This is a genomic window from Pseudomonas sp. Root562 (assembly GCF_001427125.1).
Lineage (GTDB): Bacteria > Pseudomonadota > Gammaproteobacteria > Pseudomonadales > Pseudomonadaceae > Aquipseudomonas.
The window spans coordinates 56,383-112,145 of sequence record NZ_LMGK01000020.1 but is presented as its reverse complement, the minus strand read 5'-3'; the positions used below and the strand labels follow the sequence as shown (position 1 = coordinate 112,145).

The window sequence follows — 55,763 nt, the reverse complement described above, 5'->3', positions numbered from 1 at the left end:
AGCTTCCGGTGCCCAGTCAAGGGCGCCCACTCGGAATAGGTAGACAAGACCTGCCAACAGAATTGCTATGAAAACGAGAGCTTCGACAAATCCGGTCCAGCCGCTTTCGCGGACGGACACAGACCATGCAAAGAGAAAGAGGGCTTCGATATCGAAGATCACGAATAGCATCGCGACCAGATAGAATTTGGCTGAGAGCCGCAAGCGGGCGCCACCTGTAGGTAGCATGCCGGACTCGAACGGTTCGTTTTTGCTGCGGCCCCAGGCTTTTGACCCAAGGAGGCTGGAGACGCCCAGCATGAAGGCACAGAGGCCGACGACGCCTAGAAGGAAAATGGCAAAGCCCCAGTTGTGGGCCATGAGTCCTGTCGCTTCGGGCATGCTGGTAATCCTTAACAGAGAGCAAAGGTCTCTGAGCTTGAAAAAGAACAAAGCAGTGACGATATGTCGCAGCAATCAATCCCGCTGATTTTATGGCTAAACACCCCGCAAGTAAAATTCCTATAGCGAAATTATTTATAGGAATAAGGACATAGCGTTCCCTCGAGGCCCTGTAACCCTTGGCCCGTGGGCATTAGCTGGCATTTTGTCAATTATGTTTTGTAGGGGGTGTAATGAACATGTTTTTGGCTAAATGATAATCAATATTATTTGTCGCTGAATTTAAACTGTTTATTCGCCAAGTGTGCAGAAAGTTGCCTTACATGCCCGTTATTTGTAGGAGCGAGGCTTGCCCGCGAATAAAGCATCGCGGTGTCTTGAATGTAGCGCGCCATCGTTCTTCGCGGGCAAGCATCGCTCCTGCAGGGCGTACGTCACCCTTCCTGCGGCAGCTGGTGAAGGCTGCGTCCGGATGCACGGCAGGCGTAAGTCATTGGCGGGGATTTTCAGGGAAGCGTTCGGGAAAATCGCAGACAAAAAAACGCCCCGAACCAGGCGGTCGGGGCGTCAGATGTGCAGCGCTGCGGTTAGCTTTCTATCCGGTCCGCAGCGGCTGATGTCTCAGGCGAAGCAGATCAGTGGAACTGTTCTTCTTCAGTCGAGCCGGTCAGTGCGGTTACCGAAGACGAGCCACCCTGGATCACGGTGGTCATGTCGTCGAAGTAGCCGGTGCCCACTTCCTGCTGGTGAGCCACGAAGGTGTAGCCCTTCGATGCGTCAGCGAATTCCTGCTCTTGCAGCTTCACGTAGGCAGTCATGTCGTTGCGGGCGTAGTCGTGCGCCAGGTTGAACATGCTGTGCCACATGTTGTGAATGCCGGCCAGGGTGATGAACTGGTGCTTGTAGCCCATGGCGGACAGTTCGCGCTGGAACTTGGCGATGGTCGCGTCGTCCAGGTTCTTCTTCCAGTTGAAGGAAGGCGAGCAGTTGTAGGACAGCAGTTGGTCCGGGTATTCCTTCTTGATCGCTTCAGCGAAGCGACGAGCCTCTTCCAGGTCTGGCTTGGCGGTTTCGCACCAGATCAGGTCGGCGTACGGAGCGTAAGCCAGGCCACGAGCGATCGCCTGGTCCAGGCCGGCGCGCACTTTGTAGAAACCTTCCTGGGTGCGTTCGCCCGTTACGAACGGCTGGTCGTACGGGTCGCAGTCGGAAGTCAGCAGGTCCGCAGCGTTCGCGTCGGTACGAGCCAGGATGATGGTCGGCGTACCGGCAACGTCAGCAGCCAGACGTGCAGCGGTCAGCTTCTGTACGGCTTCCTGGGTAGGAACCAGTACTTTGCCGCCCATGTGGCCGCATTTCTTCACGGAAGCCAATTGGTCTTCGAAGTGAACGCCGGCGGCGCCTGCTTCGATCATGCTCTTCATCAGCTCGTAAGCGTTCAGTACGCCGCCGAAACCGGCTTCAGCGTCAGCCACGATCGGTGCGAAGTAGTCGATGTAGCCGTCGTCGCCCGGGTTCTTGCCGGCTTTCCACTGGATCTGGTCGGCACGACGGAACGAGTTGTTGATGCGCTTGACCACGGTTGGAACCGAGTCCACCGGGTACAGCGACTGGTCCGGGTACATCGATTCGGCGGAGTTGTTGTCCGCAGCCACTTGCCAGCCCGACAGGTAGATTGCCTGGATGCCGGCTTTGACTTGTTGCACAGCCTGGCCGCCGGTCAGGGCGCCCATGCAGTTGACGAAATCTTTCTCAGGACGGAAGGCTGGCTTGGCACCCTGGGTAACCAGGTTCCACAGCTTCTCGGCGCCCATTTTTGCAAAGGTGTGCTCAGGTTGAACCGAGCCACGCAGGCGGACGACGTCAGCAGCGGAGTAAGTGCGTGTCACGCCTTTCCAGCGCGGGTTTTCAGCCCAGTCTTTTTCGAGGGCTGCAATTTGCTGTTCGCGTGTCAGTGCCATGGGAGATAAACCTCGTCGCGTCTTTATGAAAAGTTGTTCTGCGGTGGAAAATTCCTGCGCTCGCTGACCAGAAGCTTGGGCGGTCAAGTCGGATTCGGCGGGGGTGGCGACGGGATGAACGATGGGCTCGAGGGGAAGTGAGCAGGTAAGGGCGAACTGGTGGGCGCATTGGGGCGTCGTGGGCCTTGGTGCGAACTTCAGTGTGATGCCGGGTTTACCTAAATACGCTTCCGTCCCTCGGGACAACTTCGTTCCAGTCGGCAACCTCGTCAAACACACCTTGTGGGCGGTACAGACACGAAGCGGTTCGCGGGGTAGGTGCGAACGTCGCCTCGAAGGCCCTTGCCAGGGCCCCTGATTAGCGGGAGCGAGGCCATCATGCCTTTGCTTTTTTGGCTCGTCAAACGTTTTGTAGTGCTTTTTTTCAAGCACTACATCTTTGGTCTAATACGACTAATCAGTCAGTTTTCGATGACTTAGTCCAAAGTGTCGACTTTCACGCGCAGGGTCATGTCATTGCGGCTCTGTGTCGAGTAGCTGCGGGCTATGCCCTGTTTGTCGGCCTGGGTCTGGCCATTGACCCCGGCCAGCAGGATCCATTCACCAAGACGTCCGGTGACGGTTGTGTCGGTACTTTGTACGTTCACTACATCGGGACGTTCCTGGCTCAAGCGGTCACGGTTGGTACTGATCGACAGGTGGACGATTTCGCCGGTGACGTTGGCGGTGACGTAAAAACCCTGGGTGACGTTGCGGTATTCAGTCTGGCTGCGCAGGTCGCCGTAGGAGTCGCTCTGGGTGCTGGTCAGCGGTACGCTCTGGCCGACCTGGATCAGCGCCGGCATGCCATCGGTGGCCTGGACTTGTTGAATTCCGCCGTCACGACTGGCGGTGCTACGGCTGATGATGCGAGTTTGGCCGGGCTTGGCGCCGTTGACTGAATAACCCTGATCGCCCTGTACGTTGTTGTCGTTGGTGTCGACGGTGATCAGCAGGCGCTTGGGTGCGGTATCGAGTTGGCCGATCAGCGCTTTAAGTTCGTCGATCTTGCGTTGATCGGCATTGACTATTAACTGATTTCCGTAGGCGCTGACGTTGCCGTCCTTGCCGATGAAGTCTTGTGCCACGGGTAACATGTCGGCGCTGGTGTGGTAATTCAAAGGCACGATTTCGGTGGCTGCCATGACCGAAAAACTGCAGCTCACCAGCAGTGTGGTGAGCAGGGTGCGTAGGGACATATCCGTTATCTCCGCAATCAAAGGCTTGATATTGCCAGTTTGTCGGCCTGGGGTGGGGCAAGTTGAATCCTAGACAGCAAAACGCCCCGGCATCTCGCGATGTCGGGGCGTTTTGTGATGGGATCGAAGCTTTTGTGGCGAGGGAGCTTGCTCCCGCTGGGCTGCGCAGCGGCCCTAAAATTTTCAGGGCCGCTTCGCGTCCCAGCGGGAGCAAGCTCCCTCGCCACAGGGATCAAACTTTAAGCCTTAAACCTCAGGCAGAATGGCGAACCATGTCCACATGCGGGATTCCGGCTTCGAGGAACTCCTCACTGACCATGCTGAAACCCAGGCGTTCATAGAACGCCGTGGCTTGCACCTGGGCGCTGAGCATTTGCTGCTTGAGCCCGCGTTCTTCGGCTTCACCGATCACGGCCTGCATCAGCGCGTCGCCGACTTTCAAGCCGCGCCAGTCCTTGAGGACCGACACCCGGCCGATGTGACCGTCCGGCAGCAGGCGTGCGGTGCCAATGGGGAAGTCGCCTTCGAATGCAAGGAAATGCACGGCCGTTGCATCGTCGGCGTCCCATTCCAGTTCAGGCGGTACGCATTGCTCGGCGACGAACACCGTTTCACGAATGCGCCGGATCTCGGCGTTGTCCTTTTGCCAGTCTGCGACACGTACGTGAATCTTATTCATCGGCGAACCCTAGGCTTCCTTGCTTGACCAGCTCGCAGAGCAGGCCGCGACCGTCTTCGTCGCTGAGCCAATCGCCAAGGTTGTCGACGTGCAGGGCGTCGGCGGCGCAGATCATTTTCAGCAGTTCGCGCAGTTTGCCCGGCAGATAACGACTCTGGCCGCTGGCGAACATCAGCAAGTCGTCATCGACTTCCGACCAGGCCAGGCGCGCGCTCGGGTTGCGGATCAAGACGGCGCCTTGCTCCAGCGCACCCAGGACGTCGTCTTCTGCGAGGTCTTCAGGGCCGACCACCAGCTCTGGATAGCGCGGCTCGGTCATGAACTGGCCGAACCAGGTCAGCAGCAGGCGCTCGTCGCTCATGTGTTCGGCCAGCAGGCTTTTCAGGCGATCGAGGGCGTCGTGCTGGATCTGGTGCGGGTCGGCGGCCGGCAAGGCGTCGGCGTCGGTGTAGCGTTCTTCGTCCGGCAGGAACTGGCTGAGGAAGTCGGTGAAGTGAGTCAGCACTTCAGCGGCGCTCGGTGCGCGGAAGCCGACCGAGTAGGTCAGGCAGTCGTCGACGGCGACGCCGCAGTGGGCCAGGCGCGGCGGCAGGTACAGCATGTCGCCCGGTTCCAGGACCCATTCATCGGTCGCTTCGAAATCAGCGAGGATGCGCAAGTCGGCGTGTTGCAGCAGCGGGCTTTCGGAATCGCACATCTGGCCAATCTTCCAGTTGCGCTTGCCGTGGCCTTGCAGCAGGAAAACATCGTAGTTGTCGAAGTGCGGACCGACGCTGCCACCCGGTGCAGCAAAGCTGATCATCACATCGTCGATGCGCCAGCTTGGCAGGAAACGGAAGTTTTCCAGCAGTTCACTGACTTCCGGTACGAACTGGTCGACCGCTTGAACCAGCAGGGTCCAGTCGCGCTCCGGCAACTTGCTGAATTCGTCCTCGGCAAACGGGCCGCGACGCAATTCCCATGGACGCTCGCCGTTCTCGATGATCAGGCGCGATTCAACTTCTTCTTCCAGCGCCAGGCCGGCCAGTTCGTCGGCGTCGATCGGGCTTTCGAAATCAGGAATTGCCTGACGGATCAGCAGTGGTTTTTTCTGCCAGTAGTCGCGCAGGAATTCCCGTGCAGTGATGCCGCCCAGAAGTTGAAGAGGAGTGTCAGGATTCATGTGTAACCTATTGAAAAAAAGCACTTTTCATACGGGAATAAAAACGCCCGGCGCGGCCGGGCGTCTTAAAGGGGTCCAGCGGTCGATCAGATGCGTTTGGCTTGCTCTACAGCGTTACCGATGTAGTTGGCCGGGGTGAGCAATTTCAGCTCGGCCTTGGCTGCGGCTGGCATGTCCAGGCCGTCGATGAAAGTCTGCAGCGCTTGCGGGCTGATGCCCTTGCCGCGGGTCAATTCTTTCAGCTTTTCGTACGGGTTTTCGATGTTGTAGCGACGCATCACGGTCTGGATCGGCTCGGCCAATACTTCCCAGCACGCGTCCAGGTCAGCGGCAATCTTTTGCTCGTTGAGCTCCAGTTTGCTGATGCCCTTGAGGCTGGCTTCGTACGCGATCACGCTGTGGGCGAAGCCGACACCGAGGTTGCGCAGTACGGTGGAGTCGGTCAGGTCGCGCTGCCAGCGGGAGATCGGCAGTTTGCTCGCCAGGTGCTGGAACAGTGCGTTGGCGATGCCCAGGTTGCCTTCGGAGTTTTCGAAGTCGATCGGGTTGACCTTGTGCGGCATGGTCGACGAACCGATTTCGCCAGCGATGGTGCGCTGTTTGAAATAACCCAGGGAGATGTAGCCCCAGATATCACGGTCGAAGTCGATCAGAATGGTGTTGAAGCGGGCGATCGCGTCGAACAGTTCGGCAATGTAGTCATGCGGCTCGATCTGCGTGGTGTACGGGTTGAAGCCCAGGCCCAGCTCGTCTTCGATGAAGGCGCGGGCGTTGGCTTCCCAGTCGATCTCGGGGTAGGCCGACAGGTGAGCGTTGTAGTTGCCGACAGCGCCGTTGATCTTGCCCAGCAGTGGCACGGCAGCGACTTGAGCGATCTGGCGCTCCAGGCGGTAGACCACGTTGGCCAGTTCTTTGCCCAGGGTGGTCGGCGAGGCCGGTTGACCGTGGGTGCGCGACAGCATCGGCACGTCGGCGAAGCGGATGGCCAGCTCGCGGATGGCGTTGGCGGTCTGGCGCATCAGCGGCAGCATCACGTCATCACGGCCTTCGCGCAGCATCAGGGCGTGGGACAGGTTGTTGATGTCCTCGCTGGTGCAGGCAAAGTGGATGAATTCGCTGACCTTGGCCAATTCCGGCAGTTTGGCCGCTTGCTCTTTGAGCAGGTATTCGATGGCTTTGACGTCGTGGTTGGTGGTGCGCTCGATCTCTTTGACGCGCTCGGCGTGTTCCAGAGAGAAATTTTCCGCCAGGGCATTCAATACAGCGTTGGCTTCGGCGGAGAACGCCGGCACTTCGCTGATGGCAGGGTGAGCGGCCAGGCGCTGGAGCCAGCGCACTTCAACCAGAACGCGGGCACGGATCAGGCCGTACTCGCTGAAAATTGGGCGCAGGGCCTGGGTTTTGCCGGCGTAGCGGCCGTCAACAGGGGAAACCGCAGTGAGCGAAGAAAGCTGCATGGGGTGTTCTCGGACAGTCGGGCAACGAAATGGGGCGCGTATCATACATGAAAAAATCCGCCGGTCCGTCGCCAACTGACCGGCGTATTACGCGTATTGCTAGGTTCGGTTCCGTCGATGCGAGTTATTCGTTACGCATCAATGGGTAAAGTTCTTTGAGCAATTTGCGACGGCTGATCACCAGTTGCCAGCGATGCCCGCCCAATTGCCGCCACAGGCGTGCCGAACGAATGCCGGCCAACAACAAGGCGCGGATTTTCGAGGCATTGCTCGGTTGCTGCAGGTTGCGCATGTCGCCATGCACCTGGATGCGTTGGCGCAGGGTGCTCAAGGTGTCCTGATACAGCGCGCCGCAGGCGGCGATCACGTTTTCGTGGGCCGGGCCGAAGTGTTCGACCTGGGATTGAATTTGCGGCAGGCGCTTGCCGATCACATCCAGCATGTCGCTGCGCTTGGCCAGCTGCCGCTCAAGACCGAGCATGGCCAGCGCATAGCGCAACGGCTCGCGTTGCAGGGCGCTCGGGTCGCGTTCGAGGGCGCCGATCAGCGCGCGATAGCCTTCGCGCAGATTGAGGTCGTCGCCCCCGTAGACTTCCAGGGTGTCCTTGGGGTCGCGGATCAACAGGCTGCCGAGCATGCAGGTCAGGCCGGCTTCGCTGGTCTGTCCGGTCTTGGCGATCTTGTCTACCAGCACGGCGGCGAGAAATACGCCGCCCAGCGCCGTCAGTTGTTCCTGGGTGGGAGTCATTGCTGCTCGCCTTCAAGAGCGCCTTTGCTGGTCCATGGCTCTGCTACTTCGATGACACCGCCGCCGAGGCAGATTTCGCCGTCGTAGAACACCACCGATTGGCCTGGAGTGACCGCGCGCTGCGGGTCATCGAAGGTCGCGCGATAGCCGTCGGCAGTCTTTTCCAGGGTGCAAGGCTGGTCGCTCTGGCGATAGCGCACCTTGGCGGTCAGCTTGCGCGGCTGGCTCAGGTCGATCGGGTTGACCCAATAGATGTCCGAGGCGAGCAGGGCGCGGGAGAACAGCCACGGGTGATCGTTGCCCTGGCCGACGATCAGCTCGTTGTGCTCCAGGTCTTTGACCAGCACGTACCACGGCTCGTCACTGGCGTCTTTCAAGCCGCCAATGCCCAGGCCCTGGCGCTGGCCGATGGTGTGGTACATCAGGCCGTGGTGACGGCCGATGATTTCGCCTTCGGTGGTCTTGATCTCGCCTGGTTGAGCTGGCAGGTATTGCTTGAGGAAATCGCTGAACCGGCGCTCGCCGATGAAGCAGATCCCGGTGGAGTCTTTCTTCTTCGCGGTTGCCAGCTGGTATTTCTCGGCAATCGCCCGCACTTGTGGTTTTTCCAGTTCGCCGACCGGGAACAGGGTCTTGGCGATCTGTTCGCCACCGACGGCGTGCAGGAAATAGCTCTGGTCCTTGTTCGGGTCCAGGCCTTTGAGCAATTCGGTGCGGCCATCGATGTCGCGGCGACGCACGTAGTGACCGGTGGCGATCAGGTCGGCGCCCAGCATCATGGCGTAGTCGAGGAACGCCTTGAACTTGATTTCGCGGTTGCACAGGATGTCCGGATTCGGCGTGCGACCGGCCTTGTATTCGGCCAGGAAATGCTCGAACACGTTGTCCCAGTACTCGGCCGCGAAGTTGGCGGTGTGCAGCTTGATGCCGATCTTGTCGCACACGGCCTGGGCGTCCGCCAGGTCATCCATGGCGGTGCAGTATTCCGTTCCATCGTCTTCTTCCCAGTTCTTCATGAACAGGCCTTCCACCTCATAACCCTGCTCGATCAGCAGGAGGGCGGAAACGGAAGAGTCCACGCCGCCGGACATGCCGACAATGACGCGCTTCTTTTTTGTGTCAGAAGGGGCTGGATCACGCATAGGGATTCAATGAGTGTCTTGAAAAAGGACGCGATTCTAGCAGGCTCAGGCCCGCAAGGCTAAAGAGAAGGACGGATCAATTCGAGGCTGAAGTGTTGGCCGTCCAGATAGTCGTCGATGCAGCGGATGATCAGTTCGCTGCGCCAGTTATCGCGCTGCTCGATTAATTCGTCGCGGGTCAACCACTTGGCACCGACGATGCCGTCGTCCAGTTGATAATCCGGGTGGTGTTTCAGTGGTTTGGCGATGAAGCAGACCCGTTGGTAAGTCACGCCGTTACTCGGGGCGGTGTACAGATAAATGCCCAGCACGCCGGTCGGTTCGACGTCCCAGCCGGTTTCCTCGAGAGTTTCGCGCACGGCGGCTTCGGTCAGGGTTTCGTTCGGGTCGAGGTGGCCGGCCGGTTGATTGAGTACGACGCGTCCGTGCTTGAGTTCCTCGACCATCAGGAAGCGGCCGTTGTCTTCGACGATGGTGGCGACGGTGATGTGGGGTTGCCAGGTCATGAAGCTTCCTCGATGTTGAATGCTGGAGCACAGTCCCTGTGGGAGCTGGCTTGCCAGCGATAGCGGTGGGTCAGTCAATGTTGATGTCGAATGATAAATCGTCATCGCTGGCAAGCCAGCTCCCACAGGTTTTTGTGCCAATCATTAAGTACCGAAAACACAAACCCCGGCACAGGGCCGGGGTTTGTGGTACTTCCTTGCAGCCTTACACCAGCGCAGCAATCGCCGCGTTGAGTGTGGCGCTTGGACGCATGGCCTTGCTGATCAGCTCGGCGCTGGCGTGGTAGTAGCCGCCAATGTCCACTGGCTTGCCCTGAACGGCGTTGAGCTCGGCAACGATGGTTGCCTCGTTCTCGGTCAGGGTCTTGGCCAGCGTCGCGAACTGCGCTTGCAGTGCAGTGTCTTCGGTCTGGGCAGCCAGGGCTTGAGCCCAGTACAGCGCCAGGTAGAAGTGGCTGCCGCGGTTGTCGATGTTGCCGACTTTGCGCGATGGCGACTTGTTGTTGTCCAGGAACTGGCCTGTGGCCTGGTCCAGGGTCTTGGCCAGAACCAGCGCCTTTGGATTGTTGTAGGTCACGCCCAGGTGTTCCAGGGATGCGGCCAATGCCAGGAACTCACCCAGCGAATCCCAGCGCAGGAAGTTTTCTTCCAGCAGCTGCTGAACATGCTTCGGCGCCGAACCGCCGGCGCCGGTTTCGAACAGGCCACCGCCGTTCATCAGCGGCACGATCGACAGCATCTTGGCGCTGGTGCCCAGTTCCATGATCGGGAACAGGTCGGTCAGGTAGTCGCGCAGTACGTTGCCGGTCACCGAGATGGTGTCCTTGCCTGCGCGGGTGCGCTGCAGGGTGTACTTCATTGCGTCGACCGGCGCCATGATCTGGATGTCCAGGCCGGCAGTGTCGTGATCCTTCAGGTAAGCCTGAACTTTCTCGATCACCACGCCATCGTGGGCGCGCATCGGGTCCAGCCAGAAGATCGCTGGCGTGCTGCTTGCGCGAGCACGGTTGACGGCCAGCTTGACCCAGTCCTGGATCGGCGCGTCTTTGGTCTGACACATGCGGAAGATGTCGCCGGCTTCAACCGACTGTTCCAGCAGCAGGGTGCCATTGGTGTCGGTCACGCGGACAACGCCGTTGGTCTTGATCTGGAACGTCTTGTCGTGGGAACCGTACTCTTCGGCCTTTTTCGCCATCAGGCCAACGTTCGGCACGCTGCCCATGGTGGTTGGGTCGAAGGCGCCGTTGGCCTTGCAGTCTTCGATCACCGCCTGGTAGATGGTGGCGTAGCAGCGATCCGGGATCACAGCCTTGGTGTCGTGCAGCTGGCCGTCGGTGCCCCACATTTTGCCGGAGTCACGGATCATTGCTGGCATCGAGGCGTCGACAATGACGTCGCTCGGCACGTGCAGGTTGGTGATGCCTTTGTCGGAGTTGACCATCGCCAGGGCAGGGCGAACGGCGTAGACCGCTTGAATGTCAGCTTCGATCTGCGCTTGCTGCTCGGCCGGCAGGGCCTTGATGCGAGCGTACAGATCGCCGATGCCGTTGTTCAGGTTGAAGCCGATCTGTGCCAGCACGTCAGCGTGCTTGGCCAGTGCGTCTTTATAGAACTCGGCAACGATCTGGCCGAACATGATCGGGTCGGAAACCTTCATCATGGTCGCTTTCAGGTGAACCGACAGCAGCACGCCTTGTGCCTTGGCGCTTTCGATTTCAGCGGCAATGAATGCGCGCAGAGCGTTTTTGCTCATGACGGCGCAGTCGAGGATCTCGCCAGCCTGAACGGTGGTCTTTTCTTTCAGGACGGTGGTGGTGCCGTCTTGAGCGATCAGTTCGATCTTCACGGCGCCAGCGGCGTCGATCAGGGCAGCTTTTTCGCTGCCGTAGAAATCACCGGTGCTCATGTGCGCAACGTGGGACTTGGAGTCAGCAGCCCAGGCGCCCATTTTGTGCGGGTGTTTGCGCGCGTAGTTCTTGACCGACAGCGGGGCGCGACGGTCGGAGTTGCCTTCACGCAGAACCGGGTTCACGGCGCTGCCCTTGACCTTGTCGTAGCGCGACTTGACGTCTTTGTCGGCGTCGCTGGTCACGGTTTCCGGGTAGTCCGGCAGTGCGTAGCCCTGGGCTTGCAGTTCTTTGATCGCGGCTTGCAATTGCGGAACCGAGGCGCTGATGTTCGGCAGCTTGATGATGTTGGCTTCAGGCGTAACGGCCAGGTCGCCCAGTTCGGCGAGGTGGTCGGCTACGGCTTTGTCGCCCAATTGCTCGGGGAAGCTGGCCAGGATGCGCCCTGCAAGAGAGATATCGCGGGTTTCCACGGCGATATCAGCCGAGGCGGTGAACGCCTCTACGATAGGCAACAGTGAATAGGTGGCGAGGGCGGGAGCTTCGTCGGTGAAGGTATAGATGATCTTCGAGCGGGTGGGCATATTCGGATTAACTCTCTCTTCTTTGCTAAAGCGTGCGCAGAAACTCGAGGGGCGCCGGGTAAGCGCGTTCGTTCAAAGTCATCCATGAGCCGAATATCGAGGTTTCGTTGCTGTGATGTTGGGTGCATCAGTAGGGCGTCAAGTAGCCGGTCTGCGGTAACAGACCAGATTGTGCGGCGCAAAGGCTCGTCATAGAGCCGTTCAGCCATCGTGACCCTTTAGTCAGCGGGCGGCATTATACATAGGTTGCTGGCAATCTGCCGATGGTTCATATGCAACGATTGTCGTCCATTGGTCTAAAGGTCGCAGGGGCGAGCAAGGCGTATGGTCATTCGTCGTGCTTGAGTTTGGCGCTTTTCCCTTTGCTTTCAGGCTTGTAGCGCGCTGGTTGTATGGCTTTGCGGCAGATGAATGGAACATAGGGTTTGCGCGCCGATTCAACTGGGTTACGCTCGAACCAAGCCAGATGTTCAATCCAATCAATGGAGTTCAGCATGGGTTACAAGAAGATTCAGGTTCCAGCCGTCGGCGACAAAATCACCGTCAATGCAGACCATTCTCTCAATGTTCCTAATAACCCGATCATCCCCTTCATCGAAGGTGACGGCATTGGTGTCGACATCAGCCCGGTCATGATCAAGGTTGTCGATGCTGCTGTGAAAAAGGCTTACGGCGGCGAGCGCAAGATTTCCTGGATGGAAGTTTATGCCGGGGAGAAAGCGACCCAGGTTTACGATCAGGACACCTGGCTGCCTCAGGAAACCCTGGACGCGGTCAAGGATTACGTGGTTTCCATCAAAGGCCCGCTGACCACCCCGGTGGGTGGCGGCATCCGCTCGCTCAACGTGGCGTTGCGTCAGCAACTCGACCTTTACGTCTGCCTGCGCCCGGTGCGCTGGTTCGAAGGCGTGCCCAGCCCGGTCAAGAAGCCAGGCGACGTCGACATGACGATCTTCCGCGAGAACTCCGAAGACATCTACGCCGGCATCGAATGGAAAGCCGGCACGCCGGAAGCCACCAAGGTCATCAAGTTCCTGAAAGAAGAAATGGGCGTTACCAAGATCCGTTTCGACGAGAACTGCGGTATCGGCGTCAAGCCGGTGTCCCTGCAAGGCACCAAGCGTCTGGCGCGCAAGGCCCTGCAATATGTGGTCGACAACGATCGTGATTCGCTGACCATCGTGCACAAAGGCAACATCATGAAGTTCACCGAAGGTGCCTTCAAGGAATGGGCCTACGAAGTGGCGGCTGAAGAGTTCGGTGCGACTCTGCTCGACGGCGGCCCGTGGATGCAGTTCAAGAACCCGAAAACCGGCAAGAATGTCATCGTCAAGGATGCCATCGCCGATGCCATGCTCCAGCAGATCCTGCTGCGCCCGGCTGAGTACGATGTAATCGCCACCCTGAACCTGAATGGGGACTACCTGTCCGACGCCCTCGCGGCTGAAGTGGGAGGTATCGGTATTGCCCCAGGTGCCAACCTGTCCGACACGGTGGCCATGTTCGAAGCCACCCACGGCACAGCACCGAAGTACGCCGGCAAGGACCAGGTCAACCCGGGTTCGCTGATCCTGTCTGCGGAAATGATGCTGCGCCACATGGGCTGGACCGAAGCGGCAGACCTGATCATCAAGGGCACTAACGGCGCGATTTCCGCCAAGACCGTGACCTATGACTTCGAACGTCTGATGGAGGGCGCGAAACTGGTTTCCTCTTCCGGCTTTGGCGATGCGTTGATCTCGCACATGTAAGCGAACGAAAGGCATGCGAAAACCGCCCGGCTCAAGTGTTTGAGCCGGGCGGTTTTTTTTATGACTGGATGTTGTGCGGGCTCAGGCCGTTACAGCTGATGATGTGGTGGATGTCACCGGTTTCGATGCATCCACAGGATTCATGATGTTGACCGCATGCAGGCCCTTGGGTCCCTGGATGATCTCGAACACCACAGATTGCCCGGCTTTGAGGGTCTTGTAACCGTCCATCTGGATGGCCGAGTAATGGGCAAACAGATCTTCCGTCTTGCCATCCTCATTGATGAAGCCGTAACCCTTGGCGTTGTTGAACCATTTGACCTTGCCGCTGACCTTGACACCTGACATACCCAACTCCCTCTGCAACAGACTCCATCACTGGAGTATCATCCAGTTCATCCGCAGTCACTTCTTCGAAAAAAGTTGACTCCGCGGACCTTTTTTACCCACTGTGGGCTCTATTGTTTGTAACACCCTTTTGCCGATAGTCAAGCTGACCCGGCAGTCGGAGTTGAAAACGCTGATAGCCGCCCCCACCACTGTATTCGAACAACTGACGAACCTTTCTTTCCATGCATGCAATCAGCCAGATTCGACTAACATTCAATCAGGATCGCCCTGATTTACACGACGACGATTCCGCAGGCATTGCTGTTCAGGAGGCCAAGCCTGCTTTACAGGCGCCGCCGATGTACAAGGTGGTTTTGTTCAACGATGACTACACACCGATGGATTTCGTCGTCGAAGTGCTCGAGGTGTTTTTTAACCTGAATCGCGAGCTGGCGACCAAGGTCATGCTGGCCGTTCATACAGAAGGACGGGCAGTATGTGGAGTGTTTACCCGCGACATCGCCGAGACGAAGGCCATGCAGGTCAACCAGTACGCCAGGGAAAGCCAGCATCCGCTACTCTGTGAAATCGAGAAGGACGGTTAATCGCCGACCACTTGGGTATGAGGTGAAGCTATGTTAAACCGCGAGCTCGAAGTCACCCTCAATCTTGCCTTCAAGGAGGCTCGTTCGAAGCGTCATGAGTTCATGACCGTCGAACATCTTCTGCTGGCCCTATTGGACAATGAGGCTGCCGCCACCGTTTTGCGTGCGTGCGGCGCAAACCTCGACAAACTCAAGCATGACCTGCAGGAGTTCATCGACTCCACCACGCCATTGATCCCCGTGCATGACGAAGATCGTGAAACCCAGCCAACCCTGGGCTTCCAGCGTGTACTGCAACGTGCTGTGTTTCACGTACAGAGCTCGGGCAAGCGTGAAGTGACTGGCGCCAACGTGCTGGTCGCGATCTTCAGTGAGCAAGAAAGTCAGGCGGTGTTCCTGCTGAAACAGCAGAGCGTTGCCCGCATTGATGTCGTCAACTACATCGCCCACGGCATTTCCAAGGTGCCCGGGCACGGCGATCACTCTGAAGGTGAGCAAGATATGCAGGACGACGAGGGCGGTGAGTCTTCTTCTTCAGGCAATCCTCTGGATGCTTATGCCAGCAACCTCAATGAACTCGCGCGCCAGGGTCGAATCGATCCGTTGGTAGGCCGTGAGCTGGAAGTCGAACGCGTCGCGCAGATCCTGGCGCGTCGTCGCAAAAACAATCCGCTGCTGGTGGGCGAGGCTGGCGTGGGTAAAACCGCGATCGCCGAAGGCCTGGCCAAGCGTATTGTCGACAACCAGGTTCCGGACCTGCTGGCCAACAGCGTGGTTTACTCCCTTGATCTCGGCGCGCTGCTGGCCGGGACCAAATACCGTGGTGATTTCGAGAAGCGCTTCAAGGCGTTGCTCAATGAACTGAAAAAACGTCCGCAGGCGATCCTGTTCATCGACGAAATCCACACCATCATCGGTGCGGGTGCCGCGTCCGGTGGCGTGATGGATGCTTCGAACCTGCTCAAGCCGTTGCTGTCGTCCGGTGATATCCGGTGCATCGGTTCGACCACCTTCCAGGAATTCCGTGGGATTTTCGAGAAGGACCGAGCATTGGCACGGCGCTTCCAAAAGGTGGACGTGTCGGAGCCTTCGGTGGAAGACACCATTGGTATTCTGCGTGGCCTGAAAGGGCGTTTCGAGACTCATCACAATATCGAATACAGTGATGAAGCCTTGCGTGCCGCTGCCGAACTGGCTTCGCGTTATATCAATGACCGTCATATGCCGGACAAGGCGATCGACGTGATCGACGAGGCGGGAGCCTTCCAGCGCCTGCAACCGATCGAGAAGCGGGTGAAGCGCATCGAAGTGCCTCAGGTCGAGGACATCGTTGCGAAAATCGCGCGGATTCCGCCAAAGCACGTCACCAGTTCCGACAAGGAGCTGCTGCGTAACCTTGAGCGTGACCTGAAGCTGACGGTGTTTGGCCAGGATGCGGCGATCGACTCGCTGGCAACCGCGATCAAGCTCTCCCGTGCCGGCCTCAAGTCGCCTGACAAGCCTGTCGGTTCGTTCCTGTTCGCCGGGCCGACTGGTGTCGGTAAAACCGAAGCAGCGCGCCAACTGGCCAAGGCATTGGGTGTCGAGCTGATTCGTTTCGACATGTCCGAGTACATGGAGCGACACACCGTATCGCGTCTGATCGGTGCACCTCCTGGCTATGTCGGGTTTGATCAGGGCGGCCTGCTGACCGAAGCAATTACCAAGCAGCCACACTGCGTGCTGTTGCTTGATGAAATCGAAAAGGCGCATCCGGAAGTCTTCAACTTGCTGTTGCAGGTGATGGATCACGGTACGCTGACCGATAACAACGGGCGCAAAGCGGACTTCCGTAACGTGATCGTCATCATGACGACCAACGCCGGTGCCGAAACTGCCGCACGTGCTTCGATCGGTTTCACTCATCAGGACCACTCTTCCGATGCGATGGAAGTGATCAAGAAGAGCTTTACGCCAGAGTTCCGCAACCGTCTGGACACCATTATCCAGTTTGGTCGCCTCAGTCATGAGGTCATCAAGAGTGTGGTGGACAAGTTCCTTACCGAACTCCAGGCGCAGCTGGAAGACAAGCGTGTATTGCTGGAAGTCACCGATGCGGCCCGCAGCTGGCTGGCGGCCGGTGGTTACGACTCGGCAATGGGTGCTCGACCAATGGCTCGCCTGATCCAGGACAAGATCAAGCGTCCGCTGGCGGAGGAGATTCTCTTTGGCGAACTGGCCGAACATGGCGGTGTGGTGCACATCGACATCAAGGACGGCGAACTGACCTTCGAGTTCGAGACCACGGCTGAAATGGCCTGACGTTAACCGCAACAAAGCAGAAAGGCGCCAATTGGCGCCTTTCTGCTATTGATCGCTCCCATGCTCCGCGTGGGCATGCAGCCCGGGACGCTCCGCATCCCTTCAAAAGCCGAACGCAGAGCGTCCGTTGAGGCATTCCCACGCAGAGCGTGGGAACGATCCGCAAACAAACCACGGCTGAAATGGCCTGACGTTAACCGCAACAAAGCAGAAAGGCGCCAATTGGCGCCTTTCTGCTATTGATCGTTCCCATGCTCCGCGTGGGCATGCAGCCCGGGACGCTCCGCGTCCCTTCAAAAGCCGAACGCAGAGCGTCCGTTGAGGCATTCCCACGCAGAGCGTGGGAACGATCCGCAAACAAAAACGCCCGGCATAAGCCGGGCGTTTTGTATTGACTTGATTAGCGAGCGCGGTAAGTGATGCGCCCTTTGCTCAAGTCATAGGGCGTCAGCTCGACGCGCACTTTGTCACCGGTAAGAATACGGATGTAGTTCTTGCGCATCTTGCCGGAAATATGCGCGGTTACGACGTGCCCATTTTCCAACTCCACGCGAAACATGGTGTTGGGCAGGGTGTCGACGACAGTGCCTTCCATTTCGAAGCTGTCTTCTTTCGACATGCAGTAAAGCCCTCGGTGTCCAGTGAATGGCCCGGTGCAACTGCGCCAGGCAAAAGCGGCGTGCATTGTGCCCGAAAAGTGGGGGTCAAGCCAAGGGGTTTAGGGTGTGCTCTAGTTCAGAACGACCCAGCGCTGGTTAACCAGCAGCTCTATTGGGCGATATTGGGTCTTGTAGCTCATTTTTTTGCAGTTTTTGATCCAGTAGCCCAGGTAGACCGCATCCAGCCCCAGGCGCCGGGCCTCGGCGATTTGCCAGAGGATCGCATAACGCCCCAGGCTGCGTCGTTCTTCGGCAGGCTCATAGAAGGTGTAAACCGCCGACAGGCCGTTTGGCAGCAGGTCGGTCACCGCGATCGCCAGCAACCGTCCGTCGAGACGAAATTCATAGAAACGCGAAAACGGCAGGTCACGCACCAGGAACGTAGAAAATTGATCGCGGCTGGGCGGATACATGTCGCCATCGGCATGTCGCTCTTCGATGTACCGTTGATAGAGATCGAAATACTCTTCACTGAACCCGGGTTTGGCCGGGCGCACCTGCAGATCGGCGTTGCGTTTGAAAATGCGTTTCTGCTGACGATTGGGCGTGAATTGCCCTACGGGAATGCGCGCAGGCACGCACGCATTGCAGTTCTGGCAATGTGGCCGGTAGAGGTGATCGCCACTGCGACGGAAACCCATTTCCGACAGGTCTGCATAGACATGCACATCCATGGGCTGGCTAGGGTCAAGGAACAGGGTCGTGGCCTGCTCCTCAGGCAGATAGCTGCAAGAGTGGGGCTGAGTGGCATAGAACTTCAGGCGCGCCAACTCGGTCATGATCAACCCTCGGGATAATGCTTTCGATTAAGTGTAAGCCACGCGCGCAAAAGTCGCTCAGCAAACCCAGGTTGCGCGGCTGGGTCGATCCAGATATTGCGCCAGATAACCGGCAAATGCGCTGCGGGGAATTGCCCGCGCGCCAAGGCTGTGCAGATGATCGGTCGGCATCTGGCAGTCGATCAAGACAAAGCCGGAGTCTTTCAGATGTTGCACCAATGTGGCAAAACCAAATTTGGAGGCGTTGTCGGCGCGGCTGAACATCGATTCGCCGAAAAACATCTGGCCCATCGCCAAACCGTACAATCCGCCAACCAGTTCTTGCTGGTCCCAGACTTCCACCGAGTGGGCGAACCCGCGACGGTGCAGTTCAATGTAGGCGTCCTGCATGGCATCGGTAATCCAGGTGCCATCGGCGTATTCCCTGGGGGCAGCGCACGCCCGGATAACGGCGGCGAAATCCCGATCGAAGGTCACCTGATAGCGTTGTTGGCGCAGCAATTTGCCAAGGCTGCGGGATACGTGCAGTTCGTCGGGAAATAAAACTGTGCGTGGGTCGGGTGACCACCAGAGGATCGGTTGGCCTTCCGAGAACCATGGGAAACAGCCGTGACGATATGCCTGGATCAGCCGGTCGGCAGACAGGTCGCCACCGGCCGCCAGCAACCCGTTGGGGTCACGCATGGCCTTTTCCAGTGGCGGGAAAGTCAGGGTGTTGCGTTGTAACCAAGTCAGCATGGCGTTCGGGCTTGCAGAAGGGGAGGGCGGTGGCGGGCTCTCGGCCCGCCGTGAAGTGTGCCGTTAAACGACGGGAATGTCGTCGAGGTATTTTTCCGCGTCCAGTGCAGCCATGCAGCCAGCCCCTGCGGAAGTCACGGCCTGGCGATAGACGTGGTCGGCCACGTCACCAGCGGCAAACACGCCCGCAATGGCGGTCGCCGTGGCATCGCCATCACTGCCACCCTTGACCAGCAGGTAACCGTCGCGCATTTCCAGTTGGCCGACGAACAGGTCGGTATTGGGTTTGTGGCCGATGGCGATGAACACCCCGGCCACTGCCAGTTCCTTGAGTTCACCCGTATGGCTATCGCGCAGGCGGGCGCCGGTCACGCCAGTGGCGTCACCCAGTACCTCATCGAGGTTCTGGTTCCAGTGCAGGCGAATATTGCCGTTGGCGGCTTTCTCGAAGAGTTTGTCCTGGAGGATTTTCTCAGAACGCAACTTGTCCCGCCGGTGTATCAGATGAACTTCCTTGGCAATGTTCGACAGGTAAAGCGCTTCTTCAACCGCGGTATTGCCGCCACCAATCACTGCGACCACTTGATTGCGATAGAAGAACCCGTCGCAGGTCGCGCAGGCGGAAACGCCTTTGCCGGCAAACGTTTCTTCCGACGCCAACCCCAGGTATTGCGCGGAAGCGCCGGTAGCGATAATCAGCGCGTCACACGTGTAGGTGCCGCTGTCGCCAGTCAGTTCGAACGGGCGCTGTTGCAACTTGGCAGTATGGATGTGGTCGTACACGATCTCTGTGGCAAAGCGCTCGGCGTGTTTTTGCATGCGGTCCATCAACACCGGGCCGGTGAGGCCTTCGACATCGCCTGGCCAGTTATCGACTTCCACGGTGGTAGTGAGCTGGCCACCGGCCTGTATGCCGGTAATGACAACGGGTTTGAGGTTGGCGCGGGCGGCATACACGGCTGCGCTGTAACCGGCGGGGCCGGAACCCAGGATGATCAGGCGGTGATGCTTCGCTTCGCTCATAAAAACACCTCATAAGCCTTTGTCACAAAAGACAATGCATGCTCAAATTGAGTCGCACGTGATGTGCTGTTGACTATGCTACACCCTAGGATCACAAGCATGGCATCAAGCGTACAAACCCGTACAATGCCTGGCTGTAACAGCGTTTGTAACAAAATAAGCAGGACGTTTCGTGTTTATAAAAACCGGAACGCAGTGTTAAAAGTAGTCTGAGTTATGGCTGTCAACTTTTTTACCTGCCTGGATTGGGCAGTTTTTAATAGTCAATCAACAGATGGACGCGCCTTGGGCGCAGGAATAGTAGCGTTTTGAAGAAATCCACCGAAGCACCTAAAACAGTCGTGCCGCTCTGGCGTCAGCAATTGCACTACCGCCTCAAGGAAGGTGCATTGATCGCCATTGGCGCGTTGTGCCTGTTTCTGATGATGGCCTTGCTGACCTACGGCAAGGACGATCCGGGCTGGAGCCATAACAGCAAGATCGACGATGTGCAGAATTTCGGTGGTCCGGCGGGCTCCTACAGCGCCGATATCCTGTTCATGGTGCTCGGTTACTTCGCCTACATCTTCCCCCTGTTGCTGGCGATCAAGGCCTACCAGATCTTCCGCCAACGTCACGAGCCGTGGCAGTGGAGCGGCTGGCTGTTCTCCTGGCGCCTGATCGGGCTGGTATTTCTGGTGTTGTCCGGTGCTGCGCTTGCCCATATCCATTTCCACGCGGCGACCGGTCTGCCGGCCGGTGCTGGCGGTGCGCTGGGCGAAAGCCTGGGTGATCTGGCGAAAAACGCCTTGAACATTCAGGGCAGCACGCTGCTGTTCATTGCCCTGTTCCTGTTCGGCCTGACCGTTTTCACCGATTTGTCGTGGTTCAAGGTGATGGACGTCACCGGCAAGATCACGCTCGACCTCTTCGAGCTGTTCCAGGGCGCAGCCAACCGCTGGTGGGCGGCCCGTACCGAGCGCAAGCAACTGGTGGCGCAATTGCGTGAAGTCGACGACCGCGTGCACGACGTGGTCGCGCCAACCGTCACCGATAAACGCGAACAGGCCAAGGTCAAGGAACGCTTGATCGAGCGTGAGCAAGCCCTGAGCAAGCACATGTCCGAGCGTGAGAAACAGGTGCCGCCGGTGATTGCGCCGGCGCCGGTCAAGCCACCAGCCCCGAGCAAGCGCGTCGAGAAAGAGAAACAGGCGCCGCTGTTCGTCGACAGTGCGGTGGAAGGCACCTTGCCGCCGATTTCGATTCTTGATCCCGCGGAAAAGAAACAACTCAATTATTCGCCGGAATCCCTGGCCGCGGTCGGCCATTTGCTGGAAATCAAGCTCAAGGAATTCGGCGTCGAAGTCACTGTGGATTCGATCCACCCTGGGCCGGTGATCACCCGTTACGAAATTCAGCCGGCGGCCGGGGTCAAGGTCAGCCGCATCGCCAACCTCGCCAAGGACCTGGCACGTTCCCTGGCCGTGACCAGCGTGCGGGTGGTGGAAGTGATTCCGGGCAAGACCACGGTCGGTATCGAGATTCCCAACGAAGACCGGCAGATCGTGCGCTTCTCCGAAGTGCTGTCGACTCCCGAGTACGACAACTTCAAATCGCCGGTCACACTGGCACTGGGTCATGACATCGGCGGCAAGCCGGTCATCACTGACCTGGCGAAGATGCCGCACCTGCTGGTGGCCGGTACCACCGGTTCCGGTAAGTCGGTGGGTGTGAACGCGATGATCCTGTCGATTCTGTTCAAGTCCGGCCCGGAAGACGCCAAACTGATCATGATCGACCCGAAAATGCTCGAACTGTCGATCTACGAGGGCATTCCGCACCTGCTGTGTCCGGTGGTCACCGACATGAAGGACGCCGCGAACGCCCTGCGCTGGAGCGTTGCCGAGATGGAGCGACGCTACAAACTGATGGCGAAAATGGGCGTGCGCAACCTGTCTGGCTTCAATGCCAAGGTCAAGGAAGCCCAGGACGCTGGCGAGCCGTTGAGCGATCCGCTGTACAAGCGCGAAAGCATCCATGATGAAGCGCCGCTGCTGCAAAAGCTGCCGACCATCGTGGTGGTGGTCGACGAATTCGCCGACATGATGATGATCGTCGGCAAGAAGGTGGAAGAACTGATCGCGCGTATCGCCCAGAAGGCGCGTGCTGCCGGCATCCACCTGATCCTCGCGACCCAGCGTCCGTCGGTTGACGTGATCACCGGCCTGATCAAGGCCAACATTCCGACCCGTATGGCGTTCCAGGTGTCGAGCAAGATCGACTCCCGGACCATCATCGACCAGGGCGGCGCCGAACAACTGCTGGGTCACGGTGACATGCTGTACATGCCGCCGGGTACCAGCCTGCCGATCCGTGTCCACGGTGCTTTCGTTTCCGACGACGAGGTTCATCGCGTGGTCGAGGCCTGGAAGCTGCGTGGCGCGCCGGAGTACAACGACGACATCCTCAACGGTGTCGAAGAGGCCGGCAGTGGCTTTGAAGGCAGCAGCGGTGGTGGCGACGGTGATGATCCCGAGGCCGATGCGTTATATGACGAAGCGGTGCAGTTCGTTCTGGAAAGCCGCCGTGCCTCCATTTCCGCGGTTCAGCGTAAACTGAAAATCGGCTACAACCGCGCAGCGCGCATGATCGAAGCCATGGAAATGGCCGGTGTCGTGACGTCCATGAATACCAACGGTTCGCGTGAAGTCCTGGCCCCTGGCCCGGTACGCGACTGATCCGAGATTGAAAAGGGGCGGCGTCCCGAGGCGCCGCCCGCACTCCCACGAATGTTATGAGGACTCCCATGCGTCTGATCCGCATGCTGTTGCTACCGGTACTGGCCTTGACCACGCTGCAGGCTCACGCCGATGACAAGGACGTGGCGCGCCTGACTCAATTGCTGGAAAAATCCCAGACCCTGACCGCACGTTTCTCCCAGCTGACCCTCGATGGCAGCGGCACCCAGTTGCAGGAAACCGCAGGTCAAATGTCCCTGCAACGCCCGGGCCTGTTCTACTGGCACACCGACGCGCCGCAAGAACAGTTGATGGTTTCCGATGGCAAGAAGGTCACCCTTTGGGACCCGGATCTGGAGCAGGTCACCATCAAGAACCTCGATCAGCGACTGACTCAGACCCCGGCGTTGCTGTTGTCCGGTGACGTGTCGAAGATCAGCCAGAGCTTTGACATCAGCGCCAAGGAAGCCGGCGGGGTGATTGACTTCACCCTGAAGCCGAAAACCAAGGACACGCTGTTCGACAACCTGCGTTTGTCGTTCCGCAACGGCTTGGTCAATGACATGCAACTGATCGACAGCGTCGGCCAGCGCACCAATATCCTGTTTACCGGTGTGAAGGCCAACGAGCCGATCCCGGCTTCGAAATTCAAGTTCGACATCCCTAAAGGGGCGGACGTGATCCAGGAGTAAGACGCATAACCTGTGGGAGCGGGCTTGTGTGGCGAGGGAGCTTGCTCCCGCTGGACTGCGCAGCAGTCCCATTTTGGGGGGGCTTCGCGCCCCAGCGGGAGCGAGCTCCCTCGCCACAGGATTTCGTCAGACTTGAGAACTACGTAATAAAAGCGAGGTTTTAACAGTACGTGATGGACCTGTTTCGCAGTGCCCCGATCGCTCAGCCCTTGGCCGCCCGTTTGCGTGCGACCAATCTGGATGAGTACGTCGGTCAGGAACACGTGCTCGCTCGCGGCAAGCCTTTGCGCGAAGCCCTGGAGCAGGGTGCCCTGCACTCGATGATTTTCTGGGGGCCGCCAGGGGTCGGTAAAACCACGCTGGCGCGGTTGCTGGCAGAAGTCTCGGAGGCGCACTTCGAAACGGTGTCGGCCGTGCTGGCCGGGGTCAAGGAAATCCGTCAGGCGGTGGAAATCGCCAAGCAGCAGGCCGCGCAGTACGGCCGCCGCACGATTCTGTTCGTTGACGAAGTGCACCGTTTCAACAAGTCCCAGCAGGATGCGTTCCTGCCGTACGTCGAAGACGGCACGTTGATTTTCATCGGTGCAACCACCGAAAACCCTTCGTTCGAACTCAATAACGCATTGCTTTCGCGCGCGCGCGTCTATGTGCTGAAAAGCCTCGACGAAACCGCGCTGCGCAAATTGGTGCACCGCGCACTGACCGAAGAACGCGGCCTGGGCAAGCGCAACCTGACCCTCAGTGATGAAGGCTTCCAGATGTTGTTGTCGGCCGCTGACGGCGATGGCCGGCGTCTGCTCAATCTGCTGGAAAACGCCTCCGACCTGGCAGAAGACAATAGCGAAATCGGCACCGATCTGCTGCAAAGCCTGCTCGGCGACACACGTCGGCGCTTCGACAAGGGCGGTGAAGCGTTCTACGACCAGATCTCCGCGCTGCATAAGTCGGTGCGCGGCTCCAATCCCGACGGCGCCTTGTATTGGTTCGCGCGCATGATCGACGGCGGTTGCGATCCGTTGTACCTGGCCCGGCGCGTGGTGCGCATGGCCAGCGAAGACATCGGCAATGCCGACCCGCGCGCGCTGAGCCTGTGCCTGGCGGCGTGGGAAGTGCAGGAGCGGCTTGGCAGTCCCGAAGGTGAATTGGCGGTGGCCCAGGCCATCACTTATCTTGCCTGCGCGCCTAAGAGCAACGCGGTGTACATGGGTTTCAAGAGCGCATTGCGCGCGGCTGCCGAACACGGTTCGCTGGAAGTGCCGCTGCACCTGCGCAACGCGCCGACCAAACTGATGAAGCAATTGGGCTACGGCGACGAGTACCGTTATGCCCACGACGAACCCGACGCCTACGCCGCCGGGGAAGACTATTTCCCGGAAGAACTCGACCCTATTCCGTTCTATCAGCCGGTGCCCCGGGGCCTTGAGCTGAAAATCGGCGAAAAGCTCAGTCATCTGGCGAAACTCGACCGTTTAAGCCCCAGGCAGCGGAGAAAATAGTGATCCCATTGATAATCGCGGTTTCCGTCGGCGGGATCGCCGGCACGCTGTTGCGCTTCGCTACGGGTAACTGGATCAACGCTAATTGGCCGCGGCACTTCTATACCGCGACGCTGGCCGTTAATATCGTGGGCTGTTTGCTGATCGGCGTTCTATACGGTCTGTTTTTGATTCGCCCGGAGGTGCCCATCGAGGTGCGTGCCGGGTTGATCGTCGGCTTCCTCGGAGGGCTGACGACTTTTTCATCCTTTTCACTGGATACGGTGCGCTTGCTGGAAAGCGGGCAAGTGCCGCTGGCCCTGGGCTATGCGGCCATCAGCGTATTCGGCGGGCTGCTCGCCACCTGGGCCGGCCTGTCCTTGACCAAACTTTGATAACGAGAGACCGACATGCTCGATTCCAAACTGTTACGTAGCAACCTTCAGGACGTAGCGGACCGCCTGGCTTCCCGTGGCTATGCCCTGGATGTCGCGCGCATCGAAGCGCTGGAAGAACAGCGCAAGACCGTCCAGACCCGCACCGAAGCACTGCAGGCCGAACGTAACGCGCGCTCCAAATCCATCGGTCAGGCCAAACAGCGCGGCGAAGACATCGCGCCGCTGATGGCGGACGTCGAGCGCATGGCGGGTGAATTGAGCGCCGGCAAAGTCGAACTGGACTCGATCCAGACCGAATTGGACTCGATCCTGCTGGGTATCCCCAACCTGCCGCACGAATCGGTGCCGGTCGGTGAAGATGAAGACGGCAACGTCGAAGTACGCCGTTGGGGCACCCCGACTGCCTTCGATTTCCCGGTTCAGGACCACGTAGCCCTGGGCGAGAAGTTCGGCTGGCTGGACTTCGAAACCGCCGCCAAGCTGTCCGGCGCTCGTTTCGCCCTGCTGCGTGGCCCGATTGCCCGTCTGCATCGCGCCCTGGCGCAGTTCATGATCAACCTGCACGTCACCGAGCACGGTTACGAAGAGGCTTACACGCCTTATCTGGTCCAGGCTCCGGCGCTGCAAGGCACCGGCCAGTTGCCGAAATTCGAAGAGGACCTGTTCAAGATCGCTCGTGAAGGCGAAGCCGACCTGTACTTGATCCCTACCGCTGAAGTGTCGCTGACCAACATCGTTGCCGGTGAGATCGTCGACGCCAAGCAACTGCCGATCAAATTCGTCGCCCACACACCTTGCTTCCGCAGTGAAGCCGGTGCGTCGGGCCGTGACACTCGCGGCATGATCCGCCAGCACCAGTTCGACAAGGTTGAAATGGTGCAGATCGTCGAGCCGTCGAAGTCGATGGAAGCGCTGGAAGGCCTGACCGCCAACGCTGAAAAAGTCCTGCAACTGCTCGAACTGCCTTACCGCACCCTGGCGCTGTGTACCGGCGACATGGGCTTCAGCGCGGTCAAGACTTACGACCTGGAAGTGTGGATCCCGAGCCAGGACAAGTACCGTGAAATTTCCTCGTGCTCCAACTGCGGCGATTTCCAGGCCCGTCGCATGCAAGCCCGTTTCCGTAATCCGGAAACCGGCAAGCCTGAACTGGTGCACACCTTGAATGGTTCCGGCCTGGCTGTGGGTCGTACGTTGGTTGCGGTTCTTGAGAACTACCAGCAGGCCGACGGTTCGATCCGCGTGCCTGAAGTGCTCAAGCCTTACATGGGTGGCCTTGAGGTAATCGGCTGAATGAACTATCTGCCGCTGTTTCACAACCTTCGCGGCAGTCGTGTGTTGGTCGTCGGCGGGGGGGAAATTGCCTTGCGCAAATCCCGCCTGCTGGCCGATGCCGGTGCGCTGCTGCGGGTGGTTGCACCTGAAATCGAACAGCAATTGCGCGAACTGGTTGCCGCCAGTGGCGGCGAGTGCCTGGTGCGTGGCTATGTCGAAGCGGATCTGGACGGTTGCGGGCTGATCATTGCCGCCACTGACGACCAAGTGCTGAACGCACAGGTCTCCGCCGATGCGCATCGGCGTTGCGTGCCGGTCAACGTGGTGGATGCGCCAGCGCTGTGCAGCGTGATCTTCCCGGCGATTGTCGATCGTTCGCCATTGATCATCGCCGTGTCCAGCGGCGGCGATGCGCCGGTGCTGGCGCGGTTGATCCGGGCGAAGATCGAAACCTGGATTCCTTCCACCTACGGTCAGCTCGCGGGGCTCGCGGCGCGTTTTCGCCATCAGGTTAAAAAGCTGTTTCCGGATGTGCAGCAGCGTCGCGCGTTCTGGGAGGAGGTTTTCCAGGGACCGATTGCCGATCGTCAACTGGCCGGGCAGGGCGGTGAAGCCGAGCGCCTGCTGCAAGCCAAGATCGATGGTGAAGCGCCAGTGGCCACCGGTGAGGTGTATCTGGTGGGGGCCGGGCCGGGTGATCCCGACCTGCTGACGTTCCGCGCCTTGCGCTTGATGCAGCAAGCCGATGTAGTGCTATACGACCGCCTGGTGGCGCCGGCGATTCTCGAACTGTGCCGTCGCGATGCCGAGCGGGTGTACGTCGGCAAGCGTCGCGCCGATCACGCCGTACCGCAGGACCAGATCAACCAGCAATTGGTGGATTTGGCAAAGCAGGGCAAGCGCGTGGTGCGACTGAAGGGCGGTGATCCGTTCATCTTCGGTCGTGGCGGTGAAGAGATCGAAGAGCTGGCCGCCCAAGGCATCCCGTTCCAGGTTGTGCCAGGAATCACGGCGGCCAGTGGTTGCGCAGCTTATGCCGGGATCCCGCTGACCCACCGCGATTATGCGCAATCGGTACGGTTTGTTACCGGTCACTTGAAGGACGGCTCTACCGATTTGCCGTGGGCCGACCTCGTCGCGCCCGCGCAAACCCTGGTGTTCTACATGGGCCTGGTGGGCTTGCCGATCATTTGCGAAGAGTTGATCAAGCATGGTCGCAGCAAAGATACCCCGGCAGCGCTGATTCAACAGGGCACCACGGTCAATCAGCGGGTGTTTACCGGCACACTGGCCGACTTGCCACGGTTGGTGGCGGAGCATGAAGTCCATGCACCGACCTTGGTGATCGTTGGTGAAGTGGTGCAACTTCGGGAGAAACTGGCGTGGTTCGAAGGGGCTCAGGGGCAACTCTGAGACCCGGGTGTCCCGATCGCTGGCAAGCCAGCTCCCACAGGTTTTGTGTTGAAACGACAAGCTTCAACATCACATAGATCACTGTGGGAGCTGGCTTGCCAGCGATGGGGCCTTGGATCGTTCCCACGCTCTGCGTGGGAATGCATCCAGTGACGCTCTGCGTCACCTCCAGAAGCGAAACGCGGAGCGTCCCCGGCGGCGTTCCCACGCTCTGCGTGGGAATGCATCCAGTGACGCTCTGCGTCACCTCCAGAAGCGAAACGCGGAGCGTCCCCGGCGGCGTTCCCACGCGGAGCGTGGGAACGATCTGAATCTCAGGCCYTGCGCCAAACCCCTTTMCCRMTCAACCGCTCGCGATCATGCGGTGCTGTGAAATCCTGCGCCGGGCCTTTTTGGATCGTTCCCACGCTCTGCGTGGGAATGCATCCAGTGACGCTCTGCGTCACCTCCAGAAGCGAAACGCGGAGCGTCCCCGGCGGCGTTCCCACGCGAGCGTGGGAACGATCTGAATCTCAGGCCTTGCGCCAAACCCCTTTCCCGCTCAACCGCTCGCGATCATGCGGTGCTGTGAAATCCTGCGCCGGGCCTTTGGGCACGATCCCGGTCGGATTGATGGTCTTGTGGCTGCCGTAGTAGTGGTTCTTGATGTGGGTGAAATCCACCGTCTCGGCGATTCCTGGCCACTGATAAATCTCCCGCAACCAGTTCGACAGGTTCGGATAATCGGCAATGCGCTGCAGGTTGCACTTGAAGTGGCCGTAATACACCGCATCAAAACGAATCAGCGTGGTGAACAGGCGGATATCAGCCTCGGTCAGGTACTCACCGGCCAGATAGCGGTTGGCGCCCAGCAACTGTTCCAGTCGGTCCAGTTCGGCAAACAACTCGTCGAACGCCTGTTCATAGGCCTGCTGAGAAGTGGCGAACCCTGCACGGTACACGCCGTTGTTCACCGCCGGATAAATCCGTTCGTTAAGCGCGTCGATCTCACTGCGCAACGGTGCCGGGTAAAAATCCAGGTCATTGCCGGTCAGCTCGTCGAAGGCGCCATTGAACATGCGGATGATTTCCGATGATTCATTGTTGACGATGTGCTGACGCTGTTTGTCCCAGAGCACCGGCACGGTGACGCGACCGCTGTAATCGACGGCATCGGCGGTGTAGCGCTGGTGCAGGAAGGTCAGGCCGTCGAGCTTGTCACCGGTCGAACCCAGAGCCTTGTCGAACGTCCAGCCGTTTTCCAGCATCAGCCAACTGACCACCGACACATCGATCAGGTTTTCGAGGCCTTTGAGTTTGCGCAGGATCAACGTGCGATGAGCCCACGGACAGGCGAGGGAAACGTACAGGTGATAGCGCCCGGGCTCGGCGGCAAAGCCACCGACGCCGCTCGGGCCAGGCTGGCCGTCGGCAGTCACCCAGTTGCGACGTTGCGCCTGCTCACGTTGGAACGCGCCGTCCTTGCTGCTTTCATACCACTTGTCTTGCCAGCGACCTTCAACTAACAAACCCATGTCCAGGACTCCTCAACCGATAAGCGTTGGAGAGGAGTCTATGCCGATGAGTTCGAACAAAAAGCGCAAAGTTCGGGCGTCAATGATCGATTAAATCGATTTATCCCGGGCGTTCCAGTATTTTTCAGCCGTTTCGAATGCTTGTTCACGACTCTGGCCGAGGCCGCGCAAGGCCAAAGCCATGGTCGCGATCAGGGCCATTTGCGGGTAGCTGTCGACCACATCGCCGCGCCATACGGCCTTGAGGTGTGCAGGGTCGAGACTGGAAGGTTTGACGTGACGCTGGCTCGACAGCTGCGGCCATTCCTCATCCCAGCTTGCGCCGCCGGTGGTGCCGTACAAGTGGCTGTCGGCGTCCGGGTTGATCTCGATCTCGCCGCCGTCTCCCTTGACCACGATGGCGGTGTCGCCGAGCAGACCGCTGGCATCACGATGCACGGCTTGATAACCGGGGTGGAAGATACTTTGCAAGCCGCAGCGGGCCCCCAGCGGATTGAGAATCCGCGCCAGCGAATGGATCGGCGAACGCAGCCCGAGGGTGTTGCGCAGGTCGATCATCCGTTGCAGTTGCGGTGCCCAGTCCACCAGCGGCATGAACGCCAGGCCACCGTTGTCCAGAGCCGTGCCGACCTGCTGCCAGTTGCGGCACAACGGAATCTGCAGCTCATCCAGCAATTGCTCGCTGTACAGCCGGCCCGCGGTGTGCGCGCCGCCACCGTGCATGAAAATCCGCACGCCGTTCTGCGAAAGGCATTTGGCGGCCAACAGATACCATGGCAAATGGCGCTTTTTGCCGGCGTAGGTCGGCCAGTCCAGATCCACCGCCAATGCCGGCGCTTGCAGGCGCTCGCGCAAAGCCTCGGTGAACCCGGCCATTTCCTCGGCGCTTTCTTCTTTATGCCGCAACAGCATCAGGAACGCGCCGAGTTGGGTTTCCTCGACCTTCTCATCAAGCACCATGCCCATGGCTTCGCGGGCTTCCGAGCGCGTCAGGTCGCGGGCGCCGCGTTTGCCTTTGCCGAGAATCCGCACGAACTGGGCGAATGGGTGCTCGGCAGGTGTTTCAAGGGTCAGCGCTGGATAGTCGGTCATAAGCAATTCGTCGGTTTGGGCAGGCCCGCCAGTTTCGCGGCGAGTTTGGCGGGGGTGCCTTTGAACAATCGGTTCAGGTGCAGGCTGTTGCCTTTTTCCGGACCGAGCTTCAATGCGGTGTATTTGATCAGTGGGCGGGTGGCGGGCGACAGCTGGAATTCGGCGTAGAAACTGCGCAGCAGTTCGAGGATTTCCCAGTGTTCGGCGCTCAGCTCGATGTCTTCCGCAGCCGCCAGGGCACAGGCGACTTCAGCCGACCAGTCGCTCAGTTCGAGCAGAAAACCGTCTTTGTCCAATTCGATGGCGCGTGCGCCGACCGTCAGTGCATTCATAGCCAACTGTTGACCTTGTCGTGGCGCAGCGACAGTTCGACGAAGGCCGGGTAATCGATGGCATTGGCCCAATCCGGAACGTCGATGGCGCGGGCCTGGGCATCTTCGGCCAGGACATACAGTTGCAGGCCGCGGGCATGCAGCGTGGTGAACGGCGCGGTGCCCGGTTGCAAGGCATAGGCCGCGTCGCCGGACAGCAGCAGTGCGTCATTGCTGCCGATCAACCGCAGGCAACTGTTCAGGCGTTCGTCGCCGAAAGGGGAATGAGACAACACATGCAAAGTCGACATCAGAGAGTGATCACCTGGTCGTATCGGTCAATAAGGGCGGTGATTTCGTTGGCAGCCAGCACCCGGGCTTCTTTCAGCGATAGAGCGCTCGGGTCCAGCCCGCGCTGCGCCGTGCTGTCGGCGCAGACAAACAGTTCTTCAACGCCGAACATCGGCAAGGCCTGCAGGTTGGCGCTCAAGTCTTTCTGTTGCAAAGCCTTGGCGTCTTGTTTCGTCGCGAGCTGGAACACGCCGTCATCGAGAAACAGCAAGCCGATCGGCAGATCGAAAGCGCCGCCGGCCAGCACGATGTCCAGCGCTTCCCGGGCACCGGGGCCGGACCACGGTGCCTGACGGCTGATGATCAACAAGGATTTGGCCATGTCAGGCGCCTCCGAAACAGATCAGGCGGTCGGCGTCTTGCACCGCATCATGCAATTGGCCGAGGCCGGACAATTCCCACGGTGCGCCGACGGCGACAGCTTCGCGTTGATAGCGTTTGGCTTCTTCCTCGTTCAACACACCCCGGCGCAGGGCGGCGGCGATGCACACCACGCCATCGAGTTTTTGCTCGCTGACAAAAGCACGCCATTGTTTTGGCAAGTCCTGCTCATCCTGCGGCGTCACTACGCTGCCGGACGCGTTGTGGACGCCATCCTGGTAGAAAAACAGCCGGACAATCTCGTGCCCACCGGCCAGCGCCGCTTGGGCGAACAGCAAGGCGCGGCGCGAGGAGGGCGCATGGGCGGCGGAAAACACGGCGATTGCGAACTTCATGACGGACTCGATCAGCGAAACTGCGGCCATGATAAAGCTTTATCGGCGCAGGGGCTAAGTCGATGTCGCCTGTGCGGACCTTATCGCTGGCAAGCCAGCTCCCACAGGTTATGTAGTGACACTACAATCTCAATCATTTCACAAATCCCTGTGGGAGCTGGCTTGCCAGCGATGAGACCAGAGCGGGCGATACAAAATTCAGCGTGGCATGTAGCCCAACTGCCAACGCCGCGGAATCCTCAGCGACAACACCCCCAGCGCCGCCGCCAGCAAACCACTGGCAAACAGCGCCTTGAGCCCAAAGTGGTGTTCCAGCACCGCACCGAGTATTGCGCCGGCAAACATGCCGGTCCAGGGGATCAATTGCACCCGCCAGCCGTCGCGTCGTTCGCCAAGCAGCCAGCGTCCCAACCCACGCCCGAAACGCGACAGGGCACCGGTGACGTAGGTCAGGCCGACCGGCAAACCATTGACCTGTTCCACCGCGGCGTTGAGCATGCCCATCGCGATGATCGCCGCAAGCAAGGCCGGCATTTGCGTGTCGTATGGCCATGCCGCTGCAGCGCAGAGCAGGGCGGCAATGCACAACATCAAAGGCAGCGCCCGGCGACCACCCCAGCGACTGACGATAATCCCCAGCGCGTTACCGAGGATGAACGTGGCGACGAGGATCACCAGACGCAAGGTCAAACCCAGGTCACCGGCGCTGATCGCGACGGCCATGCGTGTGGTGTTGCCACTCATGAACGAAACAAAATCGCCGCTGGCCATGAAACCGATAGCGTCGGTCATGCCGGCCAATACCGAAAGCATGGCCACCAGGCTCAGGCCGATGCGCCCGCGCCATTTCTGTGTGTGCAGGTGGCCGGGGCTGGCGTGAGTTCTGGAGGCGGAAGGCAGCATGGGCGATGGCGTCCTTGAGCGGTGGTCAGGATTTTATCCCGTACAAGTCGCAATACTCCAGCCAGTCCATGCCGGCCATTTCCGCGACCTCCCGGTGCACCTCAAGGCGCTGGGCCTCGTATTCCTGCGGTGTGGCAGAGGTCAATTGCAGGGTCAGTTCCCAGGCAAACAAACCAAGGCGCTCGGCTTCGGCTTCGAAGGCTTCATGCAAACGCTCCTCGCGAAACTGCGCGAGGGTCTCGCCTTTGGCCTGGGCCAGCAACGGGTTGAGGTTGTCCAGTTCGATGCGCAGTTCGGGGCGTTCATCGAGAAACCTGTTCAATGCCTGTTCATGTTGCAGCTCGGATGCCGCCATGGTCACTCCTCGGGAACGGATTACGAAGACTGTTTCTTGCTGGCCTTGGCCGCTGCCGCCAGACATTCGAGGGCAAACTGCTCGGTGTAGGTCATCTGGATCGGCGTGGTTTCGCCTTTGACGGTCCTCTCACCGTCGAGGATGTATCGAATCCGCTTGTCGGTGACGCCGATCCGCTTGGCGATCCAGGAGGGCGTCTGGCCTATCTGGCTGATCAGTTTGTCAGCGTATTCAGTGGTCGGTTTGTAAAACTCGGCGTTGGGGATCATTGGGCTTCCAGTCAAGGTGCGATGCAGCGTCATGGCGCGACAGGGTGCGCGAATCGTCGCGTGGTGTCGCGTTATAAATGCAGTAAAGCAGAACGATACCCTGTGCCACGGTGATACAGTCCGCTTTTTCCTGATGAGTGAATGCAATGCGAATTCTGATGGTGGCGCTGGCCGCTACCTTGCTGGCGGGATGCGCGGGCTCGGCAATGAACGATGCGCGCACCAAAGCCCCGTACAAAACCCTGAACTCGGACAAACCGGCGAAAGACGTCGCCCAGTGTGTGCAGTTTTCGTGGCAGGACGAAACGGTATTCGGTGTTGACGCTGCTGCGTACCTGGAACCGGCCGAGAAGGGCGGCACTACGGTCTACACCCGTTCCGCGGAGTCTTTTGTGGACGTGACCACCGATGCCTCGGGCACGGTGTTGAGCTACTACGCGCAACAGGACGACTTCGTCGCCAAACGCCGGTTGGCGGCATTGGCCACTTGTCTGTGAGTTGATGCAATCCAACCGTAGGAGCAAAGCTTGCTCGCGATGAACGATAACGCGGTGTTCCTGAGAAACCGCGTCATGACCATCGCGAGCAAGCTTTGCTCCTACGGGCGTTGTGTTGGTCAGTAGCTCAAGCGCTTCTGGAAGAAAAAGTGCTTGTGTCCCGGCGGGTAGTCGGCGATGTGTCCGACTTCGCTGTAGCCGCATTTCCTGTAGAACTCCGGTGCCTGGAATTCAAAGGTTTCCAGCCACAGGCCGACGCATTCCTTTTCCCGGGCCAGGTCTTCGGCCATCTCCATCAGCTTCGTGCCCATGCCCTGGCCACGGGCCTGTTCCGGCACCGCCAGCAGGTCGATGAACAACCATTGATAAAACAACCGGGCGTAAACTCCGCCAACAATCTGATCGTTGTCATCGCGTACCAGCAACGCGATGTGTTCCGGCGGCGGGCTGGCTGATTTCGAAGCATTGTAGGCGCGCAGCGGCACGAGGATCGCCTCGCGCTCTTCGTTGCTGGGGTTGGTCTTGCGTTCGATACGCAGGGTCATGGCTATATCCTTATGGCTGTGAACACTCAGCCTATCGTGCTCGACGGCAATGTTCCATCAGCGCAACGCGGGTGGAACCGTCGCCCGCGCGCGGATGTCACTGATTAAGACGCGTCTTCCCGAACGCGACCGATGAGGACAATCCGTGAATATTTTCGAAGCCTTGCGCGAAAGCCATGAACGCCAGCGTACCTATGCCAAGGCGCTGATCCAGACCAGTGGCGACACCCCCGAGCGGGTCGAGGCGTACAAACAGCTCAAGGCTGAACTCCAGGCCCATGAAACCGCTGAAGAGCGGCATTTCTACATCCCGCTGATGGAGTTCGATAACGGCGTCGACCTCAGCCGCCATGCGATTGCCGAACATCACGAAATGGACGAAATGATGGAGGAACTGGACGAGACCGAGATGTCCAGCCCGGCCTGGCTCGCGACCGCCAAGAAGCTGTCGGAAAAGGTTCATCACCATCTCAAGGAGGAAGAGCAGAAGTTCTTCCAGATGGCTGGTAAGTTGCTCGACGACAAGCAGAAAGAAGCGCTGGCAGGACAATACGAGAAGGAATACCAGGCGCAGCTCTCCTGAGGTATTGCTCCCCCCTGTAGGAGCGAGCCTGCTCGCGATGGATTCGCAAACACCGCGGGGATTCAGATTTCCCGCGTTATCGTTGAAGACCATCGCGAGCAGGCTCGCTCCTAAAGGATTAGAAGCCAGGCGGGCGCGCTGTGGCGGGCCAATGTCCGCCCTCCAGCGTCAATAGCAGTTCTTTCGCTTCCAGCCCCCCGGCAAAACCGGTCAATTTTCCCGACGCACCGATTACCCGATGGCACGGTGCAATGATCGATAGCGGGTTCTTGCCATTCGCCGCTCCAACCGCCCTTACCGCGGTCGGGTTGCCGATCTGTTCGGCAATCTGGCTGTAGCTGCGAGTCTCGCCAAACGGGATGCTCAGTAGCGCTGCCCAAACCTGCTTTTGAAATTCCGTTCCGGAAAAATCCAGCTCCAGATCGAAGCTTCGGCGTGTGCCGGCGAAATACTCGCGCAGTTGCGCGGCGGCACGTATCAGGATCGGAGAGTCCGGCGCTTCGCTCATCGGTCCCAGGCGCACTCGGCCCGGTCTGTCGTTTTCCCAGAGGATGGCCACCAGTCTCGAACCGTTCGCCACCAGCTTCAATTCGCCAACCGGGGAAGCCAGGGTGGTGCATTTGAAAGTCATGGCGCTAGCCCCGTCTGATTGTTGAACAGGCGTTAAGGATACTGCTTCTCAAGGGAGGCGCAATGCGCAATCCCGACCATACTTGGCTACTGCTTTTGACGAATTTTCCGACTTTAAAACAAGAAGAGACCGACTCATGAAGTACGAACCTTTTGCCAAAACGCTGATAGCGACCTCATTGGCGCTCAGCTGTCTGACGGCCAACGCGGCCTCTGTGGCCCCGGTCGCCGCTGAAAACGGCATGGTGGTCACCGCTCAGCACCTGGCCAGCCACGTGGGCGTTGATGTTCTGAAAAATGGCGGCAACGCGGTCGACGCCGCTGTCGCGGTGGGTTACGCACTGGCCGTGGTGTATCCGGCGGCGGGTAATCTGGGCGGTGGTGGTTTCATGACCATTCAACTGGCCGACGGGCGCAAGACCTTCCTCGACTTCCGCGAAAAAGCCCCCTTGGCTGCCACTGCCGACATGTACCTCGACAAGGACGGCAACGTCGTGCCGGACCTGAGCACCCGTGGTCACCTGGCTGTCGGCGTGCCGGGCACTGTTTCCGGCATGGAACTGGCCTTGAGCAAATACGGCACCAAACCGCGCAAGGAAGTCATTGCCCCGGCGATCAAACTCGCGGAAGACGGTTTCGTGCTGGAACAGGGTGATGTCGAGTTGCTGGAATACGCCACCGACGTGTTCAAGAAGGATATCAAGGATTCCGGCGCGATTTTCCTCAGCAACGGCGAGCCAATGCAGGTCGGGCAAAAGCTGGTGCAAAAGGACCTCGGCAAAACCCTGCGGGAAATTTCCGAGAAGGGCGCCGACGGCTTCTACAAAGGCTGGGTGGCCGACGCCATCGTCACGTCCAGCCAGGCCAACAAAGGCATCATCACCCAGGCCGACCTCGACAAATACAAGACCCGCGAACTGGCGCCGATCGAATGCGACTACCGCGGTTACCACGTGGTGTCGGCACCGCCACCGAGTTCTGGCGGCGTAGTGATCTGCCAGATCATGAACATCCTCGAAGGCTATCCGATGAAGGACCTGGGCTATCACTCGGCCCAGGGCATGCACTACCAGATCGAAGCGATGCGCCACGCTTACGTCGACCGCAACAGCTACCTGGGGGATCCGGATTTCGTCAAAAACCCGATCGCCCATCTGCTCGACAAAAACTACGCGACCAAGCTGCGCGAAGCGATCAGCCCGCAGAAGGCCGGGGTGTCGAAGGACCTCAAGCCTGGCGTAGCGCCCCACGAAGGCAGCAACACCACCCATTACTCGATCGTCGACAAATGGGGCAACGCGGTGTCGGTGACCTACACCCTCAACGACTGGTTCGGCGCCGGGGTCATGGCCAGCAAGACCGGGGTCATCCTCAACGATGAAATGGACGACTTCACCTCGAAGATCGGCGTGCCCAACATGTACGGCCTGGTGCAGGGCGAGGCCAATGCCATCGCGCCGGGCAAGGCGCCGTTGTCGTCCATGAGCCCGACCATCGTCACCAAGGACGGCAAAGTGGTGATGGTGGTGGGTACGCCGGGTGGCAGCCGGATCATCACGGCCACTCTGCTGACCATGCTCAACGTCATCGACTACGGCATGAACATCCAGGAAGCGGTCGATGCACCGCGATTCCACCAGCAGTGGCTTCCGGAGGAAACCAACCTGGAAACGTTCACCACCAGCCCGGATACGGTGAAGATCCTCGAAAGCTGGGGCCACAAATTTGCCGGCCCGCAGGATGCCAACCACCTGGCGGCGATCCTGGTTGGCGCGCCGTCACTGGATGGCAAACCGGTGGGCAAGAACCGTTTCTACGGGGCCAACGATCCGCGGCGTAACACCGGCTTGTCGCTGGGTTACTGAGGGTTGTGTTCGAGGGGGGACGGACTTATGTTCGTCCCCTGCCACTCTGAATGTTCAAGGAAGGAATCATGACCACCGCATTGTTAATCATCGACGTCCAGCAGGCTCTGTGTTCAGGCGAATACGAGTGCTTCGAGATCGGGCGTGTCATCGATACCATCAACGAGCTTTCTGCGCGTGCGCGCAATGCCGGAGCTCCGGTGGTGATTATCCAGCACGAAGAAGAAGAGGGCAGTCCTTTTGCTCATGACACCGCTGGCTGGCAACTGGCTGAAGGCTTGGCGACTGCGGCCACGGATTGGCGCGTACGCAAGACCACCGGTGATTCGTTCTACCAGACCAACCTGCAAAAACTGCTGCCGGTGCAGGATTTCGATCGCTTGGTCATCTGCGGGCTGCAAACCGATTACTGCGTCAACGCCACCGTGCGCCAGGCATTGAAACTGGGTTACGACGTGGTACTGGCGGCGGATGCACACTCCACCGTCGACAACGGTAACCTCACCGCCGAAGACATCATTGCCGAGCACAACAAGGATCTGGCGCACTTGACCGGCTCGGTAGCGCGGATCGATGTGATCCCGGCTGCCGAAATTCACTTCTGAAAAAACCGAATCTCCCTGAAGGCGCTAGCAGGCTCGCGATGGTGGTGTGTCAGTCGCTGCAGACGGTGAATGTGCCACCCTCATCGCGAGCAGGCTCGCTCCTACAGGTCCCCGGTCTTGATTGACGCATCAGGTCGCACAACTCAGGGCGAACCGAAGATATCCATGAGCAGTGCGTTGCTGTGAGACGCGACTATCGCAAAACAGGCAGGCACGCCTGTTGCCGAAACACAAAAGCCTGAATAAGATACATCCGCAATAGCGTCTGCACTCGATGGTACGGTGCAAACCGGGAAGGCACAGGTCATCGGGCTCGTGCGCCTGGATGTGATGAACGGATGTTGGTCGGAAATGGACTTGTCACTCACAGGGTTTCACCCATTTCCAATCTGGCCAACAACGTACTTGCTTCGAAAGGGGGCAGCCGTTCATGGATGTTCTCGCACCGTTCTACCAATACCTGTTTCGCTGGGTGATCGCGCCTGTCAGCGAGCGGTTCCTCGGTCTGTTCGACCTCAATGGCCGCCTCTGTGTGGCATTCCTTTTCATCTCCTATGTCGTTGCCTATGGGTTGTTCCGTTTCAGGAAGCCCCGTGGCCTGACCAATGCGCGTACGTTCTGGCAATTCATCGGCGGCAACCGTGTGCATTTTCATCCTTCGGCATTGCTCGATTACCGCTATTACTTTGTGCGGGCGATCCTCAAGGTCATGCTGGTCGTGCCCGTGGTCGGGCTGGTTGATCCGTATGTTCTGAGTTCCGGCGATTACATCCGTTTTTTCACGCACCTGTGGGGCGCACGGGTGCAGATGGAGGAACATCTGGCGCTGTCCTTGCTCTACGGGCTGGGCGTATTTTTGCTACAGGACTGCATTCATTACTGGGTACATCGTGCCTTTCATTCCCGTTATCTGTGGGCGTTTCACAAGGTTCATCATTCGGCGTCGGTGCTGGTTCCGGTGACGGCCAGTCGCGTGCATTTCAGCGAGATAATAGTCGGGCGGTTGATTGATATCGTTTTCATCAGCGCCTTCGCCGGTGTCTTCTGGTATGCCTGTGGCGGGGAGATCAGCCGCTACACACTGTTTGGTGTGACCTACATGGTGTTCATCCTCAATGCGCTGGCGGCAAACCTGCGGCACAGTCATGTCTGGCTTTCGTTCGGACCGGTAGTCGAGCATGTGCTGAACAGCCCGGCGCAACACCAGATTCATCACAGCGATGCGCCTCGACACTTCAACAAAAACTACGGGGTCAACTTGTCGCTCTGGGACTGGATGTTCGGCACGCTCTACGTCACGCAGTCAAAACCCGAATCCATCCGGTTTGGCACCGGTGAAGCGGACGAGCGTTACCTGACCCTCTACAGCCTGATCGTCATGCCGTTCGTGGAAACTGCAGCAAAGCTGCGCCAGGCAAAGTGCAGTCCTTTGGTCAGCGAGGCGGAAGCTTCCAGTGTTCACGCCACTGCTCGTACTGTGCCTCGGGCAATTGCACCAGCAGTGGGGAACGGCGCGGGTCGAGCCAGTTGAACAACCGCGCGATGTCTTCCGCGGCCATTGCAGTGCAGCCTCGGGTCGGTGTCGTCTGGCCGCGCCAGATGTGCAGGAAGATGCACGAGCCTGCGCCGGGGATGGCCGGTGTGTTGTGTTCGATGAAAATGCCCTGGCGATACAAATCGTCTTTGCGGCGCATGCGTTCGGCGCTGGTCCAGTCCCCGACGAGTGTCCCGTTGTCGACCAGTTGGTTGTAGCGCGACGACTGGCTGTCATCCACGCATTCGAGGGTTTGCGTCAGTGCGAGATACGGCAGGCGGGTGGCGGCAGAGGTGTCATAGCCGAACGCGGTTCCCAGTTTGAACACACCGGCCGGGGCCTTGCCATCGCCTTCCTGTTTTACCGGTCCCGAGGGGTCCTTCACGACAATCATGCCTTTGCCCCAGCCCATGCCGTGTTTTCCGAGCACCACGGGAAACGCCGCTTCGAATTTTTCAAAGCTGTCGCCGTGCCGTTCATAGCGTTGCGCGATGCCCTGGATGGCATCCCAGTTTTTGCTGGTGACCACAATCAGCTGATCGCTGTCGTCGAGTACCTGGGCCACGACTGCAGCGGGCAGCAACAGCACCAGAAACGACCAGGCCTTGATCAGATTGTTCATGGCGCAAGCGGGGTAATGGGGAAGTCCATGACAGTCTTCAATGACGGGTCCCGGGTATACGTGAAGTGCCACCACTCGTTGGCGTAGCCGGTAAACCCTTCCTTTTCCATGGCACGGCTGAGTCGCTGGCGATTGTCCCTGGCCGCCGCGCTGATCAATGGAGAGTCAGTATGGGCACGTTCATCAAAACAATCGAACCCGGTGCCCATGTCGACCGCGCCGTCGTGCCAGCGCTGGCCAACGTCGGCGGTGCAATCGACCGGTGTGGCGGCAGGTGTCCAGTTGTCTGCGGGCAGTGCACCGGGGCCGGTCATGGTCAGGTCGACGGTGCCGCCCCGTGAATGGTTGGAGACCCGCGCCACGTAACCCAGGCGCCAGAAGTCCTGCTTGTCTACCCGCGGGTAGAATTCGGCCTTGCGCGGGTCGCCCGGTTCGTTGGCGAAACGTCCCATGTCGGCCACGGCACGACGGGGGCGGTAGCAGTCGAAGACTTTCAGGCCGTAGCCCTCGGCCTTGAGCGCCGATTGCACCCGTGACAGCGCTTTGGCTGCATCCGCCGCCAACAGGCACTCGGCTGCCTGATAGCCATCCAGCGCATGACCGGTGAAGTTATGGGCGCCGGCATACCGGATGTCCTGCTCAATGCCGGGATCGACGTTGCGCAGATACACCATGTGTTCAGGTTTCGACTCGTCAGCCATGCACGGCAGCGCAAGGCTCAGGCATAGCATCCACAGACCGGGAAAACGCGACATCGGCAACGGCTCCTTGATGACCCATCACTTCATAATGGCTTGAATCGCACTTCACCTCCACAGGTCACGCAACCGGTAGGAGCAAAGCTTGCTCGCGATAGCAGTCTTGCAGTCAACATCTGTGCTGAGTGTGGCGCCGTCATCGCGAGCAAGCTTTGCTCCTACAGGTGATCATGGGCTGCTAGGCTGTTAATCCTCGAGACCGCAATGGAGCATCCTCATGGCTATCCAGGCCCTGCGCGCCGACGCATCCCACATCGATATCATTGCCCCATTGTTCGACGCCTACCGGGTTTTTTACCGTCAGCCAACACACCTGCCTCAGTCCCGTGACTTCATCGCCGAGCGTATTGTCCGGGACGAATCGGTGATCTTCATTGCCGTAGACAGCGACGGAGCAGCATTGGGTTTCGTGCAAATGTTCCCGACATTTTCCTCAATCGACGCGCACCGCACCTGGTTGCTTGGCGACCTGTTCACCACACCGGACGCTCGGGGCAAAGGCGTCGGTACGCTGCTGATGAACACCGCCCGCGACTTTGCCCGGTTGAGCGGTGCCAAGGGCATGACCCTGGAAACCGCTACCGATAACTTCAGCGCCCAGCGTTTGTATGAGTCTTTGGGTTATGTACGCGATGGCGGTTACTACACCTACTGCCTCGATCTGCACCAAGGTTGAGCCCGGGGCTGTCGACGCCCTCCAAGGGACGGTGACGCCGACAATCGTCTGCCGGTTATTTACACCGGGGTGCCGAACACCGGGCGCAAGAAGCTGCGCTCATAGCTGAGGATGCAGCGGGTCTCTTCGGCGTATTTGAACGCGGCGATGCACTCCGGATCGCTCATGGACTGTTGCCGATAGCTTTCGTAAGCCGCCAGGCTCGGGAAAGTGAACAGGGCCATGGCGATATTGTTGGCACCTTCGGACGGCAAGAAGTAGCCGTGATGCTGGCCGCCGAATTTCTCCACCAGCGGTATCCACAATTTCCCGTAGTGCTCGAACGCTTCGAGCTTGTACGGGTCCAGCACATATTTGAGGTAGCAGGTGACCATCGGTTTTTCTCTCAGTCGGGGTTAATGATTTTTTTCTGTCGGCTGCGTCAGCCCGGATGCTGCTCCCGGGCAGCGCGAGCAAATTCGATGAAGGCTTTGAGCGTCGCCGGCACATGCCGTCGGCTCGGGTAGTACAGGTGCAGGCCCGGGTAGTAGGGGCACCAATCGCCCAGCACCTGGATCAGCCGGCCGTCGGCGACAGGCACCTTGACCATCTCTTCGAAAACGTAAGCCAAACCGACGCCCTGCAGCGCCGGGCCGACCATCAGGCTGACGTCGCCTAAGGTCAGCGGCCCGTCGATTTCGATTTCCTGGGCGATGCCGCCCCGTTCGAACTCCCAGCGATACAGCGAACCACTGGGGAAGCGATGGCGGATGCATGGCAGGCCATGCAAGTCCTCGGGTTTTTGCGGAATGGCATGTTGCTTGAAGAATTCGGGCGAGGCCACCACCACCGAACGCATGTAGGCACCGATGGGCAGCGATACCATATCAGCTTCAAGACGCGCACCGAACCGCACCCCGGCGTGAAACCCCTCCGACACCACGTCGACCAGACCGTCATCGGCGACGATCTCCAGCTTCACGTCCGGATAGGCTTGCAGAAATTTCGCGGCCAGGGGCAGCAGCACCAACTCCGCGGCCTGGCGGCCGGCGGTGATTCGCAGGTTGCCGGAGGGTTTGTCGCGAAAGTTGTTGAGGTCTTCGAGGGCGTCGTCGATGTCGCGAAACGCGGGCTTCAATCGCGCGAACAGACGTTCACCCGCCTCGGTCAGGCCGACGCTGCGGGTGGTGCGATTGAACAACCGCACACCGAGCCGGTTTTCCAGGGTCCGTACCGAATGGCTCAGCGCGGAAGGCGTCAACCCCAGCTCCACCGCCGCCCGGCTGAAGTTCAGGTGAGTGGCCACGCTGAGGAAGGTCGTAAGGTCGGCCGCAGAAGGAACTTTCATTTGTGAGTGCCTTTCACAAAGCCATGCAAAATTGCTGGGATTATCACATCAGTAATCGAGTTTTACAGTGGCGTCAACTCATCAAGAAGGCCCGGCAATCACGCTCGGGTCGTTGTCAGGAGGCGTTGAAATGCGTACTTGGTTGATTACTGGAGCTTCCCGTGGTTTTGGTACCCTCATCGCAGAACAGGCTCTGCGTGCCGGCGACGCGGTGATTGCCACCGCCCGTAAACCCGAAGAAATCATCGCCCGGCTGGGCGATCATCCAAACCTGCTGGCTGTGCGCCTGGACGTGACTCGCGAAGAAGAAGCGCATCAGGCAGTCGCCGAGGGCATCAAGCGTTTTGGCCGCATCGACGTGCTGATCAACAATGCCGGTTTCGGCGTGTTGGGGGCAGTCGAAGAAACCAGCGCCAGCGAGACCGAGCGACTGTTCGCCACCAACGTGTTCGGCGTGCTCAACGTGACGCGTGCAGTACTGCCGCACATGCGCCGCCAGCGTGCCGGGCATGTGATCAACATCTCTTCGATTGGCGGCTACCAGGCCTACATGGGTTGGGGGGTCTATGGTTCCACCAAGTTTGCGGTGGAGGGCATTACCGAAGCGCTGCATCAGGAACTGGCGCCGCTGGGCATTCATGCCACGGTGGTCGAACCGGGCTTCTTCCGCACGGATTTCCTCGACGAACAATCGCTGGTAAAGACCGCGCTGGAACTGCCGGACTACGATGCAACCGTCGGTGCGATGCGCAAGCATGCCGAGGCGGCCAACCATGCGCAGCCGGGTGATCCGGTGAAATTCGCCGAGGCCATGCTCGCCCTGGTCAATGCACCGAAGCCACCGCAACGTCTGGCGCTGGGCAGCGACACCATTGCGAGGATTGAAGCGAAGAACCGCTTTGTCGCCGAGGAACTGGCCGAGTGGAAAGACCTGGCGCTGTCCACTGACTTCAAGGATTGAAGCCAAACCGCAACCCCTGCAGGAGCGAGCAGGCTCGCTCCTGTATCTGTTTGAGGCGATTCAATTGCCGCTCAGCGACATTCCATGCAGAAGTAAGGCATGACGTCGGAGCTGGCATCGTAACCATTGCTGCCATCGGCGTAATGGTTGTGCAGCAATCGGTCGGAACCGCCTTCTGCTACACGTGTGCCGCGCATCGAGTTGTAGCCCGCCGCGACGTTGTTCTGCTTCAGTCGATCGGAACCGTCCGAGGCCAGTTGCCGTTCTCGGAGACGATCCGCACCACCTTCGGCAAGTCGACGTTCCTGTAGCCGATCCGCGCCACCTTCGGCGAGCCGCCGTTCTTGCAGGCGATCCGCGCCGCCCTCGGCAAGTCGACGTTCTTGCAAGCGATCAGCGCCGCCTTCAGCCAGTTGTCTTTCCTTGATACGGTCGGGCGCGCCTTCGGCAACGTTGTGGGCGGCGGTGCCGGCACCGGTTGTCGTAGCTCCCGCTTCGGCCGCTTGAGTGTTCGCCGCGATGCAACCGAGAGCCGAAAAGAGGGCAATGCCTAACGCGAGTTTGGGGGTGTTCATCATGTTCACCTGGTGGGTCACGGGGTTGTTTACATTCAAGCAAGCCATCTTAATTGGCTTAAAAAACACGTCACTCATGCATAGGTTGGGCAGGCGAACATCTAGGTGTTAAAGATTCATACTCAGGTATGCCAGCGATCCCGGTCATGCTCAAATGGCGAGCATTTTTTATAGCAGGCGACGGTTGAACGGGGTGTACATGAACAAAACGGCGGTGTTGGCGCTCGTCCTGAGCCTCGGATGGCTCAGCATGCAAGCGCAGGCGGCGGGGGACGCCGAGGCGGGCGGCAAACTGTTCAAGCGAGTGTGCGGTGGCTGCCATCAGGTCGGGGAGTCCGCGAGAGCGTTTTTTGGGCCGCAGCTCAACAATGTGATCGGGCGAGTTGCCGGGAGTACCACGGACTATCAGTACTCCGAGGCCATGAAATCATCTGGAATCGTCTGGACCCGGGAGAAACTGGCGGCGTATATCGAAGATCCGAAGGCTGTGGTGTCGGGGACGCGGATGATTTTCTGGGGGATCAGTGATCAAGAGAAAATTGATGATCTGTTGGCGTATCTGGAGAGGTTCGGCGCGCCTTGAAGGTGGTTGTATATCCGTTGCTTGGGTAATCGCGGCGGCCTGACTGGTCGCATGACCGCCCTTAAATCACCTCCGATGATTACTTTTTGTCGGCCACCGCTTGTGTGTCATCGATGAGCGTCAGGCACCGTGATCAGGTTGAGCAAACCTGACCGGAGCCTAATAATGATAAAAAAACGCTCGGCCACCGCCACAGTCCGCCAACGACTGCACCGGCCTGGCCACACCCGCCCGCAACCCCTTGCGCTGGCGATCATTGCCGTACTGACGGGCCCCGCCTGTGCGACCACGTTCGATATCAACGAAGACTGGAGCCTGTCGACCAAGACCACGCTGAGCCTGGGCAGTAGCTGGTCGACGCAAAATCCCGACAAGAGCCTCATGACCCGCGCCAACGCCTTGCAAGCCCAAGGCGTTCAGGCCAATGGCACGAGCGTGAGCGCCGACGACAACCGGCTGAATTTCGAGCGGGGCGACCCCATCTCGCAGATCTTCAAGGGCCTTACCGATTTCAGCCTCGATGGCCAGGGGCAGGGCGCGTTCATCCGCTTCAAATACTGGTACGACCACGCCTACGAAACCCGCAACGGTCGGTTCAAGGATTTCGACGATTCGGGCTGGGACGATCTGTCGAAGTTCAAGGGGTTCGAGATGTTCGATGCCTATGTCTGGAAAGACTTCCAGTTGGCCGATCATCCGCTGAACGTGAAAGTCGGCAATCAGGTGTTGTCCTGGGGCGAGTCGCTGCTGATCCAGAACGGCATCAACGTGATCAACCCGCTGGACGTTTCGGCGTTCAACCGTCCTGGCGTCGAGATCAAGGAAGGCCAGTTGCCGGTGGAGATGGTGTCTTTCAGCTTTGGCCTGTCGGACACCACCAACCTCGAAGGTTTTTACCAATACAACTGGCGCCCCAGCGTTCTTGACGGTTGCGGCACATTTTTCGCCAGTAGCGATGCGATCCAGAAAGGTTGCGGGCCGTTGTACCTGAGCCAGGTGTTGACCGATCAGCAGATGCAGGCCAGCGGTTTGTACGCGCCGTCGCGGGGTAATGAATCGCCGTCGGACAACGGTCAATTCGGTTTCGCTTTGCGCCAGATGATCCCGGCGCTCAACGATGCCGAAGCGGCGATTTACTTTATCAACTACCACTCACGCCTGCCGTATTTCACCCTCAATGCGAAGAACACCGCCGTACGCGGTACGTTCCCTGGCGGCGTTCAACCGCCGACTTATGCCGCGGCGTTTCCGGAAGATATTCGCCTGTACGGCATCAGCCTCAACGGTGTCGAGCCCAACAGCGGAATTTCCCTTGCCGGCGAGCTGAGCTACCGGCCGAACATGCCGCTGGCGATCAACGCGCCGGACATCAACGTTGCAGTGATCACCGGGGCGGCAGGCAGCTCCTGGGTGCAGTTGCCGACGGGGTTCAACATCAACCGTGGCGACCGTTACGACGGCTGGGAGCGCAAAGGCGTCTGGCAGGCGACCGCCTCGGCGACCCAGGCCTTCGATAACATTTTGGGTGCCACACGCCTGAGCCTGTTCGGTGAGGCTGGCGTGGTGCACATCGATGATCTGGGCGACGAGCGCCTGGGTCGCAACTCGGCATTCGGCCGCAGCTCCACGCGCAACGGTACGCCGTGCAACACCGCGGCGTCGGGCGTGACCAACCAGTACTGCACCGACAAGGGTTTCGCCACCGATTGGTCGTGGGGTTATCGCTTGCGTGCCAGCCTGGAATACAGCGATGTGCTGCCGGGCATCAACCTGATTCCGGCCGTCAACTGGCGACATGACGTCGAGGGTTATTCCTACGATCCGCAAGGGCCGTTCCAGGAAGGCCAGCAAGCGCTCGGCGTCAGCCTGACCGGCGTCTACATGAACGATTACAGCGTGGAACTGGCCTACAACGCCTTCTTCGGTTCCAACGACTACAGCACCCTCGACGACCGCGACTTCGCCTCTGTCAGCTTCAAGGCAGACTTCTAAGGAGAATCATAATGCGTATGCAATTGTGCGTGCTGGCCCTGGCCTGCACCGTAGGCCTGGCTCAGGCCAAAGGCACCGATTCGGCTGCTCTGGGCAAAACCCTGACCCCGATGGGTTCGGAGATGGCGGCCAATGCCGACGGCAGCATTCCGGTCTGGACCGGAGGCCTTGGCGCCAACGCCGGTATCGTCGATAGCAAGGGCGGGTACAGCGATCCATATGCCGCCGAGAAACCGTTGTTCACCATCACGGCAAAGAACGTCAGCCAGTACCAGAAGTTTCTCAGCCCGGGTCAAATTGCCTTGTTCAAGCGTTTCCCCGACAGCTACAAAATGAACATCTACCCGAGCCACCGCAGCGCCAACCTGCCCAAGGACGTGCTCGCGGCGAGCCGTGACAATGTGGCCAAAACCAGCATGGCCGACGGTGGCAATGGCTTGCACGACTATGCGCGGGGCATTCCGTTTCCACTGCCCACCGAAGGCCTCGAGGTGATGTGGAACCATATGACCCGTTATCGCGGTGGCAGTTACGAGCGCATCAGCAGTGCGGCATTGGTGCGTGAAAACGGCGCCACCAGTTACGTGCGTAATCAGTCGCTGATCAACTTCGCCGACACGGTGGGCGGGCTGGAGGCAAACTCGAACATCCTGTTCATGTTCAAGAGCCGCGTATTGGAACCGGCGCGTTTGTCCGGGGAAGCGGTGCTGGTGCATGAGCCGATCGATCAGGTCGCCGAGCCGCGTTCGGCGTGGCAATACCTGCCGGGCCAGCGCCGGGTGCGCCGTGCACCGATGATCGCCTATGACAACAGCGCCCGTTACAGCAACGGCCTGATCACCGCCGACAACATCGACGGCTACAACGGCGCGCCGGATCGCTTCGACTGGAAACTGGTGGGCAAGCAAGAGCTGTACATCCCTTACAACAGCTACAAGATCGGCAGCCGCGACATCAAGTACGACGCTGTGATCCAACCCAACCATATCAATCAGGATCTGGCTCGTTACGAGAAGCATCGGGTGTGGGTGGTCGAAGCGACCCTCAAGCCCGACGCGCGACACATCTATGCCAAGCGCCGGTTCTATGTCGACGAAGACAGTTGGCAGATCGCCCAATCGGACCAGTACGACAGCCGCGGCGAACTGTGGCGCAGCGGTGAACTGCATGCGATTCAGCAGTACGACCACGGCTTCACCTACAACGTGCTGGAAACCTCCTATGACTTGATTTCCGGACGTTATTACGCCGGTGGCCTGGCCAACGAAGAGACCGAGCCGATGCGTGTCGGCTTTGCCGCCAAGACCGACGACTACACCCCGTCGGACCTGCGGCGCTGGGCCAAATAACCCTTTTTTGTCGATCGTTCCCACGCTCCGCGTCGTCGTTCGATCGTTCCCACGCTCTGCGTGGGAATGCAGCCCGGGACGCTCCGCGTCCCAAAGCGTGACGCGGAGCGTCACAAGAGGCATTCCCACGCAGAGCGTGGGAACGATCATTCATCACCCTTAAGGAGATCTATCCGTGCGCTACTGGATATCCGCGCTGGCCCTGGGCGCAAGCCTGGGCTCGGTTCACGCGCAAACCCTCGATCAATCGCAGGCCAGGGCGCTGGCGCAAGAGGCCTATGTGTTTGCTTACGCTACCGTCGAGCACGACAAGGTGCTCAGCGCCATCGCCGCGAAGCTGCCGTTCAACCGCCTCTACAGCGAACCGCGATTGCTCGGCCCGCAGGACAACAAAGTGGTGTCGCCAAACAACGACACATTCTATTCCCGGGCCTTGCTCGACTTGCGCGCTGAACCACAGGTGTTGCAAGTGCCGGCGGTGCAGGGGCGCTACTACAGCTTCCAGTTGGTCGACATGCGCACCGATAACCTCGACTACATTGGCACCCGCGCTACCGGCGATCAGGCCGGGCGCTACCTGATCGTCGGGCCGGACTGGAAAGGTGAGCTGCCAAGCGGATTCAACGGCGTGATTCGTTCGCCGAGTCGCCTGGTGTTTTTGCTCGGGCGAACCGAAGTCAAAGGCAAAGCAGATCAGCAGGAGGCCGCAAAAGTGTTGATGGGCTATGCCTTGCAGCCGTTGTCCAAAGTGATCGCAAGTGCAACGCCTGAGCCGATGGCGCCGCTGCACCTGCCGACCTATCAGGACACCAAACAAGGCCCGGCGCAGGCTTTGTTCAGCACCTTCAATGCGCTGGCGCCGTTGCATCAATGGACGGCCAGCGAGCAAGCAAAACTCAAGCGTTTCGCTGCCATCGGGGTGAAACCCGGCGTAGCGTTCGCCCCGCCAAAAGACCTCAACCCAGCCATTGCCCAAGGTGCCGAAGCCGGGCGAGACCAGGTGCGCGCCGCGTCCAGCCAGATCTCGGTGGAGCAGCAAGGCTGGCTTCGCTCGCCGAGCAATGTCGGCAAATTCGGCGATGACGACCTGACGCGCGCAGCCGTCGCCTGGCGCTACATCTACGCCAACGATCCGCTGGAAGCGGTCTACCCGATGGCGCTGCACGATGCTCAGGGGCAGTTGTTGGACGGCCGATATGCCTATCGTCTGCACTTCCCGGCCGGGCAGTTGCCGCCGGTGAATGCCTTCTGGTCGTTGACCCTGTACGACGGCAAGACGCAATTGCTTGCGGCCAATCCGATCGAGCGTTACTCGCTGGGTGATCGCAGTCCGGGTTTGCAATACGACGCCGATGGCGGCCTGACCCTGATCCTGCAAGCCAATGCACCAGCGCAGCAAAGCAACTGGCTGCCGACGCCCGCAGGCCCATTCAACCTGTTGTTGCGCCTGTATCTGCCGAAGGGCGGGGCGCTGGACGGCAGCTACCCGCTGCCTGCTATCGCGAGGGTCGAGCCATGAACATGTTCGTCAGTCGCCGCCGTGTACTGGGTGGCATCGGCGTGTTGGGGGGTGGCTTGATGTTGCCGCGCTGGTTGTTGGCCAGCGGTTCCGATGAGCTGCGCACGATTGCCCGGGAGGCCTGGATCTACGCCTACCCGATGCTCATGCATTACCAGACCCTGGAAAAGCAGGCGCTTGATCCAAGTGCGCCGGCCTATGTCGGCGGCTTCAATCGTTTCCGTCACTACAGCGCGTTGTACACCCCGAACAACCGCGAAATCGTTACGCCGAACAACGACACACCGTACTCCTGGGCCTGGCTGGACCTGCGCAGCGAACCGCAGGTACTGAGCGTGCCGGCGGTTGCTGCCGACCGCTACTACGTGCACCAGTTGGTCGATCAATACACCCACAATTTTGCTTATGTCGGCGTGCTCAGCACCGGTCGCGAGGCGGGGGATTACCTGATTGTCGGGCCGCACTGGCAAGGCCCGACACCGGAAGGCATCAAGGCTGTGCTGCGCAGCGAAACCGAGATCGTGATGATCCTCGGGCGCACCGGCCTGAAGAATGTGGACGACTTGCCGGCCGTGCGTGCCTTGCAGCAGCAATACCGTTTGCGTGCGTTGCATGAATACACCGGCAGCGCGCCACCGGTTGCGGCTGCGGCAATTGCCTGGCAACCCTGGGATGCCAAAACCGGCCTTGGATTGGAGTTCATCGCGACGCTGAATCAGATCCTCACGCTGTGCCCGACCCCACCATCAGAACAAGCGTTGCTCGAACGTTTTTCGCGGATCGGCATCGTGCCCGGTCAGGCATTCGATGTGGCAGCCCTGACTACGGACGTACGTGACGCCCTGATGGCCGGGGTGGCGGACGCACAAGCGCAACTGCAGACCGCGGTCAATCAAACGCGCACCACACTGGGCCTGTTCGGTAATCGTGAAGCGCTGCACGGCAACTATTTGAATCGTGCGGTCGCCGCGAATGTCGGAATCTACGGCAACAGTGTCGAGGAGGCGTTCTACACCGGCGCGCGGCTGGACAGTCAGGGACAACCGTTGCAGGGCGGGCGCCGCTATCGATTGCGGTTTGCACCGGGACAATTGCCGCCGGCCAGCGAGTTCTGGTCGCTGACGTTGTACGACTTGCCGGACCGACAATTGGTCGCCAATCCCATAGACCGTTACTGCCTGAGCAGTCGCGATGCATTGCAAGTGGATGCGGATGGCGGGGTGACACTGGTCATGCAGACCTCAGCGCCCGAGTCGTCGAACAACTGGTTGCCAACGCCAGCGCAGGGCGCGTTTACGTTGATCCTGCGCCTGTACGGACCCAAGCCGGACGTGGTTGAACAGCGCTGGCGAATGCCGGTGGTGGAAGCGGTTTCTGTGTAGTCAGGGCCAAGCCATCGCCAGCAGGTTGGCACAGGCGCTGAGGTGGCCGCAGTTGTTGTGCTCGGTACAAATCCCCTGTGGGAGCACAGCTTGCTCGCGATGGCGAAATGTCTGACACCATGGATGTTGAATCTGCCGCCGTCATCGCGGGCAAGCCTTGCTCAGGTGCTCCTACAGAGTTTCGTATTGTTCACAAATGTTGTGATCAACCTGGCCTGGGTAGGAGTGAGCCTGCTCGCGATGGGGGCGACGCGGTTTTCCCGCGTCATCCGATCAAGGCGTGACGATATTGAACTGCGGCGCAAAGGTGTCCAGGCTGCTCATCAATTCGCCAAGCTTCTTGCCATTGCCTTGCAGTTTGACCAGGCCTTTCTGGACCGCCGTCGGGAAGTCCGTTTGCTTGAGGCTGATCTGCTCCAGCGTTGTCTTGCTCATGCTCACTGATGCATCGGCCTGCGGGTCGAGGCCGGGGCGGTGGGTCAATACGCCGTTGCGCAGGGTCAGGGTGAAATCCTTGTTCGGCTCTTCGAACGTCCAGTTCAGGGTCATGTCGTGGCCAACGGCTTTGTCGCTGTCCAGGCGAATGGCCAGGAAATCGAAAAACATCTCAGGACTCATCGCCCGCACCATGTCGGCCGATACCGACGAGCCCGCATGGGTGGGTACGCCGTTGCGAAGCTCCATGGCACCGGTCAGGTACATGTTGCGCCAGGTAGCGTTTTCGCTTTGATAACCGAGTTGCTCCAATGTCTCGGCCTGGGCCGTGCGCGCGTCGGCGTTATCCGGTTCGCTGAACAGCAACTGATTGCCCAGTTGCGCCGCCCAACGGTAATCGCCCTTGGCCATGGCGGCGCGCATTTTCTCCAACACCGCTACGCCACCGCCCATGGCCTCGACGCTGCGTTTGGCGCTGTCCACCGGGGGTAACGGGTTGAGGTTGGCCGGGTTGCCATCGTAGAAACCCAGGTAACGCTGGTACACCGCCCGCACGTTGAAACTCAGGGAGCCGTAGTAACCGCGGGTGTACCACTTCTGGTCGAGGCTGCCCGGCAGTTTCTTGATCGCGTCGGCGACTTCCAGCGGGGTCAGGCCCTGGTTGAGCAAGTGCAGGGTACGGTCGTTGAGGAAGGCGTACATGTCGCGCTGGTCGGCGAGGAACGTGCGGATGCGCTCGCCTCCCCAGGTCGGCCAGTTGTGCTGGGCAAACAGCACGTCACTCTTGTCGCCGTAGCGCGCCAGGCTGTTGTCCAGGTATTGCGCCCAGGCCTTGGCGTCACGCACTTGCGCGCCGCGTGGGGTGAGAATGTTGTGCATCATTTGCGTGGCGTTTTCTGCCATGCACAAGGCGCGCAGTTGTGGCAGGTAGAGGTTCATTTCTGCCGGCGCTTCGGTACCCGGTGTGAGCTGAAACTCTACCTCCAACCCGGCGATAGTGCGGGTTTGCAGTTCCTTGTCGATCAGGTCGGTCGGCGCGATCAGGGTGATGGTGCCGCCGCTCGGCGTGCTTTTGCCCAGACCTGCATCGACCTGGCCCTTTTCACCGCGAGGCAACAGACTGCCGAACTGGTACTGCGCGCGACGGCTCATGGCATTGCCGGCAAACACGTTCTCGCTCATCACGTGTTCCATGAACCCGGCGGGGGCGAACACCTTGACCTTGCCGGCCTTGACGTCGGCCTCGTCGATCACCCCGCGTACACCACCGAAATGGTCAACGTGAGTGTGGCTGTAGATCACCGCCACCACCGGTTTCTGCGGACGGTTCTGGTAGTACAGCGCCAGCGCCGCTTTGGCGGTTTCGGCCATGGTCAGCGGGTCGATGATGATCAACCCGTCATCGCCCTCGATGATGGTCATGTTGGCCACGTCGAGACCACGCACCTGGTAAATCTTCGGGCTGACTTCGAACAGCCCGGCATGGGCATTGAGTTGAGCCAGACGCCAAAGACTCGGGTTGACCGAATCCGGAGCCTGGTCCTTGAGCAGGAAGTCATAGGCCTGAACATCCCAGATGACCCTGCCGGCGGCATCCTTGACCTGGCCCTTGAAGGGCGCAATCAAGCCCTTGCCCACCGACTCGAAGTCAGTGCGATCGCTAAAGGGCAGTTGTTGCAACACGGCACTGTTGCTGGCGGCGGTTTGCGCGCTGGCGGCGACTGGTGCATCGGCGGCCACTGCCGATTGCGTCAGGCACGCGGTGATCAGGCAGGCCAGCAGGCCGCGGTGGCTCAAAGTAAAACGTGGCATGGCGTCTCCGTTTCTTATCGTTATGGTCAGACCAGCCTCGAGGGTAGGGCGGCGCCCGTTCCAGATGGCAATCGCCAACGGACAAAAACCATTCAGGCCCGCTATCCTTGGCCCACGCCAATCGAACGGGTTCTCTCATGCTTGAGGTCCAGGGTGTCTTCAAAAGCTACGCCACGCCGCAGGGGCCGTTGCCGGTGCTGCAAGGTGTCGACCTGACGCTCAAGCCCGGCAGCAGTCTGGCGTTGATGGGCGAGTCGGGCAGCGGCAAGAGCACTTTGCTGCACCTGATCGCCGGCCTGGACAAGGTCGACCGCGGCAGTATCCGCAGCGGTGAGCATCGTCTGGAACAGATGAACGAAGGGCAACTGGCGAAGTGGCGGCGCACCGAAATCGGCCTGGTGTTCCAACAGTTCAACCTGATCGGCAGCCTGCGGGTGGAGGACAACCTGGCCTTTCAGGCGCGGCTTGCCGGTCGTCATGATCCACGCTGGCAGGCGCATCTGGTGCAACGTTTGGGGCTGGGCGAGTTGCTCAAACGTTATCCGGAGCAATTGTCTGGCGGTCAGCAGCAGCGTGTTGCACTGGGGCGAGCCTTGGCCTCACGGCCGAAGCTGTTGCTGGCCGACGAACCTACCGGCAGCCTGGATGAAACCACCAGTGCCGAGGTATTGCGGTTATTGCTGGCGTTGCTCGACGACAGCACCACGACGCTGTTGATGGTCACTCACAGTCAGGGCGTGGCGGCGCAGCTGGCAGAAAAAGTGGTGCTGCACGGTGGTCGTCTGCTCGGTGTGGACGGTCGCTGAGATGCGCATCTTCGGCGAAACCCTGCGCGCGCTGCTCAGTCACTGGCGACAGCATCCGGTGCAGTTTTTCAGTGTGCTGACCGGGCTGTGGCTGGCCACCAGTCTGCTGACCGGCGTGCAAGCGTTGAACAGCCAGGCGCGAGAAAGCTACGCCCGCGCCAGCCAGCTGATTGGCGGTGAACCCCAGGCCAGCCTCAGTGCAACCGCTGGCGGGACGTTCCCGCAGCAATGGTTTGTCGACCTGCGTCGCGCCGGTTGGCCGGTGTCGCCGGTACTGCAGGGAAGGCTGACGCTCAAGGACCATGAAGATCAACGGCTGCAACTGATGGGCATCGAACCGGTGTCACTGCCGGGTGGTTCGCCGGTGGCGGGCCAGGCGTTGGCAATCGAACAGGTGGTCGAGTTCTTTACTGCGCCGGGAAGTACCTGGATTGCGCCATCGACCTTGCAGTCATTGGGATTGAAAGAAGGTGACCGACCTTTGAGCGTAAGCGGGACATCGTTGCCGCCCCTGCATGCGCAAACCGATATGGCCCCGGGGGTGTTGCTGGTGGACATCGGGTTTGCCCAACAGATTCTCGGTTTGCCGGAACAGCTGTCGCGGTTGTTACTGCCCAAGGATTTCATTGCGCCACTTCCCGATGCGTTCAAGGGACAACTGCAATTCAAAAGCAGCGCTGAAGAAAACAATCTGGCACGCCTGACCGAAAGCTTTCATCTGAATCTCAATGCGTTGGGGTTTCTGTCGTTCGTGGTCGGACTGTTTATCGTGCATGCAGCCATCGGCCTCGCCCTGGAACAGCGCCGTGGTTTGCTGCGCACGATGCGTGCCTGTGGCGTCAGTGCGCGGATGCTGATCACCTGTCTCGCCGTCGAACTGGGTGGGCTGGCCCTGGTAGGCGGGTTGGCCGGGGTGGTCAGCGGCTATTTACTGGCCGGCGTGTTGCTGCCGGATGTCGCCGCCAGCCTGCGCGGCTTGTACGGCGCGGAAGTGGCGGGGCAGTTGAACCTCAGCCCGCTGTGGTGGCTCGGCGGCATAGGGTTAAGCCTGTTGGGCGCTTTGCTCGCCGGTGCCAACAGTCTGTGGCGGGCGTCGCGTTTGCCATTGCTGGCCCTGGCCGATCCGCAGGCGTGGCATCAGGCGCATGCGCGTTGGTTGCGGCGCCAGGGCTGGGTGGCGGCGATAGCCCTGGCAAGCGCCGGGTTGGCGCTGGTGTTGGGTGACAGTCTGATCAGCGGGTTTTTGTTGATGGCGACACTGTTGATCGGTGCGGCACTGGCGTTGCCCGTGGTGCTCGATGCGCTACTCAATCTGCTGCTGCATCGCGCTCGGTC

At 59.6% G+C, this 55,763-nt stretch carries 56 protein-coding genes (2 of these 56 only partly in view); 23 read left to right on the top strand and 33 right to left on the bottom strand.

Annotated features, from left to right (window positions below):
* From ASD60_RS14250 to ASD60_RS29175, 11 genes are all read right to left on the bottom strand, one after another.
* A protein-coding gene (locus ASD60_RS14250) for an NADH-quinone oxidoreductase subunit A (RefSeq protein WP_003223812.1) crosses the window boundary here: on the bottom strand, positions 1 to 381 show its 5' portion. The gene continues 33 nt to the left of window position 1, outside the view; 381 of the gene's 414 nt are visible here — the first part of the coding sequence; its start codon is at positions 379 to 381; the stop codon falls past the left edge of the window.
* 635 nt (positions 382 to 1,016) lie between these two features.
* Complete coding sequence (gene aceA, locus ASD60_RS14245; RefSeq protein ID WP_056854618.1) at positions 1,017 to 2,342, bottom strand: isocitrate lyase; 1,326 nt, start codon at positions 2,340 to 2,342, stop codon at positions 1,017 to 1,019.
* Positions 2,343 to 2,818: 476 nt separating this feature from the next.
* Positions 2,819 to 3,580 (bottom strand): secretin N-terminal domain-containing protein, encoded by a 762-nt coding sequence (locus ASD60_RS14240; RefSeq protein WP_056854617.1) that lies wholly within the window; start codon positions 3,578 to 3,580, stop codon positions 2,819 to 2,821.
* A 253-nt stretch (positions 3,581 to 3,833) separates the two neighbouring features.
* Positions 3,834 to 4,259, bottom strand: a complete 426-nt coding sequence (locus tag ASD60_RS14235) for a GNAT family N-acetyltransferase (RefSeq protein WP_056854616.1) — start codon at positions 4,257 to 4,259, stop codon at positions 3,834 to 3,836.
* Positions 4,252 to 5,421 (bottom strand): ribosomal protein uL16 3-hydroxylase, encoded by a 1,170-nt coding sequence (locus ASD60_RS14230; protein ID WP_056854615.1) that lies wholly within the window; start codon positions 5,419 to 5,421, stop codon positions 4,252 to 4,254. Before ASD60_RS14230 ends, ASD60_RS14235 begins: the two co-directional genes overlap by 8 nt.
* Before the next feature lie 86 nt (positions 5,422 to 5,507).
* Positions 5,508 to 6,878, bottom strand: a complete 1,371-nt coding sequence (purB, locus tag ASD60_RS14225; RefSeq protein ID WP_056854614.1) for an adenylosuccinate lyase — start codon at positions 6,876 to 6,878, stop codon at positions 5,508 to 5,510.
* Between the two features lie 124 nt (positions 6,879 to 7,002).
* Positions 7,003 to 7,626 carry a high frequency lysogenization protein HflD gene (gene hflD / locus ASD60_RS14220; protein ID WP_056854613.1) on the bottom strand — a complete coding sequence of 208 codons (624 nt, stop codon included), beginning with the start codon at positions 7,624 to 7,626 and terminating at the stop codon, positions 7,003 to 7,005.
* Complete coding sequence (gene mnmA, locus ASD60_RS14215; protein WP_056854612.1) at positions 7,623 to 8,768, bottom strand: tRNA 2-thiouridine(34) synthase MnmA; 1,146 nt, start codon at positions 8,766 to 8,768, stop codon at positions 7,623 to 7,625. The genes hflD and mnmA overlap by 4 nt, the downstream gene beginning before the upstream one ends.
* A 59-nt stretch (positions 8,769 to 8,827) precedes the next feature.
* On the bottom strand, positions 8,828 to 9,274 hold the full coding sequence (locus tag ASD60_RS14210) for an NUDIX hydrolase (protein ID WP_056854611.1): 447 nt from the start codon (positions 9,272 to 9,274) through the stop codon (positions 8,828 to 8,830).
* Positions 9,275 to 9,479: 205 nt separating this feature from the next.
* A complete protein-coding gene (locus ASD60_RS14205) occupies positions 9,480 to 11,705 on the bottom strand; it encodes an NADP-dependent isocitrate dehydrogenase (protein WP_056854610.1) in 2,226 nt (741 codons plus the stop codon).
* Positions 11,706 to 12,033: 328 nt separating this feature from the next.
* The gene (locus ASD60_RS29175) at positions 12,034 to 12,201 is read right to left on the bottom strand and encodes a hypothetical protein (protein WP_177336584.1); all 168 of its coding nucleotides are present in this window, start codon (positions 12,199 to 12,201) and stop codon (positions 12,034 to 12,036) included.
* On the opposite strand from ASD60_RS29175, the gene icd reads away from it, so the two are divergent.
* Positions 12,200 to 13,456 carry an NADP-dependent isocitrate dehydrogenase gene (icd, locus tag ASD60_RS14200; protein WP_007972065.1) on the top strand — a complete coding sequence of 419 codons (1,257 nt, stop codon included), beginning with the start codon at positions 12,200 to 12,202 and terminating at the stop codon, positions 13,454 to 13,456. The genes ASD60_RS29175 and icd overlap by 2 nt on opposite strands.
* 81 nt (positions 13,457 to 13,537) lie before the next feature.
* On the opposite strand, the gene cspD is transcribed toward icd, so the two are convergent.
* Complete coding sequence (gene cspD / locus ASD60_RS14195; protein ID WP_056854609.1) at positions 13,538 to 13,804, bottom strand: cold shock domain-containing protein CspD; 267 nt, start codon at positions 13,802 to 13,804, stop codon at positions 13,538 to 13,540.
* A 224-nt stretch (positions 13,805 to 14,028) separates the two neighbouring features.
* Here cspD and clpS point away from each other — a divergent pair, with 224 nt between their 5' ends.
* Positions 14,029 to 14,391: an ATP-dependent Clp protease adapter ClpS gene (clpS, locus tag ASD60_RS14190; RefSeq protein WP_015094394.1), complete on the top strand. Its 363-nt coding sequence runs from the start codon at positions 14,029 to 14,031 to the stop codon at positions 14,389 to 14,391.
* Between the two features lie 30 nt (positions 14,392 to 14,421).
* Positions 14,422 to 16,692, top strand: coding sequence for an ATP-dependent Clp protease ATP-binding subunit ClpA (clpA, locus tag ASD60_RS14185; RefSeq protein ID WP_056854608.1), 2,271 nt, complete (start codon positions 14,422 to 14,424; stop codon positions 16,690 to 16,692).
* A 400-nt stretch (positions 16,693 to 17,092) separates the two neighbouring features.
* Here the strand turns inward: clpA and infA are convergent, their stop codons facing one another.
* The 4 genes from infA to trxB all read right to left on the bottom strand — a co-directional run bounded on the left by infA (position 17,093) and on the right by trxB (position 19,891).
* Entirely contained in the window at positions 17,093 to 17,311 is a 219-nt protein-coding gene (infA, locus tag ASD60_RS14180) for a translation initiation factor IF-1 (protein WP_002553999.1), read from the bottom strand.
* A gap of 111 nt (positions 17,312 to 17,422) precedes the next feature.
* Positions 17,423 to 18,130 (bottom strand): arginyltransferase, encoded by a 708-nt coding sequence (locus tag ASD60_RS14175; protein WP_056854607.1) that lies wholly within the window; start codon positions 18,128 to 18,130, stop codon positions 17,423 to 17,425.
* A gap of 57 nt (positions 18,131 to 18,187) precedes the next feature.
* On the bottom strand, positions 18,188 to 18,868 hold the full coding sequence (gene aat / locus ASD60_RS14170) for a leucyl/phenylalanyl-tRNA--protein transferase (RefSeq protein WP_056854606.1): 681 nt from the start codon (positions 18,866 to 18,868) through the stop codon (positions 18,188 to 18,190).
* 63 nt (positions 18,869 to 18,931) lie between these two features.
* Complete coding sequence (gene trxB / locus ASD60_RS14165; protein WP_056854605.1) at positions 18,932 to 19,891, bottom strand: thioredoxin-disulfide reductase; 960 nt, start codon at positions 19,889 to 19,891, stop codon at positions 18,932 to 18,934.
* Positions 19,892 to 20,199: 308 nt separating this feature from the next.
* Here trxB and ASD60_RS14160 point away from each other — a divergent pair, with 308 nt between their 5' ends.
* The 6 genes from ASD60_RS14160 (at position 20,200) to cysG (ending at position 27,861) form a co-directional block, all read left to right on the top strand.
* Positions 20,200 to 22,608: a DNA translocase FtsK gene (locus tag ASD60_RS14160; RefSeq protein WP_056854604.1), complete on the top strand. Its 2,409-nt coding sequence runs from the start codon at positions 20,200 to 20,202 to the stop codon at positions 22,606 to 22,608.
* 68 nt (positions 22,609 to 22,676) lie between these two features.
* Positions 22,677 to 23,300 (top strand): outer membrane lipoprotein chaperone LolA, encoded by a 624-nt coding sequence (gene lolA, locus ASD60_RS14155; protein ID WP_056854603.1) that lies wholly within the window; start codon positions 22,677 to 22,679, stop codon positions 23,298 to 23,300.
* A gap of 173 nt (positions 23,301 to 23,473) precedes the next feature.
* On the top strand, positions 23,474 to 24,796 hold the full coding sequence (locus ASD60_RS14150; protein ID WP_056854602.1) for a replication-associated recombination protein A: 1,323 nt from the start codon (positions 23,474 to 23,476) through the stop codon (positions 24,794 to 24,796).
* A complete protein-coding gene (crcB, locus tag ASD60_RS14145) occupies positions 24,796 to 25,170 on the top strand; it encodes a fluoride efflux transporter CrcB (protein ID WP_056854601.1) in 375 nt (124 codons plus the stop codon). Before ASD60_RS14150 ends, crcB begins: the two co-directional genes overlap by 1 nt.
* 15 nt (positions 25,171 to 25,185) lie before the next feature.
* Entirely contained in the window at positions 25,186 to 26,466 is a 1,281-nt protein-coding gene (gene serS, locus ASD60_RS14140; protein WP_056854600.1) for a serine--tRNA ligase, read from the top strand.
* Positions 26,467 to 27,861, top strand: a complete 1,395-nt coding sequence (gene cysG / locus ASD60_RS14135) for a siroheme synthase CysG (protein WP_056854599.1) — start codon at positions 26,467 to 26,469, stop codon at positions 27,859 to 27,861.
* A 512-nt stretch (positions 27,862 to 28,373) separates the two neighbouring features.
* Here the strand turns inward: cysG and ASD60_RS14130 are convergent.
* The 9 genes from ASD60_RS14130 to ASD60_RS14090 all read right to left on the bottom strand — a co-directional run bounded on the left by ASD60_RS14130 (position 28,374) and on the right by ASD60_RS14090 (position 33,372).
* Positions 28,374 to 29,375: a glutathione S-transferase family protein gene (locus tag ASD60_RS14130; RefSeq protein WP_056854598.1), complete on the bottom strand. Its 1,002-nt coding sequence runs from the start codon at positions 29,373 to 29,375 to the stop codon at positions 28,374 to 28,376.
* A gap of 90 nt (positions 29,376 to 29,465) precedes the next feature.
* On the bottom strand, positions 29,466 to 30,467 hold the full coding sequence (locus tag ASD60_RS14125; protein ID WP_056854597.1) for a glycosyl transferase family protein: 1,002 nt from the start codon (positions 30,465 to 30,467) through the stop codon (positions 29,466 to 29,468).
* Positions 30,464 to 30,799, bottom strand: a complete 336-nt coding sequence (locus ASD60_RS14120; protein WP_056854596.1) for a TusE/DsrC/DsvC family sulfur relay protein — start codon at positions 30,797 to 30,799, stop codon at positions 30,464 to 30,466. Before ASD60_RS14120 ends, ASD60_RS14125 begins: the two co-directional genes overlap by 4 nt.
* A complete protein-coding gene (tusB, locus tag ASD60_RS14115; RefSeq protein ID WP_056854595.1) occupies positions 30,796 to 31,089 on the bottom strand; it encodes a sulfurtransferase complex subunit TusB in 294 nt (97 codons plus the stop codon). Before tusB ends, ASD60_RS14120 begins: the two co-directional genes overlap by 4 nt.
* Positions 31,089 to 31,451, bottom strand: coding sequence for a sulfurtransferase complex subunit TusC (gene tusC, locus ASD60_RS14110; RefSeq protein WP_056854594.1), 363 nt, complete (start codon positions 31,449 to 31,451; stop codon positions 31,089 to 31,091). Before tusC ends, tusB begins: the two co-directional genes overlap by 1 nt.
* Before the next feature lies 1 nt (position 31,452).
* A complete protein-coding gene (gene tusD, locus ASD60_RS14105) occupies positions 31,453 to 31,845 on the bottom strand; it encodes a sulfurtransferase complex subunit TusD (RefSeq protein ID WP_056854888.1) in 393 nt (130 codons plus the stop codon).
* 198 nt (positions 31,846 to 32,043) lie between these two features.
* Positions 32,044 to 32,748 (bottom strand): YoaK family protein, encoded by a 705-nt coding sequence (locus ASD60_RS14100; RefSeq protein WP_056854593.1) that lies wholly within the window; start codon positions 32,746 to 32,748, stop codon positions 32,044 to 32,046.
* A 25-nt stretch (positions 32,749 to 32,773) separates the two neighbouring features.
* Positions 32,774 to 33,103 carry a DUF6388 family protein gene (locus ASD60_RS14095; protein ID WP_056854592.1) on the bottom strand — a complete coding sequence of 110 codons (330 nt, stop codon included), beginning with the start codon at positions 33,101 to 33,103 and terminating at the stop codon, positions 32,774 to 32,776.
* 20 nt (positions 33,104 to 33,123) lie between these two features.
* Entirely contained in the window at positions 33,124 to 33,372 is a 249-nt protein-coding gene (locus ASD60_RS14090; RefSeq protein ID WP_056854591.1) for a hypothetical protein, read from the bottom strand.
* Positions 33,373 to 33,518: 146 nt separating this feature from the next.
* On the opposite strand from ASD60_RS14090, the gene ASD60_RS14085 reads away from it, so the two are divergent.
* A complete protein-coding gene (locus tag ASD60_RS14085) occupies positions 33,519 to 33,869 on the top strand; it encodes a hypothetical protein (protein WP_056854590.1) in 351 nt (116 codons plus the stop codon).
* A 119-nt stretch (positions 33,870 to 33,988) separates the two neighbouring features.
* Here the strand turns inward: ASD60_RS14085 and ASD60_RS14080 are convergent, their stop codons facing one another.
* The gene (locus tag ASD60_RS14080; RefSeq protein WP_056854589.1) at positions 33,989 to 34,414 is read right to left on the bottom strand and encodes a GNAT family N-acetyltransferase; all 426 of its coding nucleotides are present in this window, start codon (positions 34,412 to 34,414) and stop codon (positions 33,989 to 33,991) included.
* 145 nt (positions 34,415 to 34,559) lie between these two features.
* On the opposite strand from ASD60_RS14080, the gene ASD60_RS14075 reads away from it, so the two are divergent.
* On the top strand, positions 34,560 to 34,997 hold the full coding sequence (locus tag ASD60_RS14075; RefSeq protein WP_056854588.1) for a hemerythrin domain-containing protein: 438 nt from the start codon (positions 34,560 to 34,562) through the stop codon (positions 34,995 to 34,997).
* A 118-nt stretch (positions 34,998 to 35,115) separates the two neighbouring features.
* Here ASD60_RS14075 and ASD60_RS14070 read toward each other — a convergent pair whose 3' ends face one another.
* Positions 35,116 to 35,628, bottom strand: a complete 513-nt coding sequence (locus ASD60_RS14070; protein ID WP_056854587.1) for a methylated-DNA--[protein]-cysteine S-methyltransferase — start codon at positions 35,626 to 35,628, stop codon at positions 35,116 to 35,118.
* A 136-nt stretch (positions 35,629 to 35,764) separates the two neighbouring features.
* On the opposite strand from ASD60_RS14070, the gene ggt reads away from it, so the two are divergent.
* From ggt to ASD60_RS14055, 3 genes are all read left to right on the top strand, one after another.
* Positions 35,765 to 37,492: a gamma-glutamyltransferase gene (gene ggt, locus ASD60_RS14065; RefSeq protein ID WP_056854586.1), complete on the top strand. Its 1,728-nt coding sequence runs from the start codon at positions 35,765 to 35,767 to the stop codon at positions 37,490 to 37,492.
* A 68-nt stretch (positions 37,493 to 37,560) separates the two neighbouring features.
* The gene (locus ASD60_RS14060) at positions 37,561 to 38,097 is read left to right on the top strand and encodes a cysteine hydrolase family protein (RefSeq protein WP_056854585.1); all 537 of its coding nucleotides are present in this window, start codon (positions 37,561 to 37,563) and stop codon (positions 38,095 to 38,097) included.
* A gap of 430 nt (positions 38,098 to 38,527) precedes the next feature.
* On the top strand, positions 38,528 to 39,628 hold the full coding sequence (locus tag ASD60_RS14055; RefSeq protein ID WP_056854584.1) for a sterol desaturase family protein: 1,101 nt from the start codon (positions 38,528 to 38,530) through the stop codon (positions 39,626 to 39,628).
* Here the strand turns inward: ASD60_RS14055 and ASD60_RS14050 are convergent.
* Together ASD60_RS14050 and ASD60_RS14045 are read right to left on the bottom strand one after the other, a co-directional pair.
* On the bottom strand, positions 39,531 to 40,253 hold the full coding sequence (locus tag ASD60_RS14050) for a L,D-transpeptidase family protein (protein WP_056854583.1): 723 nt from the start codon (positions 40,251 to 40,253) through the stop codon (positions 39,531 to 39,533). The two genes, ASD60_RS14055 and ASD60_RS14050, sit on opposite strands and share 98 nt — an antisense overlap.
* A complete protein-coding gene (locus ASD60_RS14045) occupies positions 40,250 to 41,008 on the bottom strand; it encodes a M15 family metallopeptidase (RefSeq protein WP_056854582.1) in 759 nt (252 codons plus the stop codon). The genes ASD60_RS14050 and ASD60_RS14045 overlap by 4 nt, the downstream gene beginning before the upstream one ends.
* 220 nt (positions 41,009 to 41,228) lie before the next feature.
* Between ASD60_RS14045 and ASD60_RS14040 the strand changes: the two genes are divergently transcribed.
* Positions 41,229 to 41,687 carry a GNAT family N-acetyltransferase gene (locus tag ASD60_RS14040; RefSeq protein ID WP_056854581.1) on the top strand — a complete coding sequence of 153 codons (459 nt, stop codon included), beginning with the start codon at positions 41,229 to 41,231 and terminating at the stop codon, positions 41,685 to 41,687.
* 59 nt (positions 41,688 to 41,746) lie between these two features.
* Here ASD60_RS14040 and ASD60_RS14035 read toward each other — a convergent pair whose 3' ends face one another.
* Together ASD60_RS14035 and ASD60_RS14030 are read right to left on the bottom strand one after the other, a co-directional pair.
* Positions 41,747 to 42,061 (bottom strand): NIPSNAP family protein, encoded by a 315-nt coding sequence (locus ASD60_RS14035; protein WP_056854580.1) that lies wholly within the window; start codon positions 42,059 to 42,061, stop codon positions 41,747 to 41,749.
* 47 nt (positions 42,062 to 42,108) lie between these two features.
* A complete protein-coding gene (locus ASD60_RS14030) occupies positions 42,109 to 43,014 on the bottom strand; it encodes a LysR family transcriptional regulator (protein ID WP_056854579.1) in 906 nt (301 codons plus the stop codon).
* Positions 43,015 to 43,144: 130 nt separating this feature from the next.
* On the opposite strand from ASD60_RS14030, the gene ASD60_RS14025 reads away from it, so the two are divergent.
* Positions 43,145 to 43,975 carry an oxidoreductase gene (locus ASD60_RS14025; RefSeq protein WP_056854578.1) on the top strand — a complete coding sequence of 277 codons (831 nt, stop codon included), beginning with the start codon at positions 43,145 to 43,147 and terminating at the stop codon, positions 43,973 to 43,975.
* Positions 43,976 to 44,046: 71 nt separating this feature from the next.
* Here the strand turns inward: ASD60_RS14025 and ASD60_RS14020 are convergent, their stop codons facing one another.
* Entirely contained in the window at positions 44,047 to 44,550 is a 504-nt protein-coding gene (locus ASD60_RS14020; protein ID WP_236708464.1) for a phage infection protein, read from the bottom strand.
* Positions 44,551 to 44,749: 199 nt separating this feature from the next.
* On the opposite strand from ASD60_RS14020, the gene ASD60_RS14015 reads away from it, so the two are divergent.
* The 5 genes from ASD60_RS14015 (at position 44,750) to ASD60_RS13995 (ending at position 51,375) form a co-directional block, all read left to right on the top strand.
* Positions 44,750 to 45,133 (top strand): c-type cytochrome, encoded by a 384-nt coding sequence (locus ASD60_RS14015; RefSeq protein ID WP_056854886.1) that lies wholly within the window; start codon positions 44,750 to 44,752, stop codon positions 45,131 to 45,133.
* 165 nt (positions 45,134 to 45,298) lie between these two features.
* Complete coding sequence (locus ASD60_RS14010; RefSeq protein ID WP_056854577.1) at positions 45,299 to 47,125, top strand: DUF1302 domain-containing protein; 1,827 nt, start codon at positions 45,299 to 45,301, stop codon at positions 47,123 to 47,125.
* Between the two features lie 11 nt (positions 47,126 to 47,136).
* Positions 47,137 to 48,474, top strand: a complete 1,338-nt coding sequence (locus tag ASD60_RS14005; RefSeq protein WP_056854576.1) for a DUF1329 domain-containing protein — start codon at positions 47,137 to 47,139, stop codon at positions 48,472 to 48,474.
* A 175-nt stretch (positions 48,475 to 48,649) separates the two neighbouring features.
* Entirely contained in the window at positions 48,650 to 49,993 is a 1,344-nt protein-coding gene (locus tag ASD60_RS14000; protein ID WP_056854575.1) for a DUF1254 domain-containing protein, read from the top strand.
* Positions 49,990 to 51,375, top strand: coding sequence for a DUF1254 domain-containing protein (locus ASD60_RS13995; RefSeq protein ID WP_056854574.1), 1,386 nt, complete (start codon positions 49,990 to 49,992; stop codon positions 51,373 to 51,375). The genes ASD60_RS14000 and ASD60_RS13995 overlap by 4 nt, the downstream gene beginning before the upstream one ends.
* 273 nt (positions 51,376 to 51,648) lie before the next feature.
* On the opposite strand, the gene ASD60_RS13990 is transcribed toward ASD60_RS13995, so the two are convergent.
* On the bottom strand, positions 51,649 to 53,622 hold the full coding sequence (locus ASD60_RS13990; RefSeq protein WP_056854573.1) for an alkyl/aryl-sulfatase: 1,974 nt from the start codon (positions 53,620 to 53,622) through the stop codon (positions 51,649 to 51,651).
* Positions 53,623 to 53,759: 137 nt separating this feature from the next.
* On the opposite strand from ASD60_RS13990, the gene ASD60_RS13985 reads away from it, so the two are divergent.
* Complete coding sequence (locus ASD60_RS13985; protein WP_056854572.1) at positions 53,760 to 54,428, top strand: ABC transporter ATP-binding protein; 669 nt, start codon at positions 53,760 to 53,762, stop codon at positions 54,426 to 54,428.
* A 1-nt stretch (position 54,429) separates the two neighbouring features.
* A protein-coding gene (locus ASD60_RS13980; RefSeq protein WP_056854571.1) for an ABC transporter permease crosses the window boundary here: on the top strand, positions 54,430 to 55,763 show its 5' portion. It continues 1,138 nt past the right edge of the window; 1,334 of the gene's 2,472 nt are visible here — the first part of the coding sequence; the start codon lies at positions 54,430 to 54,432; its stop codon lies off the right edge, out of view.

Bases quoted from the DNA above. Each gene is read 5' to 3' on its own strand.
- aceA (WP_056854618.1), bottom strand. From the start codon at position 2,342: ATGGCACTGACACGCGAACAGCAAATTGCAGCCCTCGAAAAAGACTGG.
- ASD60_RS14240 (WP_056854617.1), bottom strand. From the start codon at position 3,580: ATGTCCCTACGCACCCTGCTCACCACACTGCTGGTGAGCTGCAGTTTT.
- ASD60_RS14235 (WP_056854616.1), bottom strand. From the start codon at position 4,259: ATGAATAAGATTCACGTACGTGTCGCAGACTGGCAAAAGGACAACGCC.
- ASD60_RS14230 (WP_056854615.1), bottom strand. From the start codon at position 5,421: ATGAATCCTGACACTCCTCTTCAACTTCTGGGCGGCATCACTGCACGG.
- purB (WP_056854614.1), bottom strand. From the start codon at position 6,878: ATGCAGCTTTCTTCGCTCACTGCGGTTTCCCCTGTTGACGGCCGCTAC.
- hflD (WP_056854613.1), bottom strand. From the start codon at position 7,626: ATGACTCCCACCCAGGAACAACTGACGGCGCTGGGCGGCGTATTTCTC.
- mnmA (WP_056854612.1), bottom strand. From the start codon at position 8,768: ATGCGTGATCCAGCCCCTTCTGACACAAAAAAGAAGCGCGTCATTGTC.
- ASD60_RS14210 (WP_056854611.1), bottom strand. From the start codon at position 9,274: ATGACCTGGCAACCCCACATCACCGTCGCCACCATCGTCGAAGACAAC.
- ASD60_RS14205 (WP_056854610.1), bottom strand. From the start codon at position 11,705: ATGCCCACCCGCTCGAAGATCATCTATACCTTCACCGACGAAGCTCCC.
- icd (WP_007972065.1), top strand. From the start codon at position 12,200: ATGGGTTACAAGAAGATTCAGGTTCCAGCCGTCGGCGACAAAATCACC.
- ASD60_RS29175 (WP_177336584.1), bottom strand. From the start codon at position 12,201: ATGCTGAACTCCATTGATTGGATTGAACATCTGGCTTGGTTCGAGCGT.
- cspD (WP_056854609.1), bottom strand. From the start codon at position 13,804: ATGTCAGGTGTCAAGGTCAGCGGCAAGGTCAAATGGTTCAACAACGCC.
- clpS (WP_015094394.1), top strand. From the start codon at position 14,029: ATGCATGCAATCAGCCAGATTCGACTAACATTCAATCAGGATCGCCCT.
- clpA (WP_056854608.1), top strand. From the start codon at position 14,422: ATGTTAAACCGCGAGCTCGAAGTCACCCTCAATCTTGCCTTCAAGGAG.
- infA (WP_002553999.1), bottom strand. From the start codon at position 17,311: ATGTCGAAAGAAGACAGCTTCGAAATGGAAGGCACTGTCGTCGACACC.
- ASD60_RS14175 (WP_056854607.1), bottom strand. From the start codon at position 18,130: ATGACCGAGTTGGCGCGCCTGAAGTTCTATGCCACTCAGCCCCACTCT.
- aat (WP_056854606.1), bottom strand. From the start codon at position 18,868: ATGCTGACTTGGTTACAACGCAACACCCTGACTTTCCCGCCACTGGAA.
- trxB (WP_056854605.1), bottom strand. From the start codon at position 19,891: ATGAGCGAAGCGAAGCATCACCGCCTGATCATCCTGGGTTCCGGCCCC.
- lolA (WP_056854603.1), top strand. From the start codon at position 22,677: ATGCGTCTGATCCGCATGCTGTTGCTACCGGTACTGGCCTTGACCACG.
- ASD60_RS14150 (WP_056854602.1), top strand. From the start codon at position 23,474: ATGGACCTGTTTCGCAGTGCCCCGATCGCTCAGCCCTTGGCCGCCCGT.
- serS (WP_056854600.1), top strand. From the start codon at position 25,186: ATGCTCGATTCCAAACTGTTACGTAGCAACCTTCAGGACGTAGCGGAC.
- cysG (WP_056854599.1), top strand. From the start codon at position 26,467: ATGAACTATCTGCCGCTGTTTCACAACCTTCGCGGCAGTCGTGTGTTG.
- ASD60_RS14130 (WP_056854598.1), bottom strand. From the start codon at position 29,375: ATGGGTTTGTTAGTTGAAGGTCGCTGGCAAGACAAGTGGTATGAAAGC.
- ASD60_RS14125 (WP_056854597.1), bottom strand. From the start codon at position 30,467: ATGACCGACTATCCAGCGCTGACCCTTGAAACACCTGCCGAGCACCCA.
- ASD60_RS14120 (WP_056854596.1), bottom strand. From the start codon at position 30,799: ATGAATGCACTGACGGTCGGCGCACGCGCCATCGAATTGGACAAAGAC.
- tusB (WP_056854595.1), bottom strand. From the start codon at position 31,089: ATGTCGACTTTGCATGTGTTGTCTCATTCCCCTTTCGGCGACGAACGC.
- tusC (WP_056854594.1), bottom strand. From the start codon at position 31,451: ATGGCCAAATCCTTGTTGATCATCAGCCGTCAGGCACCGTGGTCCGGC.
- tusD (WP_056854888.1), bottom strand. From the start codon at position 31,845: ATGAAGTTCGCAATCGCCGTGTTTTCCGCCGCCCATGCGCCCTCCTCG.
- ASD60_RS14100 (WP_056854593.1), bottom strand. From the start codon at position 32,748: ATGCTGCCTTCCGCCTCCAGAACTCACGCCAGCCCCGGCCACCTGCAC.
- ASD60_RS14095 (WP_056854592.1), bottom strand. From the start codon at position 33,103: ATGGCGGCATCCGAGCTGCAACATGAACAGGCATTGAACAGGTTTCTC.
- ASD60_RS14090 (WP_056854591.1), bottom strand. From the start codon at position 33,372: ATGATCCCCAACGCCGAGTTTTACAAACCGACCACTGAATACGCTGAC.
- ASD60_RS14085 (WP_056854590.1), top strand. From the start codon at position 33,519: ATGCGAATTCTGATGGTGGCGCTGGCCGCTACCTTGCTGGCGGGATGC.
- ASD60_RS14080 (WP_056854589.1), bottom strand. From the start codon at position 34,414: ATGACCCTGCGTATCGAACGCAAGACCAACCCCAGCAACGAAGAGCGC.
- ASD60_RS14070 (WP_056854587.1), bottom strand. From the start codon at position 35,628: ATGACTTTCAAATGCACCACCCTGGCTTCCCCGGTTGGCGAATTGAAG.
- ggt (WP_056854586.1), top strand. From the start codon at position 35,765: ATGAAGTACGAACCTTTTGCCAAAACGCTGATAGCGACCTCATTGGCG.
- ASD60_RS14060 (WP_056854585.1), top strand. From the start codon at position 37,561: ATGACCACCGCATTGTTAATCATCGACGTCCAGCAGGCTCTGTGTTCA.
- ASD60_RS14055 (WP_056854584.1), top strand. From the start codon at position 38,528: ATGGATGTTCTCGCACCGTTCTACCAATACCTGTTTCGCTGGGTGATC.
- ASD60_RS14050 (WP_056854583.1), bottom strand. From the start codon at position 40,253: ATGAACAATCTGATCAAGGCCTGGTCGTTTCTGGTGCTGTTGCTGCCC.
- ASD60_RS14045 (WP_056854582.1), bottom strand. From the start codon at position 41,008: ATGTCGCGTTTTCCCGGTCTGTGGATGCTATGCCTGAGCCTTGCGCTG.
- ASD60_RS14040 (WP_056854581.1), top strand. From the start codon at position 41,229: ATGGCTATCCAGGCCCTGCGCGCCGACGCATCCCACATCGATATCATT.
- ASD60_RS14035 (WP_056854580.1), bottom strand. From the start codon at position 42,061: ATGGTCACCTGCTACCTCAAATATGTGCTGGACCCGTACAAGCTCGAA.
- ASD60_RS14030 (WP_056854579.1), bottom strand. From the start codon at position 43,014: ATGAAAGTTCCTTCTGCGGCCGACCTTACGACCTTCCTCAGCGTGGCC.
- ASD60_RS14025 (WP_056854578.1), top strand. From the start codon at position 43,145: ATGCGTACTTGGTTGATTACTGGAGCTTCCCGTGGTTTTGGTACCCTC.
- ASD60_RS14020 (WP_236708464.1), bottom strand. From the start codon at position 44,550: ATGAACACCCCCAAACTCGCGTTAGGCATTGCCCTCTTTTCGGCTCTC.
- ASD60_RS14015 (WP_056854886.1), top strand. From the start codon at position 44,750: ATGAACAAAACGGCGGTGTTGGCGCTCGTCCTGAGCCTCGGATGGCTC.
- ASD60_RS14010 (WP_056854577.1), top strand. From the start codon at position 45,299: ATGATAAAAAAACGCTCGGCCACCGCCACAGTCCGCCAACGACTGCAC.
- ASD60_RS14005 (WP_056854576.1), top strand. From the start codon at position 47,137: ATGCGTATGCAATTGTGCGTGCTGGCCCTGGCCTGCACCGTAGGCCTG.
- ASD60_RS13995 (WP_056854574.1), top strand. From the start codon at position 49,990: ATGAACATGTTCGTCAGTCGCCGCCGTGTACTGGGTGGCATCGGCGTG.
- ASD60_RS13990 (WP_056854573.1), bottom strand. From the start codon at position 53,622: ATGCCACGTTTTACTTTGAGCCACCGCGGCCTGCTGGCCTGCCTGATC.
- ASD60_RS13985 (WP_056854572.1), top strand. From the start codon at position 53,760: ATGCTTGAGGTCCAGGGTGTCTTCAAAAGCTACGCCACGCCGCAGGGG.